This is a genomic window from Neisseria sp. P0008.S002, from assembly GCF_051962805.1.
GTDB classification, from domain to species: domain Bacteria; phylum Pseudomonadota; class Gammaproteobacteria; order Burkholderiales; family Neisseriaceae; genus Neisseria; species Neisseria perflava.
Genome location: NZ_JBQCUY010000006.1, coordinates 55735 through 113405, shown reverse-complemented (window position 1 = coordinate 113405; position 57671 = coordinate 55735). Strand labels below are relative to the sequence as shown.

General features: G+C 51.9%; 53 protein-coding genes (2 of these 53 only partly in view). 19 read left to right on the top strand and 34 right to left on the bottom strand.

What is annotated here, in order from left to right:
* The 17 genes from ACTHSA_RS08230 to truC form a co-directional block, all read right to left on the bottom strand.
* Window positions 1-88: the start of a chorismate mutase gene (locus ACTHSA_RS08230; protein ID WP_070624919.1), read on the bottom strand. It extends 218 nt beyond the left edge of the window; 88 of the gene's 306 nt are visible here — the first part of the coding sequence; it begins with the start codon at window positions 86-88; its stop codon lies off the left edge, out of view.
* Between the two features lie 70 nt (window positions 89-158).
* Complete coding sequence (gene nuoL / locus ACTHSA_RS08225) at window positions 159-2183, bottom strand: NADH-quinone oxidoreductase subunit L (protein WP_070624917.1); 2025 nt, start codon at window positions 2181-2183, stop codon at window positions 159-161.
* A 2-nt stretch (window positions 2184-2185) separates the two neighbouring features.
* Complete coding sequence (nuoK, locus tag ACTHSA_RS08220; protein ID WP_003747881.1) at window positions 2186-2491, bottom strand: NADH-quinone oxidoreductase subunit NuoK; 306 nt, start codon at window positions 2489-2491, stop codon at window positions 2186-2188.
* Window positions 2488-3159, bottom strand: coding sequence for an NADH-quinone oxidoreductase subunit J (locus ACTHSA_RS08215; protein ID WP_070624915.1), 672 nt, complete (start codon window positions 3157-3159; stop codon window positions 2488-2490). Before ACTHSA_RS08215 ends, nuoK begins: the two co-directional genes overlap by 4 nt.
* An 11-nt stretch (window positions 3160-3170) precedes the next feature.
* Entirely contained in the window at window positions 3171-3650 is a 480-nt protein-coding gene (nuoI, locus tag ACTHSA_RS08210) for an NADH-quinone oxidoreductase subunit NuoI (RefSeq protein WP_003747878.1), read from the bottom strand.
* Window positions 3651-3705: 55 nt separating this feature from the next.
* Complete coding sequence (locus tag ACTHSA_RS08205; RefSeq protein ID WP_003676990.1) at window positions 3706-4101, bottom strand: GFA family protein; 396 nt, start codon at window positions 4099-4101, stop codon at window positions 3706-3708.
* 75 nt (window positions 4102-4176) lie between these two features.
* Window positions 4177-5253, bottom strand: coding sequence for an NADH-quinone oxidoreductase subunit NuoH (gene nuoH, locus ACTHSA_RS08200; RefSeq protein WP_002228932.1), 1077 nt, complete (start codon window positions 5251-5253; stop codon window positions 4177-4179).
* Between the two features lie 2 nt (window positions 5254-5255).
* Window positions 5256-7517 (bottom strand): NADH-quinone oxidoreductase subunit NuoG, encoded by a 2262-nt coding sequence (gene nuoG / locus ACTHSA_RS08195; protein WP_150540565.1) that lies wholly within the window; start codon window positions 7515-7517, stop codon window positions 5256-5258.
* Between the two features lie 58 nt (window positions 7518-7575).
* Window positions 7576-8871: an NADH-quinone oxidoreductase subunit NuoF gene (nuoF, locus tag ACTHSA_RS08190; protein WP_003686543.1), complete on the bottom strand. Its 1296-nt coding sequence runs from the start codon at window positions 8869-8871 to the stop codon at window positions 7576-7578.
* A 57-nt stretch (window positions 8872-8928) separates the two neighbouring features.
* Window positions 8929-9402: an NADH-quinone oxidoreductase subunit NuoE gene (nuoE, locus tag ACTHSA_RS08185; RefSeq protein ID WP_004519138.1), complete on the bottom strand. Its 474-nt coding sequence runs from the start codon at window positions 9400-9402 to the stop codon at window positions 8929-8931.
* Window positions 9402-10658 (bottom strand): NADH dehydrogenase (quinone) subunit D, encoded by a 1257-nt coding sequence (nuoD, locus tag ACTHSA_RS08180; RefSeq protein ID WP_004519139.1) that lies wholly within the window; start codon window positions 10656-10658, stop codon window positions 9402-9404. Before nuoD ends, nuoE begins: the two co-directional genes overlap by 1 nt.
* Complete coding sequence (locus tag ACTHSA_RS08175; protein ID WP_002216335.1) at window positions 10648-11241, bottom strand: NADH-quinone oxidoreductase subunit C; 594 nt, start codon at window positions 11239-11241, stop codon at window positions 10648-10650. Before ACTHSA_RS08175 ends, nuoD begins: the two co-directional genes overlap by 11 nt.
* Window positions 11242-11253: 12 nt before the next feature.
* Window positions 11254-11736, bottom strand: coding sequence for a NuoB/complex I 20 kDa subunit family protein (locus tag ACTHSA_RS08170; RefSeq protein WP_002215610.1), 483 nt, complete (start codon window positions 11734-11736; stop codon window positions 11254-11256).
* Complete coding sequence (locus ACTHSA_RS08165; RefSeq protein WP_003686600.1) at window positions 11727-12083, bottom strand: NADH-quinone oxidoreductase subunit A; 357 nt, start codon at window positions 12081-12083, stop codon at window positions 11727-11729. Before ACTHSA_RS08165 ends, ACTHSA_RS08170 begins: the two co-directional genes overlap by 10 nt.
* Window positions 12084-12408: 325 nt before the next feature.
* Entirely contained in the window at window positions 12409-13866 is a 1458-nt protein-coding gene (locus ACTHSA_RS08160; protein ID WP_070624904.1) for an oligopeptide:H+ symporter, read from the bottom strand.
* A 200-nt stretch (window positions 13867-14066) separates the two neighbouring features.
* On the bottom strand, window positions 14067-15170 hold the full coding sequence (prfB, locus tag ACTHSA_RS08155) for a peptide chain release factor 2 (RefSeq protein ID WP_070624902.1): 1104 nt from the start codon (window positions 15168-15170) through the stop codon (window positions 14067-14069).
* Window positions 15171-15267: 97 nt separating this feature from the next.
* Window positions 15268-15984, bottom strand: a complete 717-nt coding sequence (gene truC / locus ACTHSA_RS08150) for a tRNA pseudouridine(65) synthase TruC (RefSeq protein WP_070624900.1) — start codon at window positions 15982-15984, stop codon at window positions 15268-15270.
* Window positions 15985-16125: 141 nt separating this feature from the next.
* Here truC and ACTHSA_RS08145 point away from each other — a divergent pair, with 141 nt between their 5' ends.
* The gene (locus ACTHSA_RS08145; RefSeq protein ID WP_003686578.1) at window positions 16126-16854 is read left to right on the top strand and encodes a TIGR00730 family Rossman fold protein; all 729 of its coding nucleotides are present in this window, start codon (window positions 16126-16128) and stop codon (window positions 16852-16854) included.
* 113 nt (window positions 16855-16967) lie between these two features.
* Here ACTHSA_RS08145 and ACTHSA_RS08140 read toward each other — a convergent pair whose 3' ends face one another.
* Entirely contained in the window at window positions 16968-18824 is a 1857-nt protein-coding gene (locus tag ACTHSA_RS08140) for an ABC transporter ATP-binding protein (protein ID WP_004519144.1), read from the bottom strand.
* Between the two features lie 227 nt (window positions 18825-19051).
* Window positions 19052-20275 (bottom strand): serine/threonine transporter SstT, encoded by a 1224-nt coding sequence (gene sstT, locus ACTHSA_RS08135; protein WP_004519145.1) that lies wholly within the window; start codon window positions 20273-20275, stop codon window positions 19052-19054.
* 447 nt (window positions 20276-20722) lie between these two features.
* On the opposite strand from sstT, the gene ACTHSA_RS08130 reads away from it, so the two are divergent.
* Together ACTHSA_RS08130 and ACTHSA_RS08125 are read left to right on the top strand one after the other, a co-directional pair.
* Window positions 20723-22564: an autotransporter assembly complex protein TamA gene (locus tag ACTHSA_RS08130; RefSeq protein ID WP_070624898.1), complete on the top strand. Its 1842-nt coding sequence runs from the start codon at window positions 20723-20725 to the stop codon at window positions 22562-22564.
* 80 nt (window positions 22565-22644) lie between these two features.
* A complete protein-coding gene (locus ACTHSA_RS08125; RefSeq protein WP_070624896.1) occupies window positions 22645-26793 on the top strand; it encodes a translocation/assembly module TamB domain-containing protein in 4149 nt (1382 codons plus the stop codon).
* A 239-nt stretch (window positions 26794-27032) separates the two neighbouring features.
* On the opposite strand, the gene ACTHSA_RS08120 is transcribed toward ACTHSA_RS08125, so the two are convergent.
* The 9 genes from ACTHSA_RS08120 to ACTHSA_RS08080 all read right to left on the bottom strand — a co-directional run bounded on the left by ACTHSA_RS08120 (window position 27033) and on the right by ACTHSA_RS08080 (window position 33848).
* The gene (locus ACTHSA_RS08120) at window positions 27033-27206 is read right to left on the bottom strand and encodes a hypothetical protein (protein ID WP_003747841.1); all 174 of its coding nucleotides are present in this window, start codon (window positions 27204-27206) and stop codon (window positions 27033-27035) included.
* Window positions 27207-27218: 12 nt separating this feature from the next.
* A complete protein-coding gene (locus tag ACTHSA_RS08115) occupies window positions 27219-27797 on the bottom strand; it encodes a sigma-70 family RNA polymerase sigma factor (RefSeq protein WP_070837220.1) in 579 nt (192 codons plus the stop codon).
* Between the two features lie 142 nt (window positions 27798-27939).
* On the bottom strand, window positions 27940-28626 hold the full coding sequence (locus ACTHSA_RS08110) for an HvfC family RiPP maturation protein (protein WP_440366968.1): 687 nt from the start codon (window positions 28624-28626) through the stop codon (window positions 27940-27942).
* On the bottom strand, window positions 28616-29458 hold the full coding sequence (locus ACTHSA_RS08105) for an HvfB family MNIO-type RiPP peptide maturase (RefSeq protein ID WP_440366970.1): 843 nt from the start codon (window positions 29456-29458) through the stop codon (window positions 28616-28618). Before ACTHSA_RS08105 ends, ACTHSA_RS08110 begins: the two co-directional genes overlap by 11 nt.
* Before the next feature lie 86 nt (window positions 29459-29544).
* Complete coding sequence (locus tag ACTHSA_RS08100; RefSeq protein WP_049333024.1) at window positions 29545-29817, bottom strand: hypothetical protein; 273 nt, start codon at window positions 29815-29817, stop codon at window positions 29545-29547.
* Window positions 29818-29915: 98 nt separating this feature from the next.
* Window positions 29916-30365 carry an HvfX family Cu-binding RiPP maturation protein gene (locus tag ACTHSA_RS08095; protein ID WP_070624891.1) on the bottom strand — a complete coding sequence of 150 codons (450 nt, stop codon included), beginning with the start codon at window positions 30363-30365 and terminating at the stop codon, window positions 29916-29918.
* Window positions 30366-30588: 223 nt separating this feature from the next.
* A complete protein-coding gene (recQ, locus tag ACTHSA_RS08090; RefSeq protein WP_070624890.1) occupies window positions 30589-32898 on the bottom strand; it encodes a DNA helicase RecQ in 2310 nt (769 codons plus the stop codon).
* Between the two features lie 216 nt (window positions 32899-33114).
* Entirely contained in the window at window positions 33115-33450 is a 336-nt protein-coding gene (locus ACTHSA_RS08085; protein ID WP_004519157.1) for a zinc ribbon domain-containing protein YjdM, read from the bottom strand.
* 59 nt (window positions 33451-33509) lie between these two features.
* Window positions 33510-33848, bottom strand: coding sequence for a hypothetical protein (locus tag ACTHSA_RS08080; protein ID WP_004519158.1), 339 nt, complete (start codon window positions 33846-33848; stop codon window positions 33510-33512).
* Between the two features lie 444 nt (window positions 33849-34292).
* On the opposite strand from ACTHSA_RS08080, the gene ACTHSA_RS08075 reads away from it, so the two are divergent.
* Window positions 34293-35249, top strand: coding sequence for a DUF2167 domain-containing protein (locus ACTHSA_RS08075; protein ID WP_070624888.1), 957 nt, complete (start codon window positions 34293-34295; stop codon window positions 35247-35249).
* A 65-nt stretch (window positions 35250-35314) separates the two neighbouring features.
* Here ACTHSA_RS08075 and gltX read toward each other — a convergent pair whose 3' ends face one another.
* The gene (gene gltX / locus ACTHSA_RS08070; RefSeq protein ID WP_440378865.1) at window positions 35315-36709 is read right to left on the bottom strand and encodes a glutamate--tRNA ligase; all 1395 of its coding nucleotides are present in this window, start codon (window positions 36707-36709) and stop codon (window positions 35315-35317) included.
* A gap of 159 nt (window positions 36710-36868) precedes the next feature.
* Here gltX and ACTHSA_RS08065 point away from each other — a divergent pair, with 159 nt between their 5' ends.
* On the top strand, window positions 36869-37963 hold the full coding sequence (locus ACTHSA_RS08065; protein WP_049344933.1) for an ABC transporter substrate-binding protein: 1095 nt from the start codon (window positions 36869-36871) through the stop codon (window positions 37961-37963).
* Between the two features lie 106 nt (window positions 37964-38069).
* Window positions 38070-38327 carry a hypothetical protein gene (locus ACTHSA_RS08060; protein WP_440378864.1) on the top strand — a complete coding sequence of 86 codons (258 nt, stop codon included), beginning with the start codon at window positions 38070-38072 and terminating at the stop codon, window positions 38325-38327.
* A 70-nt stretch (window positions 38328-38397) separates the two neighbouring features.
* On the opposite strand, the gene ACTHSA_RS08055 is transcribed toward ACTHSA_RS08060, so the two are convergent.
* Both ACTHSA_RS08055 and arsC read right to left on the bottom strand, forming a co-directional pair.
* Window positions 38398-39054: a YdcF family protein gene (locus ACTHSA_RS08055; RefSeq protein ID WP_440367982.1), complete on the bottom strand. Its 657-nt coding sequence runs from the start codon at window positions 39052-39054 to the stop codon at window positions 38398-38400.
* 25 nt (window positions 39055-39079) lie between these two features.
* Entirely contained in the window at window positions 39080-39439 is a 360-nt protein-coding gene (gene arsC, locus ACTHSA_RS08050; protein ID WP_004519164.1) for an arsenate reductase (glutaredoxin), read from the bottom strand.
* 169 nt (window positions 39440-39608) lie between these two features.
* Between arsC and ACTHSA_RS08045 the strand changes: the two genes are divergently transcribed.
* The 6 genes from ACTHSA_RS08045 (at window position 39609) to ACTHSA_RS08020 (ending at window position 45761) form a co-directional block, all read left to right on the top strand.
* The gene (locus tag ACTHSA_RS08045; RefSeq protein WP_003747814.1) at window positions 39609-40091 is read left to right on the top strand and encodes a TlpA disulfide reductase family protein; all 483 of its coding nucleotides are present in this window, start codon (window positions 39609-39611) and stop codon (window positions 40089-40091) included.
* A gap of 248 nt (window positions 40092-40339) precedes the next feature.
* Window positions 40340-40990, top strand: a complete 651-nt coding sequence (gene ftsE / locus ACTHSA_RS08040; protein WP_003681151.1) for a cell division ATP-binding protein FtsE — start codon at window positions 40340-40342, stop codon at window positions 40988-40990.
* A complete protein-coding gene (gene ftsX, locus ACTHSA_RS08035) occupies window positions 40987-41904 on the top strand; it encodes a permease-like cell division protein FtsX (RefSeq protein WP_003747810.1) in 918 nt (305 codons plus the stop codon). The genes ftsE and ftsX overlap by 4 nt, the downstream gene beginning before the upstream one ends.
* Before the next feature lie 196 nt (window positions 41905-42100).
* Complete coding sequence (gene murA / locus ACTHSA_RS08030; RefSeq protein WP_049335701.1) at window positions 42101-43354, top strand: UDP-N-acetylglucosamine 1-carboxyvinyltransferase; 1254 nt, start codon at window positions 42101-42103, stop codon at window positions 43352-43354.
* Window positions 43355-43481: 127 nt separating this feature from the next.
* On the top strand, window positions 43482-45539 hold the full coding sequence (gene metG, locus ACTHSA_RS08025) for a methionine--tRNA ligase (RefSeq protein ID WP_070460993.1): 2058 nt from the start codon (window positions 43482-43484) through the stop codon (window positions 45537-45539).
* A 27-nt stretch (window positions 45540-45566) separates the two neighbouring features.
* Entirely contained in the window at window positions 45567-45761 is a 195-nt protein-coding gene (locus tag ACTHSA_RS08020) for a virulence regulator (RefSeq protein WP_070460991.1), read from the top strand.
* Window positions 45762-45870: 109 nt separating this feature from the next.
* Here ACTHSA_RS08020 and rsgA read toward each other — a convergent pair whose 3' ends face one another.
* Complete coding sequence (gene rsgA, locus ACTHSA_RS08015; protein ID WP_070624878.1) at window positions 45871-46737, bottom strand: ribosome small subunit-dependent GTPase A; 867 nt, start codon at window positions 46735-46737, stop codon at window positions 45871-45873.
* 151 nt (window positions 46738-46888) lie between these two features.
* Here rsgA and ACTHSA_RS08010 point away from each other — a divergent pair, with 151 nt between their 5' ends.
* From ACTHSA_RS08010 to ACTHSA_RS07990, 5 genes are all read left to right on the top strand, one after another.
* Window positions 46889-47506 (top strand): tellurite resistance TerB family protein, encoded by a 618-nt coding sequence (locus tag ACTHSA_RS08010; RefSeq protein ID WP_036492402.1) that lies wholly within the window; start codon window positions 46889-46891, stop codon window positions 47504-47506.
* Between the two features lie 99 nt (window positions 47507-47605).
* Window positions 47606-48526 (top strand): patatin-like phospholipase family protein, encoded by a 921-nt coding sequence (locus ACTHSA_RS08005; RefSeq protein WP_070624876.1) that lies wholly within the window; start codon window positions 47606-47608, stop codon window positions 48524-48526.
* 108 nt (window positions 48527-48634) lie between these two features.
* Window positions 48635-50491, top strand: coding sequence for a ribonuclease catalytic domain-containing protein (locus ACTHSA_RS08000; RefSeq protein ID WP_070461521.1), 1857 nt, complete (start codon window positions 48635-48637; stop codon window positions 50489-50491).
* A gap of 135 nt (window positions 50492-50626) precedes the next feature.
* Entirely contained in the window at window positions 50627-50854 is a 228-nt protein-coding gene (locus tag ACTHSA_RS07995; RefSeq protein ID WP_003681131.1) for an exodeoxyribonuclease VII small subunit, read from the top strand.
* Window positions 50838-51734 carry a polyprenyl synthetase family protein gene (locus ACTHSA_RS07990; RefSeq protein WP_004519176.1) on the top strand — a complete coding sequence of 299 codons (897 nt, stop codon included), beginning with the start codon at window positions 50838-50840 and terminating at the stop codon, window positions 51732-51734. The genes ACTHSA_RS07995 and ACTHSA_RS07990 overlap by 17 nt, the downstream gene beginning before the upstream one ends.
* Before the next feature lie 158 nt (window positions 51735-51892).
* On the opposite strand, the gene ftsY is transcribed toward ACTHSA_RS07990, so the two are convergent.
* The gene (gene ftsY / locus ACTHSA_RS07985; protein ID WP_004519177.1) at window positions 51893-53425 is read right to left on the bottom strand and encodes a signal recognition particle-docking protein FtsY; all 1533 of its coding nucleotides are present in this window, start codon (window positions 53423-53425) and stop codon (window positions 51893-51895) included.
* A 145-nt stretch (window positions 53426-53570) separates the two neighbouring features.
* On the opposite strand from ftsY, the gene msrAB reads away from it, so the two are divergent.
* Window positions 53571-55139, top strand: a complete 1569-nt coding sequence (gene msrAB / locus ACTHSA_RS07980; RefSeq protein ID WP_039861899.1) for a bifunctional peptide-methionine (S)-S-oxide reductase MsrA/peptide-methionine (R)-S-oxide reductase MsrB — start codon at window positions 53571-53573, stop codon at window positions 55137-55139.
* A 622-nt stretch (window positions 55140-55761) separates the two neighbouring features.
* Here the strand turns inward: msrAB and purB are convergent.
* Window positions 55762-57132, bottom strand: a complete 1371-nt coding sequence (gene purB, locus ACTHSA_RS07975) for an adenylosuccinate lyase (protein ID WP_004519181.1) — start codon at window positions 57130-57132, stop codon at window positions 55762-55764.
* Window positions 57133-57342: 210 nt separating this feature from the next.
* Here purB and ACTHSA_RS07970 point away from each other — a divergent pair, with 210 nt between their 5' ends.
* Window positions 57343-57671 carry the 5' portion of a surface-adhesin E family protein gene (locus ACTHSA_RS07970; protein WP_004519182.1) on the top strand. It continues 112 nt past the right edge of the window, so the window shows 329 of its 441 coding nt (coding positions 1-329); its start codon is at window positions 57343-57345; the stop codon falls past the right edge of the window.

Here is a 57671-nt window from a genome sequence, read left to right as displayed (position 1 = left end):
GGGCGAGTAATTCGATTAATCCCTTATCCAAACCATCGATGGCTTCGCGGACTTCGTCCAGGGTTTGCGGTAATTTGTCTTCAATCATTGTTGCTCAAATTTTCTTTTTCAGACGGCCCTATACACAAACTATAGACAGGCCGTCTGAAATCCCGCTTTTATCGGAACAATCCCCAGAATGTCATGCCGAGCAGTACCAATACGCCGAATACCATAGCGGCGGCATAGGTATAGATGAAGCCGGTTTGGACTTTGCGTACCTGCGCGGCAATCGCGCCGACCAGTTTGGCAGAGCCGTTGACGATGCCGTTGTCGATAATGGCGGTATCGCCGACTTTCCAGAAGAAAGTACCCAATGCACGCGTGCCTTTGGCAAAGACGTTGAAATACAGGGCGTCGAGGTAGTATTTGTTTTCAAACAAAACGTAAACCGGACGGAACGCCTGTGCAATTTTCGCAGGCAGGTGCGGCAGTTTGACGTACAAGAGCCATGCGCTCAATACGCCTGCGATAGCGAGGTAAAGTACGGGCGAATGCAGGCTGTGCGACACCATTGCCAATGCGCCGTGGAACTCTTCCTTCATGATGTGCATGGTCGGATGCGCATCGATATTGACGAAAATCACGTCTTTGAAGAAATCGCCGTAAAGCATAGGCTCGATGGCAACATAGCCGATGATGACGGACGGAATGGCAAGCAAAATCAAAGGCAGGGTAACGACCAGCGGGCTTTCGTGCGGATTGTCGTTTTTGCCCAAGCCGTGATGCTCTTCACCATGATGATCGTCATGATGTTCAGGCAGACTGCGCCATTTTTCTTCGCCGTGGAACACCATAAAGTATTGGCGGAACGCGTAAAATGCGGTAACGAACACGCTGGCGAGGACGGCAAAATAGGCAAAGCCGCTGCCCGGCAGGGTGCTGTATTTCGCTGCTTCGATAATCGAATCTTTGGAATAGAAGCCGGAGAAGAACGGCGTACCGATCAGCGACAAGTTACCGATCAGCATGGTCAGCCAAGTAATCGGCATGTATTTTTTCAGGTTGCCCATATGGCGCATGTCTTGGTCATGGTGCATACCGATAATCGCGCTACCTGCGGCCAAGAACAACAAGGCTTTAAAGAAAGCGTGGGTCATCACATGGAACATTGCTACGGAATAGGCAGACGCACCCAAAGCCACAGTCATATAGCCCAGTTGCGACAGGGTGGAATACGCAACCACACGTTTGATGTCGTTTTGAATCACGCCCAAGAAACCCATAAACAGAGCAGTAATCGCACCGATTACCATGATGACAGATAGCGCAGTGCTGCTCATCTCATAAATCGGCGACATACGCGATACCATGAACAGACCGGCGGTAACCATGGTTGCGGCGTGAATCAATGCAGAAATCGGTGTCGGGCCTTCCATCGAATCAGGCAGCCAAACGTGCAACGGGAACTGCGCCGATTTACCCATCGCACCGACAAACAGGAGCAAACAGGTTACGGTAATCAAAGACCATTCGACACCAGGGAACAGTTGGATAGTGGCCGTCTGAACATTAGGCAGATAAGCGAATACATCTTGATAGCGCAGGCTGCCGCCGAAATAGGCAAGCACCAAGCCGATACCGAGCAAAAAGCCGAAGTCGCCGACACGGTTGATCAAAAAGGCTTTCAGGTTGGCAAATGTTGCGCTTGGACGTTTGAAATAGAAACCGATCAAGAGATACGACACCAAACCCACCGCTTCCCAGCCGAAGAAGAGCTGGATGAAGTTGTTGCTCATAATCAGCATCAACATGCTGAAAGTAAACAAAGAAATATAGCTGAAGAAGCGTTGGTAGCCGACTTTTTCATCGTGCATATAACCGATGGTGTAGATATGCACCATCAACGATACGCCGGTGACCACAACCATCATCATCGCCGTCATTGTATCGACCAAGAAGCCGACGGAAAAATCCAAGCCGCCCATTGTCAGCCAAGTATAGACGTTCTCGTCAAACTTGGCGCGGCTTCCGTCGATAAAGCCCCACAACACATAAGCCGACAGCACGGCAGACACCGCCACGCCGAGTATCGTAACCGTATGCGCGCCGGCACGTCCAATTTTGTTGCCGAACAAACCCGCAATCAGCGAACCTGCCAAAGGTACAAGGGCAATTACCAAATATAAAGTCATATCGTTCATGATTACCCTTTCAACTCATCCAAATCGGCAACGTTGATTGTTTTTCTGTTACGGTACACCAGCACCATAATTGCCAAACCGATGGCGGATTCAGCAGCGGCAACGGTCAATACGAAGAATACGAAAATCTGTCCGGCAGTATCGCCCAAATATTGGGAGAAGGCGATAAAGTTGAAGTTCACCGCCAAGAGCATCAGCTCGATGGACATCAGCAATACCAGCACGTTTTTGCGGTTCATAAAGATACCCATTGCGCTGATACCGAACAGGAGCGCACCCAATACCAAATAATGCGTCAAGGTAATCATGCTTTGCCCTCCCCTTCCGGCTTGAGGCCGTCTGAAACTTCGCTTTCTTCGGCAGATTCGACTTGCGGTTTGACCGCTTCCATTTTCACCAAGCGCATACGGCCTTGATCGGCGCGTACTTTAACTTGGTCTGCAGGGTCCATACGTTTCGGATTGAAAGTTTTGCGGTGAACCAGCGCAATCGCGGCTACCATACCCAACAGCAGCAATACCGCCGCCAACTCAAACGGCAACAGGTAGTCGGTATAAATACGGCTGCCCAAATCGCGGATATTGTTGTAATCGGCCGGAATGTCTTTCATCAAACCAAATGCGGCAAGGTCGGTTTTCGGGTTGACCAAAATCAGGATCAGGGCAACCGCCAACAATGTGCCGACCACACCGGCAACAGGCGCATGACGCCAGAAACCGGCACGCATTTCTTCAATGTCGATGTTCAACATCATCACGACGAACAGGAACAACACCATCACGGCGCCGACGTAAACCACCACCAGCGTCACACCCAAGAATTCGGCCTGCATCAGCATCCAAATCATCGCGCTCACGCAGAAGGTCAGCACCAGATGCAAAGCGGCGTGCACAGGGTTTTTAGCAGTAACGGTACGAACCGCACCGTACAAAACGATGGCGGCAAGGATATAGAACAGAATCGCGGAAAAAGTCATTCGTCTGCTCCTTAACGATACGGCGCGTCAGCGGCTTTGCGTTTGGCGATTTCGGGTTCGTATTTGTCGCCAATGGCCAAAAGAATCGGCTTGGTCATGTGCAAGTCGCCTTTTTTCTCGCCGTGGTATTCAAAAATATGGGTTTCCACAATCGCATCAGTCGGGCAGGCCTCTTCGCAGAAACCGCAGAAGATGCACTTGGTCAGGTCGATGTCGTAACGCTTGGTGCGGCGGGTGCCGTCTTCGCGTTCTTCCGATTCGATGTTAATCGCCATTGCCGGACAAACTGCCTCACACAATTTACACGCAATACAGCGCTCTTCGCCGTTCGGATAACGGCGTTGCGCGTGCAGGCCGCGGAAACGCACGGATTGCGGCGTTTTCTCTTCGGGGAAGTAAATCGTGTCTTTGCGGGCAAAAAAGTTTTTGAGCGTTACGCCCATGCCTTTCACCAATTCGCCCAGCAGGAAGGTTTTTACTAAATTAGCCATTTTCGGATGCTCTTTTCGGATTGTTCTGTTTACAGGCCGTCTGAAAGCGGTTTTTTTAACCTGCCGCGCCCACCATTTCTAAAAACTCGGCTTCGGTCAGCTTCGGGGTATCGTTGGCCAAGTCATAATACGGAGCTTTGCAATCAATAAAGATTTGTGAGGTAGTTTCAAAGCCCGCGTTGTCGGCAAACAGCCCGGCGTTGATGTAATAATCGTTGCCAACCTGCACAAACAGGTGTGTGCCGCAGTGTTTGCAAAAACAGCGTTGCGCCCATTCGGACGACTGATAATGCGCGATGTGCTCGCTGCCTGTGATTTCGGGCGACCGGGCGGCCAAAGTAAAAGACGCGCCGCTGCCCCATGTGCGGCATTTCCCGCAATGGCAGGCGTGGAGTTCGCGGTTTTCGGCGGTTTCCAGTGATACTGCGCCGCACAGGCATTGAGCTTTCATCGGTTTCTCTCGGTTTGAAACGGTTAAAAATTTGGGGTTCAGGCTACCTGAAAACTTTCAGACGGCCTCCCTGCCCTATTTCCACAAATTCAGCGGTGAAATCATCCACACGCCCAAAACCACGATGTAGGCGAAGCCGATGGGAATCAGCACTTTCCAGCCCAAGCGCATGATTTGGTCGTAGCGGTAGCGCGGGAAGGTGGCACGGATCCACAGGTACCAGTACAGCACCGCCGCCATTTTCACGAACATCCAGAATGCGGAAGGCGTACCGATAAAGCCCCAGCTTTGCGGGAACGGAGACAACCAGCCGCCGAGGAACATCAGCGATGTCAACGCGGCAATCAGAATCATGAAAATGTATTCGGCGAGGAAGAACAGTGCGAATGCGAAGCCGGAGTATTCGACGTGGTGACCGGCAACGATTTCAGATTCACCCTCTGCCACGTCAAACGGCGCGCGGTTGGTTTCGGCAACGGCGGAAATCAGATAAACGATGAAGATGGGGAAGAGCGGCAGCCAGTTCCAAGAGAATACTGAACCGCCGGCAATACCTTTGGCTTGCGCGGCAACGATGTCGGAGAAGTTCATGCTGCCCGATACCATCACGACGCACACCAACGCGGCACTCATGGCAATCTCGTAGGAAATGCTTTGCGCGGAAGCACGCATTGCGCCCAAGAACGAATATTTGGAGTTGGAAGCCCAGCCCGCGATGATCACGCCGTAAACCGACAGCGAGGTAATCATCAGGATATACAAAAGGCCGATATTGATGTTGGTCAGCACCCATTCTTCGTTGAACGGAATCACTGCCCATGCCGCAAAAGACGGGGCTAGCGACATAATCGGACCAATATAGAACAGGGCTTTATTTGACAGCTTCGGACGGGTTACCTCTTTAAACAAGAGTTTGAACACGTCGGCAAACGGCTGAATCAGACCCCACGGGCCGGTTACGTTTGGGCCAACGCGAAGCTGCATAAAGCCGATGACTTTACGTTCGAAATACGTCAGGTAGGCAACGGTCAGAATCAGCGGAATCAGGATAATCACGATTTTGACGATGACGGATACCACCAAGCCTACGGTAATACCCAAATCGCCCAGACCGAGCGTTGCGGCAAAGAGGTTTTGGAACCATTCTTGCATGATCAAGCTCCCGCCAGTTCAATAGTGTCCATCAACGCACCCAGCGCGGCATTTTCGGTATGCAGCGGCAGATGCACCACGTTTTCAGGCAAACCGGCATCAGCTTTGACGGCAACCGATACGCTTGCGCCGTTTTGTTTGGCAACAACAGTTTGTCCGTCTTGCAGGCCCAAGCGTGCCAATGTGTTTGGATTTACACGCGCGGCAGGCACGGCGGCATGGCTGGTTTCTTGCAACGGTGCGGAACGGCGCACGATAGGATCAGTGTGATAAATACCGACGCCGCCGACACGGACGAGACGGTCTGAGGCCGTCTGAACGCCCTCCCCTGTCCATGTGCTGCAGTTATCCAGTTTGGACGGCAGACTTTCTGCATCCAGCGCATCTTTCAGAATCGCAGCGGTATCGTGATATTCAAAACCTTTCAGGTCAAACAGGTTGCCCAATACGCGCAACACTTTCCACATCGGACGCGAATCGCCGAAGCCTTGTACCACGCCGTGGAAAGATTGCAGACGGCCTTCCATATTGATGAAGCTGCCTGATGTTTCGGTAAACGGCGCAATCGGCAACAATACGTCGCACACGTCCAACAGCATTTCGCTGACAAACGGTGTAAACGCCATCACACTTTTCGCCTGTTTCAACGCGGCTACGGCTTTTGCGCCGTCCGCCGTATCGATTTCAGGCTCGACGTTGAGCAACAAGACTGCCTGTTTCGGCGCATTTGCCATTTCGGCAACGCTCTCGCCGGAGTTCACGCCCAAAACATCCGCACCAACGCTGTTGGCAGCTTGCGGCAAAATACCCAGCACTGCGCCGGTCGCGTCTGCCAGCTCTTGCGCGGCAGCATAAATGGCGGCGTAATCGGGATGGTTTTGCACTTCCGCACCCAAAATCACCGCTGCTTTTTCAGCATTTTTCAGGCTGGCGGTAACGGCGTGTTCCGCATTGGCAGACAGGTTTTTCAGACGGCCTGCCCACTCATCGGGATGTGCAGCTTCTTGAGACAGAAGCGGCATAAACAATTCTTCTTTACTGCTGGCCAATACGCTCAAGGCCATACGGTCTTTGGCGGCGCGGCGCAGGCGGGCGGTCAGGAGCGGCTGTTCTTTGCGCAAGTTCGCGCCGACTACCAATACGGCATCGTTGTCAGCCAAAGATTCAATGCTTTGTCCCAACCATTGTGCACCTTTAAGGCCGTCTGAAAGACGTTTGTCTTGTTGGCGCAGGCGGGTTGCAAAGTTTTTAACGCCCAAGCCGTCGGCAAGTTTTTTGGCCAGATACAGCTCTTCAACCGTATTCATCGGATTGGCCCAAATGCCGACTTGGTTTTGGTTGCCGTCTTTGGCGATACATTCAATCGCGCTGCGGACATATTCCAACGCGGTTTTCCAATCCACGTCCATCCACTCGCCACCCTGTTTGATTTTCGGGTTTTTCAGACGGCTTTCGTGATACAGGCCTTCGTAGGCAAAACGGTCGCGGTCGGACAGCCAGCATTCGTTGATGGCTTCGTTTTCCAACGGCAACACGCGACGGACGGTATGGTCTTTGGTTTGTACAATCAGGTTGCTGCCCAAAGCGTCATGGGCGGAAACGGATTTGCGGCGGTTCAATTCCCAAGTACGCGCGTTGAAGCGGAACGGTTTGCTGGTCAATGCGCCGACAGGACACAAATCGATGACGTTGCCTGACAATTCGGTTTCCACTGCTTTGCCGATAAAAGGCATAATTTCGGAGTATTCGCCGCGGTTGGCCATAGCGATTTCTTGCACGCCGGCGATTTCTTCAGTGAAACGAACGCAACGGGTACAGTGGATACAACGGCTCATTTCCTCGGCGGAAACCAAAGGACCCATATCCTTGCCGACGACGGAACGTTTTTCTTCGGTATAACGGCTGGTGGTTTTGCCGTAGCCCATCGCCAAATCCTGCAACTGGCATTCGCCGCCTTGGTCGCAGGTCGGACAATCAAGCGGATGGTTGATGAGCAGGAACTCCATCACGCCTTCTTGCGCCTCTCGGGCTTTTGCCGAATGCGTACGCACAATCATGCCGTCTGTAACCGGCGTGGCACAGGCGGGCAGGGGTTTGGGGGCTTTTTCCACGTCCACCAAACACATACGGCAGTTGGCGGCGATGGAAAGTTTTTTGTGGTAACAGAAATGCGGGATATAAGTACCGAGCTTGTGCGCGGCTTCAATCACCGTCGCGCCCTGCTCCACAGATACCTGTTTGCCGTCGATTTCGATTTGTAACATGGTTCGTTCCTAGTTACGGGTATTTAATAAATAATTCTTTTAGAGGCCGTCTGAAAACTTAGCACCACTTATTCGGTTTCATCGGTCCGCCGTGTTCGATGTAATGCACAAACTCATCACGGAAATGCTTGGTAAAGCTGCGGACAGGGAAGACGGCGGCATCGGCAAGGGCGCAGATAGTGCGGCCTGCCATTTGGTTGCCGACGGAATCCAGCAAATCCAAGTCTTCCATGCGGCCTTTGCCTTCTACGATGCGGTGGACGATGCGGTAAAGCCAGCCAGTACCTTCACGACAAGGCGTACATTGGCCGCAAGACTCGTCGTAGTAGAAGTAGCTCAGGCGTTCAAGGGCTTTCACCATGCACACGTCTTCGTCCATGACGATAATCGCGCCGGAACCCAACATCGAGCCTGCTTTGGAAATCGAGTCATAGTCCATATTGGTCTGCATCATGATATCGGCAGGCAACACGGGCGCGGACGAACCGCCGGGAATGACGGCTTTAAGTTTTTTACCGCCGCGCATACCGCCCGCCATTTTCAGGACTTCGGCAAACGGCGTGCCCAACGGCACTTCATAGTTGCCTGGACGCTCGACATGACCGGAAATACAGAACAATTTGGTACCGCCTGCATTCGGAATACCTTTATCGGCAAATGCCTGTCCGCCGTCACGGATAATGAAGGGGACGGAGGAGAACGTTTCGGTATTGTTGATGGTAGTCGGTTTGCCGTACAGGCCGAACGAAGCAGGGAATGGTGGTTTAAAGCGAGGCTGGCCTTTTTTGCCTTCCAGCGATTCGAGCAATGCGGTTTCTTCGCCGCAAATATATGCGCCGTAGCCGTGGTGGGCGAAGAGTTCAAATTCAAAATCCGAACCCAAAATATTTTTACCCAAAAAGCCTGCGGCACGCGCCTGCTCCAAAGCGGCTTCAAAACGTTGGTAGCCTTCGAAAATTTCGCCGTGGATGTAGTTGTAGCCGGCTTTCGCACCCATCGCGTAACCGGCGATAATCATGCCTTCAATCAGGGCATGAGGATTGAACATGATGATGTCGCGGTCTTTAAATGTACCCGGCTCGCCTTCGTCGGTGTTACAAACCACATATTTTTCGCCCGGGAAGGAACGGGGCATAAAGCTCCATTTTAAACCGGTCGGGAAGCCCGCACCGCCACGACCGCGCAAGCCAGAGGTTTTGACTTCGTCAATCACATCGGTTTGCGAGATGTTTTCGGACAGGATTTTACGCAGGGCGGTATAACCGCCACGTTTGACGTATTCGTCCAATGTCCAGCAATCGGGATTGGCGGTATCCACTTGGTCAAAAATCACGCCTGATTGGTAAATAGCCATTTTTGGTGTGCCTGTTCGTTTTCGTATCGGTTGCAGCCGTTGTTTTCAGACGGCCTTTTATTTCAGTTCGGCAAGTTTCTTGTCAATCGCTTCTGCGGTCATAAAGCTGCACATGCTGTGGTTGTTGACCAGCATGACCGGAGCGTCGCCACATGCGCCCATGCATTCGCCTTCGACAAGGGTAAATTTGCCGTCGGGCGTGGTTTCGCCGTAGCCGATACCGAGTTTTTGTTTGAGGTATTCGCCGGTTGCCATACCGCCGCGCAGGGCGCAGGGCAGGTTGGTACAAACGGTCAGTTTGTATTTGCCGACAGGCTCAAGGTCGTACATATTGTAGAAAGTAGCGACTTCGTAGGCTTGTGCAGGCGAGATGCCGATATAGTCTGCGACAAAAGCGATGGTCTCAGGAGCAAGCCAGCCTTTTTCGGTTTGGGCAATACGCAATGCGCCCATGATGGCGGAGCGACGTTGGTCGGCAGGATATTTTGCCAACTCGATGTCAATTTGTTTTAAAGATTCTGCGGATAACATTATCGGTCAACCTCCCCGAATACGATGTCCTGCGTACCGATGATGGCAACAACGTCGGCCAGCATGTGGCCTTTTGCCATTTCGTCCATGCCTTGCAGGTGGGCGAAGCCGGGTGCGCGGATTTTCAGGCGGTAGGGTTTGTTTGCGCCGTCTGAAATGATGTAAACGCCGAACTCGCCTTTCGGATGTTCGACAGCGGTGTAGGTCTCGCCCTCGGGAACGTGCATACCCTCGGTAAAGAGTTTGAAATGGTGAATCAGGTCTTCTATACCTGTTTTCATTTCGGTACGTTTGGGCGGAGCGAATTTGTGGTTTGTGGTAATGACCGGACCCGGATTGACACGCAACCACTCGGAACATTGTTTGATGATGCGTACGGATTGACGCATTTCTTCCATACGGCAGAGGTAACGGTCGTAGCAGTCGCCGTTGACGCCGACGGGGATGTCGAAATCCATTTTGTCGTACACTTCGTAAGGTTGTGTCTTACGCACGTCCCATTCCACGCCGGAACCGCGCAACATAACGCCGGTAAAGCCTTTTTGCATGGCGCGCTCAGGAGTGACAACACCGATGCCGACGGTACGCTGTTTCCAAATACGGTTGTCGGTCAGGAGGGTTTCGAGTGTGTCGATGTTTTTCGGGAAACGCTCGCAGAAGGCGTCGATAAAGTCGAGCATGGTACCTTCGCGGGATTCGTTGAGCTGCTTCAATACTTTGGCGTTGCGGAATTTGCTGCTCTCGTATTTAGGCATGAAGTCGGGCAGGTCGCGGTAAACGCCGCCGGGACGGAAGTAGGCCGCGTGCATACGCGCGCCGGAAACGGCTTCGTACAAGTCCATCAGCTCTTCGCGGTCGCGGAAGGCGTAAAGAATGGCGGTCATCGCGCCGATGTCGAAAGCGTGCGAACCGATGCCCATTAAGTGATTGAGGATGCGCGTTACTTCGGCAAACATCACGCGAATATACTGGGCGCGGATAGGTACATCGATACCGGCAAGTTTTTCTACCGCCAAGCAATACGCCTGCTCGTTGACCATCATGGAAACGTAGTCCAAACGGTCCATATAGGGCAGGGCTTGCAGATAGGTTTTGGTTTCAGCCAGTTTTTCAGTACCGCGGTGCAGGAGGCCGATGTGCGGATCGGCACGGACGATGGTTTCGCCCTCCAACTCCAAAATCATACGCAATACGCCGTGCGCCGCAGGGTGTTGCGGGCCGAAGTTGATGGTGTAGTTTCTTAATTTATTGGCCACCGTAGTTCTCCTCACGGACGATACGCGGCGTGATCTCGCGCGGCTCAATGGTAACAGGTTGGTAAATCACGCGTTTTTGCTCTTCATCGTAACGCATTTCCACATAGCCGGAAATCGGGAAGTCTTTGCGGAACGGATGTCCGACAAAACCGTAATCGGTCAGGATGCGGCGCAAGTCCGGGTGGTTGTTGAACATGATGCCGTACATATCGAAGGCTTCGCGTTCGTACCAATCCGCGCTGTTGTAAATATCGACGACGGATTCGACTACTGGGAAGTCGTCGTCTGAAACCCAGACGCGTACGCGGATGCGTTGATTGTTTTTAACGGAAAGCAGCTGACTGACGACGGCAAAGCGTTTGCCCTGCCATACTTCGTTTTTGTAAGTGCTGTAATCGACACCGCACAAGTCAACCAGAAGCTCGAAATGCAGCTCTTCATGGTCGCGCAATGCGGTCATGACTGAAATATAGTGTTCGGGCAGACACTCGACGGTAATCTCGCCCAAAGCTGAAATGACTTTGCTTGCCTGATCGCCAAGCACGCCGACGACGGTCTCGTATAAGTTTTGAATGCTTGCCATATCGTCCTCTCCTTACTCGTCACGCGCAATGGTGGAAGTGCGCTTGATTTTTTGTTGGAGCTGAATCAGGCCGTAAATCAGGGCTTCCGCAGTCGGCGGACAACCCGGCACATAAACGTCTACCGGCACGACGCGGTCGGCACCGCGCACAACGGAATAAGAATAGTGGTAATAGCCGCCGCCGTTGGCACACGAGCCCATAGACAATACCCAGCGCGGCTCGGCGAGCTGGTCATACACGCGGCGCAGTGCAGGTGCCATTTTGTTGGTCAACGTACCTGCCACAATCATCAGGTCGGCCTGACGTGGGGACGGACGGAAAATGATGCCGAAACGGTCAAGGTCATAACGCGCCATACCCGCATGCATCATTTCCACGGCGCAGCAGGCCAAGCCGAAAGTAACCGGCCACAATGAACCGGTACGCATATAGTTCAACACCGTATCCGCGCTGGTGGTGATGAAACCTTTTTTCAAAACGCCTTCTATTCCCATTCCAGCGCACCTTTTTTCCATTCGTAAATAAAGCCTACCGTCAGAACGACGATAAACACTAGCATAGACCAAAAGCCGTACGCGCCCAAATCTTTGAACACAACTGCCCATGGCAACATGAACGCGACCTCCAAATCAAACAGGATGAAGAGGATGGCGACGAGGTAATAGCGCACGTCGAACTTCATCCTTGCGTTCTCAAAGGCTTCAAAACCGCATTCGTAAGCCGCGTCTTTTTCGGCATAGTGACGTTTCGGGCCTAAAATTGTGCCGAGCAAAATAAACAGCACGCCGGCCGCAAGGCCGACGAGGATGAATACGAGGACGGGAAAGTAACTGGCCAACATGGTCGTACCTAACTGGTTGACAGACAAATCTTAAAAATAGATTACCATTTTATCGAATTTCAAAAGCCATTTAAAGGTAAATATCAGCAAATCAGCAAAAAAACCTCAATAAATTCAATAAAGTTATGAGAACAATTCTTATTTGTATTTAATATTTCCAAATTTTAATTTCGGTTTAATTATGTATCATTTAATTTAAATTTTCCGCCTATTCAATTTATGCCCCGAATCCTCCCTCTTTCCGATTCCCAATAAAACATGAGGCCGTCTGAAATAGATTATTTTCAGACGGCCTGCGTACATCACATCCATTTAAATGGAAAAATCAATCGACACCTTTGAGCATGCGGTTCAATACCGGGGCGAGTACCAACAGGATACCACAGGTTACCGCACCGATGGTGGCCAGCATCCAGTAGAAATCCAATGGCGACTGAGCATTGTAGTAGTCTTTAAACAACACTCCGCCCAAGGTAAAGCCGATGGACAATGCCAAGAAATTCAAAGCAACCATTTGTGTTTTGAACATGCTCGGTGCGATTTTGGTAGAAAACGACAGCGAAATCGGCGACAGCATCAGCTCGCCTATCGTAATCGCCAGCAACACCAGCATAAACACGATAATCGGCATCGGGGTTCCGGATGAAATATACGGAATAAAACTCAAATAAGAGACGCCGGTTACCAACATGGCCAGTGCAAACTTCAACGGCGTTTTAGGTTGGCGTTTGCCCATTTTCGTCCACACCGCCGCCATCACGCCGGAAAAGAGGACCACCCACATGGCCTGTATCGAATCTTTCCATGAAACAGGCACGGTAAAGCCGAAGAAAGTACGGTCCACCGTTTCGTCAAAATAAACCGTTGCAACGGTGTACACCTGAAACCAAACCGCCCAGAACATACAAATGGTCAAAAACAGCGGAATATAGGCCACAATATAGCGTTTATTGGCCGCTTCAACGTGGCTGCTGCCCAACAGGCGCGCAAAATAAGCTACGACGGTAACGATAACCACGCCCAAGAGCCAGCGGGAGAAGTTTTCAAGGGTGAGCGCGCCGGAAGCAATCACGCTGCCCAACACCAAAACCAGCAACACGCCGACAGCTATTGCAGTCTGTACCTTTTCAGGACGCAACGGATTGGGAGCCGGCGTATGCGGCAGGTTTTTACGGCCGCGCGAATACCACAACAGGCCGAATGCCATGCCGACAGCCGCCGCAGCGAAACCGTAATGGAAACCCATCCTGTCTTGCAAAATACCGGTCAACAACGGGCCTAAGAAGCCGCCGATATTGATGGAAATATAGAAAATAGAGAAACCGGCATCACGCAATTCGCGCAAGTCTTCCCGTTCATACAAAGAACCGACCATCGAACCGGCAGACGATTTCACACCGCCGCTGCCCAGCGCGATAAACACCAAGCCCAGCAGCAATCCCATCAAACCCGGTACGATCGCCAATAAAATATGGCCGGTCATCACGACGATGCCGGCGATAAACAGGGTACGCTCCGCACCCCAAATGCGGTCGGCCAACCACGCACCGAGAATGGTGGACAGGTAAACGCTGCCGCCGTACGCGCCGACAATGCCGCCGGCCAAGGCTTTATCCATACCCAAACCGCCTTGACTCGCGGTGTAATACAGATAAATCAGCAGGATGCCCTGCATACCGTAAAAGGAAAAACGCTCCCACAGCTCAATATGGAATAGGGTGGATAATTGCAAAGGATGGCCGAAGAAAGTTTTCTCGGCAGAAGACAGCTTTTGACCGGACATTTAATAAGTTCTCCTAATTATATTGGACAGGATTAGGCTTCAGACGGCCTATTGCACCTACCAATCATTTTTATAGAAACTATATATTACCGCCAATCTTTGCATTTGCAAAACATGTTTTAATATTTGCAAAATATTGTTTCTTTCAAACTGAAAAATGCCGTCTGAAATCTTTCAGACGGCATTTTATGTTTTACGGTTTATACGCCTTGTTTCAGGCTGGCTTCGATGAAGCCGTCCAAGTCGCCGTCCAATACGGCTTTGGTATTGCCGACTTCGTAGCCTGTGCGCAAGTCTTTAATGCGCGAGGAGTCCAAAACGTACGAACGGATTTGGCTGCCCCAACCCACATCGGACTTGCCGTCTTCCAATGCCTGTTTCTCTTCGTTGCGTTTGCGCATTTCCAATTCGTACAGTTTGGATTTCAACATTTCCATCGCGGCGGCTTTGTTGGCGTGTTGCGAACGGTCGTTTTGACATTGAACCACGATACCGGTCGGCTCATGGGTAATACGCACGGCGGAGTCGGTTTTGTTAATGTGCTGACCGCCTGCACCGGATGCGCGGTAAGTGTCGATACGCAAATCGGCTGGGTTGATTTCGATTTCGATGGAGTCGTCGATTTCGGGGTAAACAAACACGGATGAAAATGACGTATGGCGTTTGTTGTTCGAGTCAAACGGCGAGTAGCGCACCAAGCGGTGGACACCGGTTTCGGTACGCAGCAGGCCGTAGGCGTATTCACCTTCCACGCGGATGGTAGCGCGGTTGATACCGGCGATTTCGCCGTCGTCTTCTTCAAGGATTTCGATTTTGAAGCCTTTGCGCTCGGCGTAGCGGCTGTACATACGGAACAACATGCCTGCCCAGTCTTCCGCTTCAGTACCACCCGCGCCTGCGGTAATGTCGATAAAGCAGTTGTTCGGGTCGGCAGGCTGGTTGAACATTCGTTTGAATTCGAGGTCGGCCATTTGTTTTTCCAAACCGGCCACATCTTCCTGTACGGCGGCGAAACCTTCTTCATCGTTTTCTTCGACGGCCATTTCGATCAGCATTCGGTTGTCTTCGATGCCTGTGGCGATGTTGTCGAGCGTCAACACGATGCCTTCGAGGATTTTGCGCTCTTTGCCGATTTCTTGGGCGCGTTTGGGGTCGTTCCAGAGTTCCGGGTCTTCGGAGAGGCCGACGACTTCTTCAAGGCGGTCTTTTTTACCTTGATAGTCCATATAGACGCGGATGTCTTCGCTGCGCTTCTCCAAGTCGTTTAGGGTGTTGTTAAGCTGGTTGATTACTTCGGCTTCCATGATTCTTGTGTTCTTTCAAAATTTTAGGGGCGTATTGTAAGGGATTTGCCCGTTTTTTTCCATGACCGGGCCGTCTGAAAATGTGCGGTTTGGATTTTCAGACTGCCTCGGTTTTAAATTTTTCCATCCAAAGCCGCCAGTCGTTGTCTATCGGCGCGTTTACAGTAATCCGGCTGCCGTCTTCTATGCTTTGAAAACTGAGGCTCTGCGCGTGCAACATCAGGCGTTGCGTGCCGATATGTTCGGCAACGGCATGGTTTTGGCGCAAATCGCCGTAGTTGGTGTCGCCGACAATGGGGTGGAAAATGTGTTTCATATGGCGGCGGAGTTGGTGCTTGCGTCCGGTATGCGGCTTGAGTTCGGCCCACGAATAACGCGAGGTCGGATAACGCAGGGCGGATTGGAACGGCAACTCGGTTTGTGCCAGACAGCGGTAGGCGGTTTGCGCTTCCTGCAATGTGGCTTCGGTCTGCGCTTCAGCAATTTTGTCGGGCATATATTTGAGGGCGTAATCAATCAGGCCGTCTGAATGCAGATGACCGCGAACAATCGCCCAATAAGTTTTTTCGATGGTTTTATTTTCAAACTGCTGCGTCAATAACCGTGCGGCTTCCGTATCGAGGGCAAACAGCAAGACGCCGGAAGTCGGGCGGTCCAGGCGGTGGACGGGATAGACGTGCTGCCCGATTTGGTCGCGCAGGGTCTGCACGGCAAAACGGGTTTCATGTTTGTCTAACCAGCTTCGGTGCACCAGCATTCCGGCAGGTTTGTTGACGGCGATGGTGCGGCTGTCGCGGTGGATAATATCGAGCATGGCGGAGCAGTAAAAATAAAAGCAGATATTGTAACGGGCTTTTGAAAATGTGGCAGGTACACTTGCCGCCGAAACCTAACTTTCAGACGGCCCGCTCCTTTCGGGTTACAATACTGCACATAAAAACACGAAGGAAAAGCCGTGAGCCTGCTCAAAAAACTGCCCAAACCCATGCTGCCCGACGAAACCCGCCGCGATATTCAGGCGCGCGAGTCGTATCATGTTTTGAAGATTATTTCTGAATTTGTCGAAGCCGGCGAAGAGTTACGCGCCATTCAGCCAGCCGTCAGCATTTACGGCAGCGCGCGTACGCCTGAAAACCATCCCGACTACGAATTCACATTACGCTTGGCACGTAAACTGTCGGATGCCGGATTTTCCGTGATTTCCGGCGGCGGACCGGGCATTATGGAAGCGGCCAACAAAGGCGCGTTTGCAGGCGCAAGTCCGGCGGTGGGGCTGAATATCGTGTTGCCGCACGAGCAAAAAGCCAATCCGTATCAGGATTTGTCGATTAAATTCCAACACTTCTTCCCACGCAAAGTCATGTTCGTCAAACACGCCGTGGCGTATGTCGTCATGCCCGGCGGTTTCGGCACGTTGGACGAATTGTTTGAAAGCCTGACTTTGGTGCAAACCGGCAAAACGCCCGACCGCCCGATTATCTTAGTGGGCAAAGCATTTTGGGCGGGTTTGTTGGACTGGATACGCGAGCAGTTGCTGGGCAGAAACCTGATTTTGGAAGAGGATTTGAACCTGATCCGAGTCATCGACGACGAAGACGAGATTATCGAAGAAATCTTCGCCCATTACGAAAACCGCTTGGAAGACTTGTCCGAACACCAAAATGCTTGGTCGCTGGGACTGTAAACAACTAAAAGGTTTCAACTAAAAAAGGGCGGTTATCCCACCTACCCTTTGCTTCATTAATAAAGGCCGTCTGAAAATGTTTTCAGACGGCCTTTTATCTTCTTTCAAAGCGTTTAATTGTTTTCCCACTCGACATGCTCACTCAAGAAGCCGCCGCTTTGGTGCGCCCAAAGTTTGGCATACAGGCCTTGTTTCTCGAGCAACTCGGTGTGGCTGCCTTCTTCGATGATGCGGCCTTTGTCCAAGACGATGAGGCGGTCCATCGCAGCGATGGTGGAGAGGCGGTGGGCGATGGCAATCACGGTTTTGCCTTCCATCATTTTGTCGAGGCTTTCTTGGATGGCGGCTTCGACTTCGGAGTCAAGCGCGCTGGTGGCTTCGTCAAGCAATAGAATCGGCGCGTCTTTAAGCATAACGCGGGCGATGGCGATGCGTTGGCGTTGGCCGCCGGAAAGTTTCACGCCGCGTTCGCCAACGTGCGCATCATAGCCGCGTCGGCCTTTGGCATCGCTTAAGTTAGGAATAAAACCGGTGGCCTCGGCGCGTTCGGCGGCAGAAATCATTTCGGCTTCGGTCGCATCGGGACGACCGTAGATAATGTTGTCGCGCACGGAGCGGTGCAGCAGGGAGGTATCTTGCGTCACCAAACCGATTTGGGCGCGCAGACTTTCTTGGGTAACGCTGTCCACGTTTTGGCCGTCGATCGAAATCGTGCCGCTTTGCGGTTCGTAAAAGCGCAGGAGCAGGTTGACGATGGTGGATTTGCCCGCGCCGCTGCGGCCGATCAAGCCGACTTTTTCGCCGGGTTTGATGTTCAGATTAAAGCCGTTGAGGAGCGGTTTGCCTGCTTCGTAGGAGAAATCGACGTGATCAAACTTGATTTCGCCTCGGGTGACTTTAAGCGGCAGGGCTTGCGGTTTGTCGAGGATGGTGTGGGGTTTGGACAGGGTAGCCATGCCGTCGTTGACGGTACCGATGTTTTCAAACAATCGGGCGGATTCCCACATGATGTATTGCGACAAACCGTTCACACGCAATGCCATGGCCGTGGCGGTGGCTACCGCGCCTACGCCGACTTGGCCGTGATACCAAAGCCAAATACCCAAGGCGGTCGTACCGACGGTCAGCGAGCTGTTGACGATAAAACTGCAGGTATGCAGCAGCGTTGCCAAACGCATTTGGGCATGGACGGTTACCATAAACTCTTCCATCGACTGCTTGGCATAAGCGGCCTCGCGTGCGCCGTGGGAGAAGAGTTTGACAGTAGCGATATTGGAATAGGCGTCGGTAATGCGGCCGGTCATCAACGAGCGCGCATCAGCTTGGCGTGCAGCGGTTTTGCCGAGTTTGGGAATCAGGAAGCGCATAATCATCGCGAATCCAATCATCCAGCAGATAAACGGCACGATAAGCCAGGCATCGAATGAGGACAGAATCACGCCGGAAGTGATGAAGTACACCAGCACATACACAACCATATCGGCGACGGTCATCACGACATCGCGCAGCGCCAGCGCGGTTTGCATCACTTTGGCGGACACGCGTCCTGCAAATTCGTCCTGATAAAAGCCCAGGCTTTGACCCAGCATCAGGCGGTGGAAATTCCAGCGCAGGCGCATGGGGAACACGCCTTGCAGGGTTTGCAGGCGCACACTGGACGCGAAAAAGGTCCAAACGGCAAAAAATGCCACCATGGCCATCATGCCGATTAAAGCATGGCCTTTTTCAACAAAAAGCGTTTGCGGCGTATAAGTGCCGAGCCAGTCGACCACCTTGCCCATAAATTGGAACATCAAGGCTTCCATGATGCCGACACCGACCGTAAATACGGCCAACACGGCAATCCATTTGCGCACGCCTTCAATGTTGCTCCAAATAAACCGCCACAACCCTTTTTCTGGCGTTTTCGGCGCGGCTTCTGGATAAGGGTCGATGCGGGACTCGAACCATGAGAATATTTTTTTAATCATTGTTTTTACAAATGTGATAAGACGGTCAGGCCGTCTGAAAAGAGGTGTTCAAATACATTCAAGACTGTATTTTACGGGAAAAATCCGACTGATGACAGCGGATACCGTCAGTCCGATCAAACCAATCTATCGGCTTGACCATCTAAAAATCCATTTTCTTTGCATAAAACAAAGGCCGTCTGAAAGTTTTCAGACGGCCTTTGCTGAATTTAGGTTGCCCTTAAAAATCACTCTTTACGTTGACGGCCCAAATCGGCAGCGGCAGTAAACAAAACGTCGGTGGAAGAGTTCAACGCAGTTTCTGCAGAGTCTTGAATCACGCCGATGATGAAGCCGACGGCAACCACCTGCATGGCCACATCGTTATCGATACCGAACAGGCTGCACGCCAAAGGAATCAGCAGCAACGAGCCACCGGCCACACCGGATGCACCGCACGCGCTGACAGTTGCCACCAGGCTCAGCAGCAGGGCAGTGGCGAAGTCAACCGTAATGCCTTGCGTGTACGCCGCAGCCATCGCCAAAACGGTAATGGTGATTGCCGCACCGGCCATATTGATGGTCGCACCCAATGGAATGGAGATGGAGTAAGTGTCTTCGTGCAAACCCAGTTTTTTCGCCAATGCCATATTCACAGGGATATTGGCGGCGGAAGAACGGGTAAAGAAGGCATACACGCCACTTTCACGCAGGCAGGTAAACACCAGCGGGAAAGGGTTGCGGCGGATTTGCGTCCACACAATAATCGGGTTGACCACCAAAGCGATAAACAGCATACAGCCGAGCAATACGGCCAACAGCTGCATATAACCGGCAAGCGCTTCAAAACCGGTTTCCGCAATGGTAGAAGACACCAAGCCGAAAATACCCAGCGGCGCAAAACGGATAATCCATTTCACAACGGTCGAAACGGTATCGGCCAAATCGGCCGCCACTTGGCGGGTCGTATCCGAACCGTGATGGCGCAAAGCCGCGCCCAATACCAAAGCCCAAGCCAAAATGCCGATATAGTTGGCATTGGCCAGCGCGTTAATCGGGTTGGCCACCAAATTCATCAGCAGCGTTTTCAACACTTCGATAATGCCGGAAGGCGGCGCAACGGACACATCGCCGGCCGTACGCAGAATCAGCGTGGTCGGGAATGCCATGCTGGCGACAACCGCCACCACAGCGGCTGCAAACGTACCAAAAATATACAAAATCAAAATCGGTTTGATGTGGGCCTGATTGCCTTTTTGGTGTTGCGCAATGGCAGCAGTCACCAAAACAAATACCAAAATCGGCGCGATAGCCTTAAGCGCACCGACAAACAGGCTGCCCAGCAGTCCTGCGCTGATACCGACTTGCGGCGCAACTGCGCCCACAAGAATACCTAAAACCAAGCCGATGGCGATTTGTACCACCAGGCTGACGCTGTTGATCGCGTTTAAAAGCGGATTGCCACTTGCCATATCCGTTCCTTCAATTTAAAGATATGTTAAAAAAGTCTTACATTCTAAAATAAAAAATCATTTGTCGGCGAGGTTTTCATGCACACCTCACAAAAACAGCATTAAAGTTTAGCATTTATGACACAGTTGGCACTTTATACCAAAAATACAGTCAAACCCGCTCAAACCCTACTTTAAAGTATGCCCATACCGTTGCTTTACTTCTCTATATCTTGCTTTCAGACGGCCTGAAATCTGCGCCATAAGGCCGAATACAAAGGCAACTTCATCAATCAAAATACAAAAACATAAATATTACAATCAGATAGAAACAAACCAAAATCCGCCCTTACGTTACATTTTGCAACATTATCGCGCTAAATTTCCGTTTATAACCATAGCCTGAAACCTTGCAGAAATAATGTTAAAATCCCCAAACTGAAGAATTGTCGCTGTCGAACACACATCATGACCAAACTGACCTACCCTGTTTTATTTGCATCATTGGCGCTCGCCTACGGACACGCGTTGGCAGTAGATACTTCCGTTCCCAAAGCGGAAGACTACGAGGCTATTCCCGAATCCGAAATGCCCAAGCAGCCCAAAGACGACCAAACAGGCAAACTCAAGCCCAAATTTCCCGTCAAAATCGACACCCAAGACAGCGAAGTCAAAGAAATGCTTGAAGAATACCTGCCGCTGATTACCCAGCAGCAGGACGAAGAGCTGGACAAAGAGCAGGTCGGCTTCCTTGCCGAAGAGGCGCCCGACAACGTCAAAACCATGCTCCGAACCAAAGGCTACTTCAACAGCAACGTCAATATTCAAGACCACGGTGAAAGCTACACCGTCAACGTCACCCCCGGCCCGCGCACCAAAATCGACAACGTCAGCGTGGCCATCCTCGGCGACGTATTGAATGACGACAACTTGGCCGAATACTACCAAAATGCGATGGAAAACTGGCAACAGCCCGTTGGCGAAAACTTCGACCAAGACGGCTGGAGTGCAAGTAAAACCTCCGTCCTCAGCGCGGTAACACGCAAAAAATACCCTTTGGCGAAACTCACTACCACCCAAGCCACCATCAATCCCAATACCCAAAAAGCCGATTTGAACGTCATCGTAGAGAGCAACCGCCCCATTTACTTTGGCGAGTTCCAAATTACCGGCACACGCCGCTACCCTGAGAGCGTGGTTTCCGGCATGGCGCGCTTCCAACCCGGTTCGCCTTACGACTTAGACAAAATCCTCGACCTGCAACAGGCGCTCGAGCAAAACGGCCACTATTCCGGCGCGTCCGTACAAGCCGACTTCGATCAACTGCAAGGCGACCGCGTTCCCGTCAAAATCAACGTGACCGAAGTCAAACGCCACAAACTGGAAACCGGTATCCGCTACGACTCCGAATACGGAATCGGCGGCCGCATCGCCTACGACTATTACAACCTCTTTAACAAAGGCTACATCGGTTCCATCGTTTGGGACATGGACAAATACGAAACCACGCTGGCCGCCGGTATCAGCCAACCGCGCAACAACCGCGGCAACTACTGGACCAGCAACGTTTCCTACAACCGCTCGACCACGCAAAACCTTGAAAAACGCGCCCTGTCCAGCGGCATTTGGTATGTCCGCGACCGCAACAATATCGATGCCCGCTTCGGCCTCGAATTCATTACCGAAGACCGCAAGGTCCCCGACACCAGCTACGATTTAGGCCGAAGCCATGCCACCATGCTGACCGCTTCATGGAAACGGCAAAGCATCGAAACCGAGCTGCATCCTCAAAACGGCTACTACCTCGACGGCAAAATCGGCTCGACCTTGGGCAAATTCCTCTCCTCCACCCAAATGGCACGCGCTACGGCACGCGCAGGCTATTTCTTCACACCTGAAAACAAAAAAATCGGTACATTCATCGTACGCGGACAGGCAGGCTACGTTTATGCCCGCGAAGGCGAAGAAGTGCCGTCCAGCCTGATGTTCCGCACCGGTGGCGCAACTTCTGTACGCGGTTACGAACTCGACAGCATCGGCTTGACCGGCCCCAACGGCTCCGTCCTGCCGCAACGCGCCTTGGTGGTCGGCAGCCTCGAATATCAATTCCCGGTCACCAAAAGCTTCTCCGGCGCCATCTTCCACGATGTCGGCGATGCGACAAGCAACTTCAAACACATGACCTTAAAACACGGTACCGGTTTGGGCGTGCGCTGGTTTAGCCCGGTTGCGCCGTTCTCCTTCGACATTGCCTACGGCCACCACGACAAAAAAATCCGCTGGCACATCAGCTTGGGCACAAGGTTTTAACAAACATACTCACCATCCATTCTTTCAGACGGCCTAAGTCATTCCAGGCCGTCTGAACAACAGACAAACAGAAAAATATCATGACCGATACTGCAAACACTTCCACGCCGTCTGAACAACAGCCCGCCCCGCCAAAGCGCAAAAAACGCCTGTTGCGCGGCTTTGTCCTGTCCGCCTTGGGCGTATTGACCGTTTCCGCCGGCGCGATCGGCTGGCTGGTCGGTACGGAATCGGGTTTGCGTTTCGGTTTGTACAAAATCCCGTCATGGTTCGGCGTCAAAATCTCTTCGGACACACTGAAAGGCACGCTGATTGAAGGTTTTGAAGGCGACAAATGGTTGATTGAAACAGACGGTGCGGACATCAAAATCAGCAGCTTCCGTTTTGATTGGAAACCGTCCGAGCTGTTCCGTCCGTCTTTGCATATTACCGAAGTCGTGGCCGGCGACATCGCCATCGTGACCAAGCGCACGCCGCCCAAAGAAGAAGAGCCGTCAAAAGGCCTGCCCGACAGCATAGACTTGCCCGTTACCGCCTATCTCGACCGTTTGGAAACCGGCAAAATCAGCGTGGGCAAGCGTTTTGACAAGCAGACCGTCTATCTCGACCATCTGCACGCGGCCTATCATTACGACAAAAAAGAACACCGCCTCCACATCAAAACCGCCGATACGCCCTGGAGCAGCTCGACAGGCGCGGTGGTGCTCGGTTTGAACAAACCTTACGTCCTCAATACCGCCATCTACACCAAAGGCCAGCTTGAGGGCGAAACCATACACGGCACGGTGCGCCTGTGGGGCAGCCTGCAAGACGTGTACACCGACCTGCTGCTCGACGGCGACAACGTTCATTTGTCTGCCCAATCCACCATCCACCCATTCGCCGACAGCCTCAACGAAACCGTCGGCGAAATCCTGGTTAAAGGTTCCAACATCAATCCGCAGGCCTTCCTGCCCACCCTGCCCAAAGCACGTCTGAATTTCGATGCCACCACCATTCCGTCCTTTACAGACGGCGTTGCACTGGAAGGCTCGATTGACTTGGAAAACGACCAAGCCGGTTTTGCCGATGAAAACCATATCCCCGTCAAACGCATCCTCGGCGAATTCATCGTCGACGACAAAGGCACGGTCAAAATCGAAGACATCGGCGTCGGCCTGCTCAAAGACGGCAGCATTGATGTATCCGGCTCTATCGACACCGCCCAAGACCAGCTCAAACTCGCACTGGGCATCAACAATACCGGCGCGGACGACTTTGTCCGTCAAAACATCGCAGGCCGTCTGAATGGCAGCATCGACGTCAAAGGCGAAACCTCCTCCCCCGTCGTCAACTGGAATCTCGACAGCGGATTTGCGCGCACAGACGGCATGCTGTTTTTCCAAACCGACAAACAGCTCGGCCAGCGCACACTCAAGCTCGACAAAGTCCGTCTGGTTCCGCAAAACGGCGGCGAACTCAACGCCAAAGGCTCGCTCGAACTCTTCAAAGACCGCAAACTGCAACTGGACATCGTCAGCAAAGCCTTCAACCCTGCGCGCATCGATCCGCAGCTTCCGCAAGGCAGCGTCAACGGCAACATCAACTTGACCGGCATACTGGCGCAAGAAAAATTCGCTGGCAAAATGCAGTTTGCACCGAGTACGCTCAACGGCGTTCCGCTCAGCGGCAAAGCCGACGTCGCCTATGAAAACAAACACCTCTCGCGCGCCCTGACCGACCTGACCCTCGGCAGCAACGTCATCAAAACCAACGGCAGCTTCGGCAAAAAAGGCGACCGCCTCAACCTCAACATTACCGCCCCCGATTTGTCGCGTTTCGGCTTCGGCTTGGGCGGCCTGCTCAACGCGCACGGCTACATCTCCGGCAGTTTTTCAGACGGCCTCAAAACCCTTGAAGCCGATTTGAACGGCGAAGCGCGCAACTTCAAAGTCGCTGATGCCGTCAACATTCGCACCCTCGACTTCAAGCTCAAAGGTTCGCCCGACACCAACCGTCCGTTGAGTGCCGACATCAAAGGCGAACACATCGCCGTCTCCGGCGGCGCGGCCATGATCGACAACGTCAACCTGCTCATCAGCGGCACAGGCTCGCACCACCACATCCGCGGCAACAGCAACATGGCGGTGGACAACAAACGCTATAAGCTCGACCTCGACGCCGCCGGCGGCCTCAACAAAGACCAAACCCAATGGAAAGGCACGGTCGACACGCTCGACATCAGCGGCGCATTCAACCTCAAACTGCAAAACCGCCTCAACCTCGAAGCCGGCAGCGAACGCGTCTCCCTCAGCAGTGCACGCTGGGCGGCCATGGGCGGCAGCCTCAACCTGCAAAATTTCGTTTGGGACAAAAAAGCCGGCATTACCAGCAAAGGCAGCGCGCAAAATCTGCACATTACCGAATTGCACAACTTCTATACCCCGCCCATCGAACACAACCTCGTCTTGGGCGGTGACTGGGATTTGGCGTACAGTCAAAACGCGCGCGGCTTCCTCAACATCAGCCGTCAAAGCGGCGACATCATCCTGCCGAGCAAAGACCCGAAAAACAAACAGCCTTTGGGACTTTCCGCGCTCGCCCTGCGCACCCGTTTCCAAAACGGCCGCATCGACAGCACGCTGGAAGGCAACACCCGCTTCGGCAAAGTTGACGGCACGCTCGGCATCGCCCAACAGTTCGGCAACAACATCAACAACGCCCCCGTCAGCGGCAAGGTCAATATCAGCGTTCCCGATTTGGGCTCGCTCAAATTCTTTATGCCGGCCACAGCCCAAGGCATTGCAGGCCGTCTGAACGCGACCGCCACCATCGGCGGCCGACTCGGTTCGCCTACCGTCAACAGCAACCTCGACCTCCAAACCAATTACGGCCGGGCCGACGGTACCGTCAACATCGGTCAGGGCAGCAGCTTCGACACCGCCCCCCTGAGCGGCAAACTCAACCTGAACGTCGCCAACCTCGAAGTCTTCCGCAACTTCCTGCCCGTCGGCCAAACCCTCAAAGGCCGTCTGAACGCCGCCGTCAGCTTGGCAGGCCGTCTGAATGATCCGCAACTGAGCGGCCTGATTAACGGCGACAACCTCTATTACCGCCATCAAACCCAAGGCCTGATTCTCGACAACGGCGTATTGCGTTCGCGCCTGCAGGGTCAAAAATGGGTAATCGACAGCCTCAAATTCCACCGTGGCGGCACGATTGAGCTCAAAGGCGCGGTCAACCTTGCCAACGCCAACCCCGATGTCGACGTGGACATCGTCTTCGACAAATACCGCACCCTCTCGCGTCCAAACCGCCAACTGCAGCTCTCCGGCGCGGCCAAAGTCCTCTACAATCCGGAAAAAGGCGTCTCGCTCAACGGCACGCTCAACACCGACTACGGCAGGTTTGGTTCGCAAAAATCCTCCATGCCGACCCTCGATGACGACGTGGTTGTACTGGGCGAAACCAAAAAAGAAGCAACGGCCACCACGCCGATTAATCTGAACCTTGTCTTGAACATCAACGACAATGTCCGCTTTGTCGGCTACGGCGCAGACGTTACCATCGGCGGCAAACTAACCATCACGTCCCGCCCGGGCGAAGCCGTCCAAGGCGTCGGCACTGTGCGCGTTGTCAAAGGCCGTTACAAAGCCTACGGCCAAGACCTCGACATCACCAAAGGCGCGGTTTCCTTCGTCGGCCCACTGACCGATCCGAACCTCAACATCCGTGCCGAACGCCGCCTCTCCCCAGTCGGCGCAGGTGTCGAAGTTCTCGGCAGCCTCACCAATCCGCGCGTAACCCTAGTTGCCAAAGAAGCCATGAGCGAAAAAGACAAACTCTCCTGGCTCATCCTCAACCGTGCCAGCAGCGGCAGCGACGGCGACAACGCCACACTCTCCGCCGCCGCCAGCGCATTGCTTGCCGGTCAAGTCAACGACCGCATCGGCCTTGTCGATGATTTGGGCTTTACCAGCAAACGCAGCCGCAACGCCCAAACCGGCGAGCTCAACCCTGCCGAACAAGTCCTGACCGTCGGCAAACAGCTCACCAACAACCTCTACGTAGGTTACGAATATGGCATCTCCAGCGCCGAACAATCCGTCAAACTCGTGTACCAACTGACCCGCGCCATCCAAGCCATTGCCCGCATCGGCACACGCTCATCCGGCGGCGAATTGAAATACACCATCCGCTTTGACAACTGGTTCGGCAAAGACGAACCCGAGCCGGAAGAACAACACTAAAAGCCGTGAAAAAGGCCGTCTGAAATTCATCTTTCAGACGGCCTTTATCTTGTTCTACCGTATTAGAATCTTTCTCCCATGCCTCAAAAGACAAAGGCCAACGGCGCAAGTTTGAAAATAAAGGCAACTAAAAAAGTGAGCGGCCAGCCACGGCTTATTCAAGATTAGCGATAAATCAAGCGGACACAAAAAGGCCGTCTGAAACGGACAGGGGTAGGTTTCAGACGGCCTTTTTTGAATCATCGAAACATCTTATGCATGGCGTTGCTGATTAATGCGAGCTGTTTCTTATATTCGCGGCAACGGGGACAGAGCGACAGGTGCACGGCAAGGGCAATGCGGTTAAAAAGACTGAGACGCACTTGGTCTTGCTGTTTGGAAATCAGATCGGTTATTTTGCGGCATTTTTTCATGGCATTTTCCTGTCAGACATGGGAGAACCATTTGATTTGCAAACACTGGCGCAAAGTTTCACGAGCGCGGTGCATGATGGTGTGGTAGTTGGCATGGCTGATGCCGCATTGCTCGCGGATTTCATCGCTTGAAAAACCGAGAATCTCTTTCATGGTAAACACGCGGGCGGTGTTTTCCGGCAGATGGTAGAGGCAGGTCTGCAAAACTTGATAGAACTCTTTATTGTTCAAACTGGCTTCGGGCGAGTCCCAACCCTGAGGCTGTCCTTCGTCCGTCCAATGCCCGTCAGCGGCAAAATGTCCTTCAAAGGCTTCATCCAAAGCTTCTTCGTCGCGCGTGACGAAAACTTGGCGTTGCCGCCCGATTTGGCGCAGGCAGTCGGTAATTTTGTTTTTTAAGATTGCAAACAGCCAGCTGCTCACTTGGGCGCCGCCTTTAAAACCCTCGGCCGCGCGGTAGGCGGAAAGCATGGTTTCCTGTACGAGGTCTTCCGCCAAATCGGGGCGGTCGGGCAGCTGGATATGGGCAAAGCGCAGCAACAGTTTGCGAGATTCGGCAAGCTCGGCATCGGTCAGTTCGGGTAGGGCCATAATGTATCAGTATGAAAGGAATGATCAATATGCTTCTGATTTTACGCTGATACGGCAAGAGCATGCGATTGAATCTATAAACGATTTCAGTAGTATTTTTGTTTCGCCGAAACCGACTGCGCCCGTTTCAGACGGCCTTGATTTATGCCGCAACCAAAATGCCCTGTTCCAGCCAATCCGTCCATTTTTGCCTTAATGCGTCCTGCCAAGCGTTTTCAGACGGCATGAACTCTGCCAGCATGGTTTGCAGGCCGTTTAGGGAAGTGGGCGTCTCTGCCAGCGTTTCCAGCAATAAGGCGTCGAAATCGTCGAGCGTTTGATACATCACGTCGTCTTCCTTATCACGCCACACCAAAACAGCAGTTTCCGCCTCCTGCAATTCGTCCGTCACGTCATACTGATAACGGCGCACAAAGGCGGCGGGAGAAAGGGTGTGCGCCAAATCGTCTGAATCGGCATAGGTTGTTCGGCTGTCGGTCTGAGCGGTTTCGGCAAGCAGCTGGGTATGTTCAAAGTCCATCAATGCCAAGAGGTCGTCTGAAAGCGGCAGGCTTTGGCAATATTGGAGGAACTCGCCGGGAATTTCTTGAAAATAGGGCGTTTGGGGGCGCGCATCGCGGACGAAACCTTCTTTCAGACGGCCCCATTCTTCGCTGTCAAAATATTGCAGCGTTTCGGTATAGCAGCGGTCGATAAAGCTGTGAATATTGTTGCGTATCAGGCGGATATAGACGTTTAAGCGGTCTTGCGGCAATCCGTCTGCGGCTTCGCCTTCGCGTATGGCTTGGGCAAATCGGTGTTGGTATTGAGCGGAGGTTTCAGGCTGCACGGCGGTATTCCTTTCCGGCACGCGTTTGATAGTCGGCGATTTTGGCGACCTCGGCTTCGAGTTCGCCAAAAGGCGGAAAATTGAAATCGCGTTCCAACAGAGTAGGCGGAATCGTCGGCAGCTTGGCATAGGCCAGTTCGAGCAAATCCCAAACGGTCGGCAATACCGCCGCGCCGTGGGTATCAATCAACAATTCCGGCGTTTCCACATCATGTCCGGCAATATGGATATAGCACACGCGCCCTGCATCCACATTTTCCAAAAAGGCTTCAGGCGACAACAGGCCGTGATTGACGGCGTTGACGTAAATATTGTTTACATCCAAATGAATGCCGCAGTCGGCTTCACGGGCAACCGCGTTGAGGAACTCAACTTCGTTCATCTCGGCAAGCGGAGAATGCAGGTAGTAGGACGTGTTTTCTACGGCAATACGGCAGCCCAACCGGTCTTGCACTTCGCGGATACGGCGCGCGGTATGTTGCACCATTTCTTCAGTGAAAGGCAGTGGCAACAAATCGTAAAGATGACCACCATCATGGCAGTAGCTCAAATGATCGGAGAAAAACGTGCAATCATAACGGCGCATCATTTCTTTGATTCCGTCTATCAAGGCGGTATCCAACGGGGCTTGTCCGCCCAGCGACATGGATAATCCGTGCAACGCCAGCGGCAGCCGTTCCGCCACGCGGTCAAACTGTTTGCGCGCCCTGCCGCCCATTTTCAGCCAATTTTCGGGGGCGGCTTCGATAAAGCGTATCGGGCTGTCGTCTGAAAGCGAGAGGAAGTCTTCCGCCAAGTCGCGGCGGTAGCCCAAGCCTGCGTGTTGAATCATAGTGATGTCCTGTTATGGTGCCGTATGAACGACAAAGTCGCATTTTCGTTTATAAAATGCGACTTTGTTAAAGGTATGTTGCAGGATTATTTAGAACCGCATTTACCTTCGCCGCATTTGCCTTCTACTACTTTGGCAGCTTTGGCTTTAGATGCTTTGCCTTTTTTGGCGTGTGCTTTTTTCATGGCTGCGCCGCAAGAACCTTCACCGGCTTTGGCAGCGGCGCCGCAAGTACCTTCGGCAGCTTTAACAGTTTTCTCAACGGCCACGTCGCTGGCGGCTTTATCAGCGGCAACAACACCGGCAGCCAAAGACAGGGACAGTGCACCGGCCAAAGCAGCAGCTACATTTTTTTTCATTTCAACTTCCTTTTTAAAATATGGGTTTTAAAACAAATCAAGGGATAATATCGGGCATTTAAAGTCGGCCCGCGACCATTAATCCTTAAAGATAATCCTTAAAGAAAATGCTTGATGCGGCAACAGCGTTTCTTCAGCAGTGCATCCAAAGACAGACGGCCTGCGCCCTGCAATAGGACAGGAAATAAAACCACCAAATAAATCAGTGCCATTTTATAACCGTTGTCGCACACATTGTAACCCAAGCCGGCATGTACCGCAGACCATGCGACAACCGTTACAACCATCAATCCCAGCGCAGACAGCCGCGTTGCCAAGCCGACGATGAGCAGCGCAGGCAAAACCAGTTCCGCCCACATGGCCAAATTCCAGTTGACCGTATCCGGAAACAAATTGAACGGAAAGGGAAATTGACTGTTTATTTCTGCAAACCAGTTTTCCCCGTTCCATTTTTCCAAGCCGGATTCAAGAAATTCATACGCGGCAAAAAGCCTGAGTGCCAACAAACCGAAAGCAGCCTGCCAAGAGGGGTTGGATGAGGTGTTCATTTATTTTCCTAATCGATGTGTGTCGAATGGGATGGGACGAAAAATCCATCGGCACCATCCCATTTTTCATGCCTGTTTAGACGCGGCAGCTTTAAAAAACTGACAAAACAAATGAAGATATTTTCTTATTCATTGTTTTATAAAGATTAAAAATTCAAAAAGGCCGTCTGAAACACCATGTTTGATTGGGTTTCAGACGGCCTTTGATGATAATTGCAATCCATTAATCCGCTTGTTTGCACAATTCGACAATTTCCGCGCCGTATTTGTCGGTTTTTTCCTCATTCATGCCGTGGATTTCCGCCAGCTCCGCCAAATCTTGCGGCCGTCGGGCGGCAATGGCGCGCAGGGTAACTTTGCTGCATATCTGATAAGCTTCGAGGCCTTCATGGCGGGCAGTATCGATGTTCCACTGAAGCAGACGGCGCATCAAGCGGCGTTTGCGTTTGTCCTCTTCGCTCAGGCCGTCTGAAAACGGGCGGCAGATGTTTAAAATGCCCTCGCCGTATTGTTCGATACGTTTTTCGCCGAGTTTATACACGCCTAAAAGGTCGATGGGTTCGGCAGGCGTATTGGTCAGTAAGTCGTCCATGCTTTCGTTGGAGAATACCGTACCCAGCGTTACTTGATCAGCACTTGCCTGCTGCTCGCGCCAAGTTTCCAAAGCCTGTTTTAAGGCCTGTTCGCGCTCGCCCAAGCTGTGGATAACTTGTGTACTGTCTGTGGAAACCGTACCGGCTTCAGCCGTTTCGCAAACGTCGAGTATCTCCAAACCGAATTTATTGATTTTCGCCTCACCCAGGCCGTAGATTTGATGTAAATCTTCCAAACTTCGGGGCATTTTTTCGACAATATCGCGCAGGGTTTTGTCGCCGCAAACCACATAGGCCGGTACTTCCTCCGCCTGGGCGCGTTGTTGACGCCATTGGCGCAATGCCTGCCACAAACGCTCTTCGCGCTCGGTGCGCAACCAATCGTCTTTCGGCTTTTGGGTGGCCGTTTTTTCGCGGCGCAGGGGACGCAACATGACTTCGGTTTCGCCCTTGAGGACTTTTTTGGCCGCTTCGGTCAGCTGCAAGGCTTGATGCTGCTCGACGTTGACGGTGAGATAGCCCAAGCTGATGCACTGGCGGATGACACTGCGCCATTCCTTGTCAGTCTGTTCGCTGCCGATGCCGAATGTGGATAACTTGTCATGGCCGTTGCGCAGTATCCAATCGTCGCTTTTACCGCGTAAAAGGTTGGTGATGTAACCGGCGGCAAAGCGTTGTCCGGCGCGGTACACGCAGCTGAGTAATTTTTGCACCAACACCGTGCCGTCAAACCGCACGGGCGGATGCAGGCAGTTGTCGCAATGGCCGCAGGGTTCGGATTCTTCGCCGAAATGTTTGAGCAGCAGTACGCGGCGGCAGGCGGCGGTTTCGCAGACGGAAAGCATGGCATCGAGTTTTTGCATTTCGATTTGCTTTTGCACCTCGTCGCTGTTGCCTTCGGCAATCCGTTCGCGCAGCAACACCCAATCGTTCAAGCCGTAACACAGCCAGCTCACGGCAGGCAGACCGTCCCGGCCGGCGCGCCCCGATTCCTGATAGAAATGTTCGACACTTTGGGGCATATCGAGATGGGCGACAAAGCGCACGTCGGGTTTGTCTATGCCCATGCCGAACGCCACGGTCGCCACCACGATAATATTGTCTTCATGCGTAAAGCGGCGTTGGTTTTCCTCGCGCACGTCCATGCTCAAACCGGCATGATACGGAATCGCCTCCAAGCCATTTTCACACAAAAACTGCGCCACATCCTCGACTTTTTTGCGACTTAAACAATACACAATGCCGCTTTGCCCATGCATCTGCTTGCGGATGAAATCCAGTAATTGTTTTTTACCATTATTTTTTTCGATAACCTGATAATAAATATTCGGGCGGTCAAAGCTGGAAATAAATTCGGGCGCATTGTCCAAGTGTAGATAATGCTTGATGTCGGCGCGCGTGGCCGCATCGGCGGTAGCGGTCAGGGCGATGCGCGGGACGTTCGGATAGCGTTCGGCAAGCATGCCGAGCTGTTGATATTCGGGGCGGAAATCGTGTCCCCATTGGCTGACGCAATGCGCCTCATCAATGGCAAACAGGCTGACGGTTTGTTGGTCGAGAAAACGCAAAAAGCGGTCGGTAACCAAGCGTTCTGGTGCGACATAAAGCAGTTTCAGACGGCCTTGGGCAAGCTTGTCGGCAATCTCGCGCGCCTCATCTGCCGATGTGCTGCTGTTGACTGCCGCCGCTTCAATCCCGGCCACATGCAGGCTGGCTACTTGGTCGTTCATCAGCGCAATCAGCGGCGATACGACAACCGCCACGCCTTCGCGCATCAGCGCCGGAATCTGGTAACACAAAGACTTGCCCCCGCCCGTCGGCATCAGCACCATCAAACTCTCGCCGCCGGCCAAAGCATTGACGATAGCCTCCTGCTTGCCACGAAATTCGGGATAACCGAATACTTCGTGCAAAATCTGTTTGGAGGTCGGCTGAAGCATAATGGTTCCGTAGAATAGGGGAAAGCGTTATTTTAACGGTTTTACACCCGCGTATGTGCGGAACATTTTGCCGCCGCTTTTTCAGACGGCCTGAAATTCAACTCTATTAAAGTTATTTAATTTTAAATAAAGATTTATTTTGTTTTAAATGAAATGCACAAAGGCCGTCTGAATCCTAATCTTCGGATTTCAGACGGCCTTTCAAAAATAAAATCTTTAGGCTTTTTTGACGAACTCAGATTTCAAGTTCATCGCGCTGCCATCGATTTTGCAACCGATATTGTGGTCGCCCTCTTGCAGGCGGATGCCTTTGACTTTGGTGCCTTGCTTGATGACCATAGAGCTGCCTTTGACTTTCAGATCTTTAATCAAGACAACCGTATCACCATCTTGCAATACCGCGCCGTTGGCATCTTTGACTTCCAAGGCATCATCGCTTGCAGCCGCAGCATCGGCCTCGTTCCACTCATGGGCGCACTCAGGGCAAACGTATTGGGCACCGTCTTCGTAAGTGTATTCGGAGTGGCATTTCGGGCAGGAAGGTAGGGACATGAGGTTTCCTTATAAATATGATAAAAGAAGCGTAAAACGCAAATAATACAATGTCTAAATTATTGATTCGCCTTGCTGCCGCCTACGCCGTAAACGGCATTCCAAGCCGCGTCCAACATTTGGCCGGCTTGTTGCAGCTTGGCATTTTGCTGCTCTTTCTGAGCCAAAGCCGTCTGAATTTCGCCTTTCAAACGGTCAATATCGGATTGTGCGGCCTGCAAACGGCGCTGCGCGCTTTCCAAATCACTTTGCAGGGAAATGATTTTGCTGTCGTTGCTGTTTTGCTCATGCAAAGCGGCACGGTAAACCGATTGGACGGACAGCAAACGGTCTTCCGCCTCACCGGCATACGCGGCAGCGGCGGATAACATCATCAGGGCAAGTAAGGTTTTTTTCATGGGTTTTCCTTTAAAGTTGTTTGATTTGTAAAGTAAAGCGCAGAGCCGATTTTTCCGCCGCCAAGTTTACATAATATGCTTGTTGGTCTTTGTTCTTGATGGCTTATTTTATCCAATCCGGACATTCAGGCTGCCGATAAAAGTTAATTCAATCGGCAGTTGTAACAGGCAGGCGGCTATTATTTTCTCATATTCTCCGCCTTATTCCATTATTTTCTGGTTTTATTATAAAAGGCCGTCTGAAAAATTTTCAGACGGCCTTTTTGAGTTTCACAATGATGGCTCTGCCTCTCGTCAAAAAGCTTTCCTGTATTTTTAAATTACAGTCATATTTAAATATGTAAATATGATTTATTTATTGTAAAATTTATCCTTTAGTCATGCCGGAGCATATGGTGTTGCGGCTGTCTGCATCTTTTTTAATTCTTCTTCCATGAGAACCCTATGATGAAAAGCAACCATCTCGCCTATGCCGTTTTGGCAGCCCTACTATCTATCCAAACCCTGCCGGCTTCTGCAGCCAAATCTGATACTGCTTCTGCCGTCGAGGCATCCGGGCAAGAAGCGCAACAAGCCTCAGACTCTATCGCAAACTACGTTGACGACCAGATCGTCCAAGGCCCAGCAACCGTTGATTTGGGCAATCAGGCCAAACTGAAACTACCTGCAAAAATGGTCTTTGTGAAAAAAAATCGCGCCAATGCCATGATGAGAGAAGCAGGCAACGCTACAGATCCCAACCGCTACGGCCTGATTCTCCCCGAGTCGGAAAACGAGGACGGTGATACTAATTGGATGGTAGACCTAACCTTTACCGATTCCGGCTATATCAAAGACGATGATGCCAAAGAATGGGATGTTGAGGCCATGCTCGAGCAGCTGAAAGAAGGCACCGAGGAACAAAATAAAGAGCGAGCCTCCCGCAACCTGCCGGAATTGGAAACACGCGGCTGGGTAGAAAAACCGCAATATGATGCAAAGACCCATCGTCTGATTTGGTCGATTGACGTTCTGAATAAAAACGAACCCGATCCCAATCCTGCCATCAACTACAATACTTTCCAGCTGGGACGCGAAGGCTATATTGAATTGACTATGATCACCGATTTGAAAAGCATAGATCAATACAAACCTATTGTGCAAGAATTGTTGGGTAATATCGAATTCAATGAAGGCAAGCGCTACAGCGATTTCAATGCCGCAACCGACAAAGTGGCTGAATACGGACTGGCTGCATTGGTTGGCGGTATCGCTGCAAAAAAACTGGGATTATTAGCTTTGGCCGGCGCATTACTGGCTAAATTCGGCAAACTGATTATTTTCGGTGCTGTTGCAGCAGGCGCATTGTTTAAAGGCCTGTGGCGCAAAAAAGATAAAAATAAACCGAACGAAGAAGAATAAATAAATCCTGTTCAAAATAAAAAGGCCGTCTGAAACATTTCAGACGGCCTTTTATCATTCATGCCTTACGAACGTATCCGTTTCAATACTTCTTCTTTGCCGATTAATGCCAATACGGCATCGACGCTTGGGGTTTTCGCCGTACCGCAGACAGCGAGGCGCAAAGGCATACCGAGTTTGCCCATTTTAATGCCTTCTTCGTCGCAGAAAGGTTTGAAGAGGTCGTGGATGGCTTCGGCGTTCCAGTCTTCCAGCCCTTCGAGGCGTTCGGCAAAGCGCAGCATACGGGCGGCGGCTTCATCGTCCCAGTGTTTCTGCACGTCCGCTTCAGCAGGGGTTTGTTTGACGTAGAAGTAGAGGCACTCGTCGGCAAGCGTGTTCAGGTCTTGGGCACGGTCTTTGACCAATGCCAACACATCTTCCAAAGCAGGCTTGCTTGTTTCATGGATATCGCGCAGGGCGAGGCGCGGTTTCACCATTTCGGCCAGTTTTTCGTTGGCGGTGATTTTGATGTGTTCGCCGTTAATCCAGTAGAGTTTTTTCAAATCCATACGGCTTGGAGACGGGGAAACGTCTTTCAAATCAAACCATTCGATGAATTGTTCCATCGTGAAGAATTCGTCGTCGCCGTGCGCCCAACCCAAGCGTGCCAGATAGTTGAGCATGGCTTCGGGCAGGATGCCCATTGCGCCGAAATCGGTAATGGCAACGGTATCGCCACTGCGTTTGGAGATTTTTTTGCCTTGTTCGTTAAGAATCATCGGCAGGTGGCCGTATTCGGGCAGGTTTGCGCCGATGGCTTTTAAGATGTTGATTTGTTTCGGGGTGTTGTTCACATGGTCGTCGCCGCGGATAACGTGGGTAACGCCCATGTCGTAATCGTCCACGACAACGCAGAAGTTGTAAGTCGGTGTGCCGTCGGCGCGGGCGATAATCAGGTCGTCAAGCGCTTCGTTGGGAATAGAGATTTCGCCTTTAACCAAGTCCGTCCATTTGGTGACGCCGTCCAAAGGTGTTTTGAAGCGGACAACGGGTTGCACGTCGGCAGGGATTTCGGGCAGGGTTTTGCCTGCTTCGGGACGCCAGCGGCGGTCGTAAGTCGCCGTGCCTTCTTTTTCGGCTTTCTCGCGCATGGCTTCCAGCTCTTCTTTGCTGCAATAGCAGTAGTAGGCATGGCCTTTTTCTAAAAGTTCGGCAATGACTTCTTTGTAGCGGTCGAAACGGCGGGTTTGGTAAACGACGTTGTCTGCGTTGTCGTAGTTCAGGCCGACCCATTTCATGCCGTCGAGGATAATGTTGACGGATTCGGCAGTAGAGCGCGCCAAGTCGGTGTCTTCGATACGCAATAGGAACTCGCCTTTATGATGGCGGGCAAACGCCCATGAAAACAAGGCGGTGCGTACGCCGCCGATGTGCAGGTAGCCGGTGGGGCTGGGGGCGAAACGGGTTTTGACGGTCATGATGGCTCCAAAATCTTTGAAAACAGGTATTTTACTTTTTCGGCAAGGTTTAAACAATGTACGGCCGTCTGAAAATAATGTCGGCGCAGAAGGACCGTCTGGGAACTTTTCTCCTGAAAACAAAACTAATGATAATCATTTCTTTGAAAGTATCCGCTCATGAACAAACGCGCTTTATTTACCGCCCTCGCCCTCCTGCCCCTTTTTGCCCAAGCCGAAATCAAAACTATCAAAGACGTATTGGGACGCGAAGTCAAAGTCGATGTCCCTGTCAAACGCGCGGTTTTGGCGTTTTACTATCCCGACTATATCGCGGTAACGGGCGCGGACAAATTTAAAAACGTCATCGGCATTTCGCGTGAGTTTTGGGAGAAATTCAATCCTGGCAGCTGGGCGATGTTCAAACAGAAGCTGCCTACGCTGCAAAACATTGCGGACATCGGCAACATCAGTACCGGCACGTTTTCACTGGAGAAAACGCTCGCGCTCAAGCCGGACGTATTGATTCTGGCCGACTGGCAGTATAAGGCCATCGCCACCCATCTGCCGCGCATTAAAGCGGCAGGCATACCCGTCGTCGTGGTCGATTTCAACGCCGAAACCGTCGCGCGGCACACGCGCAGTGCGGAAATTTTCGGCGAACTCAACGGTACACAGGCGCGCGCCCAAAAAATTGCCGCCGAATACGCCCGAGGCATTGCCGATATCCAAAAACGCGTCGCGCGCGCCAAGCAGTCCAAACCGAAAATCTATATCGAGTTCGGCGACAAAGGCCCGTCCGAATACAGCTACACTTTCGGCAAAGATATGTGGGGCGCGATTGCCGACACAGCAGGTGGCAACAATATCGCTGCGCCTTACGTTAAAAACTGGGGACCGATAAACCCTGAAAAATTCCTGACGGCCAAACCCGACGTCATCGTCATTTCGGGGACGGAAAACGGCCATAAAGACAAGCCTGGCATTATGGCGATGGGCATAGGCATCAGCCAGGCCGATGCGCAACGCCGCCTGGCCGGATTTGTCAAACGCAAAGGCTGGGCAGACATTCCTGCCGTCAAAAACAAACGCGTTTACGGCATCTACCACACCGCCTCCCGCTCGCTCACCGATTTGGCCAGCGCGCAATTTATCGCCAAAACCCTGTATCCGCAGCAGTTTGCCGACATAGACCCAAACAAGACCTATCTGGACTTCTACCGCAAATACCTGCCCGTCGTGCCGGACGGTACGTTTTACATCCGATTGAAATAGCGGCTGCAAAAATCATAGGCTCAGGCCGTCTGAATATGTATGCTATACTAATAAGGCTTTATTATGTATAATTATTATTCTTTTTATTTAATGTATTGGACAAGATATGACTGAACAAAACCAAATCGGCCATCAACAGGCTCCGATTGTAAGCGTCAAAGAATGGTTGATAACAAACTTGATTTTGATGATTCCGCTGGTCAATATAGTTATGATGCTTGTATGGGCATTCAGCTCAAACACCAATCCGAATAAAGCCAATTATTTCAAGGCTGCCTTGATTCTGTTTGCCATCGTAATGGTAATTTATCTGGTACTGGCTGTAGTCTTTTTTGGCAGTGTAGCTGCAAATCAATATCAATAAGTAAGCATACATTTAGGCCGTCTGAAACCTAAAAGGCTTCAGACGGCTTTTTACATGGATTATCGAAGGCTCAACCCCCTATCCAATTCCAAATGGCATCGCTCCATTTGCCGATACGGTAGAGAAACAATGAATAGCTCTCCTGCATCAGAAACTTGGCTTTCTTGCTGCGCTCGTCAAAGCGCGTGGTCGGGGTGGCGGAGAACTGCGCGTCTGACAAGCCCAAATCGGCGGCCATTTCTTCGGCACGCGCCAAATGATACGGGTCGCTGACAACGATAATGCTGCCGACTCCGTTGGCGTGCATGATGGGGACGATATTGCGTAGGTTTTCGTAAGTGTTGCGCGACGTGTTTTCAAATAGGATATTGTGCGCCGGTATGCCCTGCTTGAGCGCGTATCGGCGCCCCACTTCGGCTTCGGTCATAAATCCTTTTTTGGGCGTACCGCCGGTGAAAATGATTTTACCGACCCGATGGCTTTGGTAGAGCGTGATGGCGTGGTTGATGCGCTCACGGAATACCGGCGATGGGCGTTTGTCCCACGCCGCCGCACCTAACACCACCGCCGCATCGGCATGAACGTCCTTCGGCAAGATTTGCAAACCTGTCCGGTAAATCTGCCATGTGCCGCTCAAAAAAATACCGCACACCAGCAAAACGCTCAAAGCAAGACCGCGAAACAGGTAATATCGCAAGCCATTGCGGCTTTTAAGCAGGGAAATCATCTTCAGACGGCCTTCTCCAACCCCGTCAGCCGAGTAGGGCGGCAATGTTTTCCAACGGACGGCCGATGGCTGCGCGCGTAGGCGTTACCAAAACGGGACGCTCAAGCAGGGCAGGGTGTTCGGCGATTGCCTGAAGCAGGGCGGCATTGTCCAAATCGGGATTGTCCAAACCCAATTCTTTGTACAAATCGTCTTTCGTGCGCATCATGCCGCGCACCGATTCGATGCCGAGTTTGGCAAACATATCCTGCAAAGTCGCCAAATCGGGCGCGGTATCCAGATATTTGACTACGTCGGCGGCAACGCCTTTTTCTTCGAGCAAAGCCAGCGCAGCACGCGATTTGCTGCAACGCGGGTTGTGATAAAGTGTGAATTCAGACGGCATGAAAGTCTCCGTATTATTGCAAAATCATTCAATGATGGCAGTTATTATCGTCTGCAACTGATTTTTACTCAAACTTTTTACCTGATATCTTGATATGAATCGGTAGGCATACCCACCAAACCGTTTTACAATAAACACTATTTCGATTGGCAACCTCAAGGATACAACCATGAAAGCCTTAACCGCCCTTCTCTTGTCCGCTGCCGTTTTTACCGCTGCGCCGGCCTTTGCCGCCGACGAAACAGCAGGTTGGCAGGACAACAAACCGCAAAGCCTGGAGTCACTCAAAGCCCCCGTGCGCGTGGTTAACCTTTGGGCAACCTGGTGCGGCCCCTGCCGTAAAGAAATGCCCGCCATGTCGGCATGGTACAAAGCGCAGAAAAAAGGCAGCGTCGATATGGTCGGCATCGCGCTGGATACGACCGACAACATCGGCAAGTTCCTGAAACAAACGCCGGTCAGCTACCCGATTTGGCGTTACACCGGCGCCAACAGCCGCAACTTCATGAAAGCCCACGGCAACAATGTCGGCGTATTGCCCTTCACAGTCGTCGAAGCGCCGAAATGCGGCTACAAACAAACCATCACCGGCGAAGTCAACGAAAAAAGCCTGACCGCCGCCGTGAATTTGGCCAAAACCAAATGTAAATAAAACAGCGGATAGGGTGCTTAACCTACGCTGATACTGAGGCCGTCTGAAACCCAATCGTTCAGACGGCCTTTTTTCAAACCATATTACTTTGTGTTGCAAACCGGCAGTGTATCCACAGGCAGAACCGGGGTTTCACTATCAAAAAGCAGCCGAAATATTTATAATCTGTGAATAACCCCATTTTTTCAGACGGCATGTTGCCCTATCGATGACGCCGGCCGTCTGAATCCCTATTTTCAGGAAAACCCATGATCCGTTTCGAACAAGTTTCCAAAACCTATCCCGGCGGTTTCGAAGCCCTGAAAAATGTCAGTTTCCAGATTAACAAAGGTGAGATGATTTTTATCGCCGGCCATTCGGGTTCGGGCAAATCCACCATTTTGAAGCTGATTTCAGGCATTACCAAGCCCACCAAAGGCAAGGTTTGGTTTAACAATCAAGACCTCGGCACCTTGAGCGACAATCAGATCGGCTTTATGCGCCAACATATCGGCATTGTCTTCCAAGACCACAAAATCCTCTACGACCGCAATGTCTTGCAAAACGTTATCCTGCCTTTGCGGATTAGTGGCTATCAGCCGCGCAAAGCTGAAGAGCGCGCGCGTATTGCGATTGAGAAAGTCGGCTTGAAAGGCCGCGAAAACGATATGCCCATCACTTTGTCCGGCGGCGAACAACAACGTTTGTGCATCGCGCGTGCAGTGGTTCACCAACCCAGCCTGCTGATTGCCGACGAGCCGTCCGCCAGCCTCGACCGCGCCTATGCGCTGGATATTATGGAATTGTTCAAAACCTTCCATGAAGCAGGCACGACCGTGATTGTTGCGGCGCACGATGAAACGCTGATGGCGGATTACGGCCACCGCGTCTTGCGCCTGCAGAAAGGACGCCTCGCATGAGCATGATTCACTACATCTCGTTACACGTCGAATCGGCGCGCGCCGCGCTCAAAGAGCTTCTGCGCCAACCCATCGGCACACTGCTGACCCTGCTCATGCTTGCCGTTGCCATGACCTTGCCGCTGTTCATGTATTTGGGCATCCAAAGCGGACAAAGCGTGTTGGGCAAACTCAACGAGTCGCCGCAGATTACGGTTTATATGGACACCGATGCGGCAAGTTCTGATGCCGATACGGTGAAAAATCTGCTCCAACGCGACAGCCGTATCGATAAAGTCCGCTTTATCAGCAAGCAGGAAGGTTTGGAAGAATTGCAAACCAATCTCGACCAAAACCTCGTTTCCATGCTCGATGGCAACCCGTTGCCCGACGTCTTTATCGTTACGCCCGACCCTGCCACTTCTCCGGATCAGATGCAGGCCATCTATAAAGACATTACCAAACTGCCGCGTGTCGAATCGGCAACCATGGATACCGAATGGGTACAAACCCTTTATCGTATCAACGAATTTATCCGCAAGATTTTATGGTTCCTCTCGCTGACTTTGGGCATGGCCTTTGTCTTGGTGGCACACAACACAATCCGCCTGCAAATCCTCAGCCGCAAGGAAGAGTTGGAGATCACCAAGCTGTTGGGTGCGCCCGCTTCCTTCATCCGCCGCCCTTTCCTTTATCAGGCAATGTGGCAGAGTATTTTCTCCGCCGCCGTCAGCCTGGGCTTGTCGGCTTGGCTGCTGGCCGAAGTACGGCCGCTGGTGGACGCGATTTTCAAACCCTACGGTCTGAACATCGGCTGGCGTTTCTTCACATTTAGCGAAGTGTCGCTGGTATTCGGCTTCGTCATCGCGCTGGGCGTATTCGGCGCATGGCTGGCCACCACGCAACACCTCTTAGGCTTCAAAGCTAAAAAATAAGCCTTGGCAAACAGGCCGTCTGAACCATTCAGACGGCCTGAAATCTTATCCTTTCGCAACTTAAACAAACCTTGTGAAAATTTAATACTGCCAAATCTAACAGCAAGGGCATAATCCCTTATAATTGATGGTTTATTATCCATCTCATTTCATTTGTGCGGCATAAGCCGTGCAGACAAATAACGAAAGACATCCTGTGGACAAACTCAAAATCTCTGCCAACGGCCCCCTCAACGGCGAAATCATCGTATCCGGCGCGAAAAACGCCGCCCTGCCGCTGATGTGTGCCGGTCTGCTGACTTCCGGCACTTTACGCTTGAAAAACGTACCCATGCTCGCCGACGTCAAAACTACCCAAAAACTGCTGCAAGGCATGGGCGCACGCGTTTTGACCGACAACATCTCCGAATTTGAAATCAACGGCGGCACCGTCAACAACACCTGCGCACCTTACGAGCTGGTAAAAACCATGCGCGCATCCATCCTCGTGCTCGGCCCGACGCTGGCGCGTTTCGGCGAAGCCCAAGTCAGCCTGCCCGGCGGCTGCGCCATCGGTTCGCGCCCCGTTGACCAGCACCTCAAAGGCCTCGAAACCATGGGTGCGGAAATCACCATCGAACACGGTTACGTCAAAGCCAAAGGCCGTCTGAAAGGCACGCGCGTCACCATGGATGTCGTAACCGTAGGCGGTACTGAAAACCTGCTGATGGCGGCCACGCTCGCAGAAGGCACCACCATCCTCGAAAACTGCGCCATCGAGCCCGAAGTCGTCGATTTGGCCGAATGCCTCGTTAAAATGGGCGCGAAAATCAGCGGTATCGGTACAGCAACCATGACCATCGAAGGCGTAAAAGAGCTGCACGGCTGCGAACACAGCGTCGTTCCCGACCGTATCGAAGCCGGTACCTTCCTCTGCGCCGTCGCCATGACCGGCGGCAAAGTTGTCCTGCGCAATGCCGCACCGAAAACCATGGAAGTTGTGTTAAACAAACTGACAGAAGCCGGCGCCATCATCGAAGCAGGCGACAACTGGATTTCCATCGACATGCAACAACGCCCCAAAGCCGTGGACATCCGTACCGTCGTCCACCCAGGCTTCCCAACCGACATGCAGGCGCAGTTTATGGCCATGAACGCCATTGCCGAAGGCAGCAGCCGCGTGGTGGAAACCATTTTTGAAAACCGCTTCATGCACGTTCCTGAACTCAACCGCATGGGCGCAGACATCACCACCGAAGGCAACACCGCCTACATCAAAGGAGTAGAAAAACTCTCCGGCGCCGTCGTGATGGCAACCGACCTGCGCGCCTCTGCCAGCCTCGTCATGGCAGGCTTGGTCGCAGAAGGCGAAACCATCGTCGAACGCATCTACCACCTCGACCGCGGCTATGAATACATCGAGAAAAAACTTGGCGGCGTAGGCGCAAAAATCGAACGCGTACACGGTTGATCCCATACGCAGCCGATAAATAAAAGGCCGTCTGAAACACCGGCAATCGGGTTTCAGACGGCCTTTGCGTATTGTTTTGCGGTATAATTCCCGACATCTTTATCCATTGTTTTTAAAAGCACAAACCATGACACGCAAAATCCTTGTCACTTCCGCGCTGCCGTATGCCAACGGCAGCATCCACCTCGGCCACATGGTCGAACACATCCAAACCGACGTTTGGGTACGTTTCCAAAAACTGCGCGGCCACGAATGCTACTACTGCTGCGCCGACGACACCCACGGCACGCCCGTGATGCTTGCCGCGCAAAAACAAGGCATTGCGCCTGAAGATATGATCGCCAAAGTGCGCGAAGAGCACCTCGCCGACTTTACCGGCTTCAACATCGGCTACGACAATTATTACAGCACCCATTCCCCTGAAAACAAACAGTTTTCCCAAGACATTTACCGCGCGCTGAAAGCCAACGGCAAGATTGAGAGCCGCGTCATCGAGCAGCTTTTCGACCCCGAAAAACAAATGTTCCTGCCCGACCGCTTTGTCAAAGGCGAATGCCCGAAATGCCACGCCCAAGACCAATACGGCGACAACTGCGAAGTCTGCGGCACGACCTATTCCCCGACCGAACTGATTAACCCGTATTCCGCCGTTTCTGGTGCAAAACCCGAATTGCGCGAATCCGAACACTTCTTCTTCAAACTGGGCGAATGCGCCGACTTCCTCAAAGCATGGACTTCCGGCAACAATCCGCACGACGGCAAGCCCCATCTGCAACCCGAAGCCCTCAACAAAATGAAAGAATGGCTGGGCGAAGGCGAAGAAACCACGCTGTCCGACTGGGACATCTCCCGCGACGCGCCGTATTTCGGTTTCGAAATCCCCGACGCGCCGGGCAAATATTTCTACGTTTGGCTGGATGCGCCCGTCGGCTACATGGCCTCGTTTAAAAACCTGTGCGACCGCATCGGCGTCGATTTCGACGAATACTTCAAAGCCGACAGCCAAACCGAGATGTACCACTTCATCGGCAAAGACATCCTCTATTTCCACGCCCTGTTCTGGCCCGCCATGCTGCATTTCTCCGGCCACCGCGCCCCGACCGGCGTGTACGCACACGGCTTTTTGACCGTCGACGGACAAAAAATGTCCAAATCGCGCGGCACCTTCATCACCGCCAAATCCTATCTGGAACAAGGCCTGAACCCCGAGTGGATGCGCTACTACATCGCCGCCAAACTCAACAGCAAAATCGAAGACATCGATTTGAACCTGCAAGACTTCATCAGCCGCGTCAACAGCGACCTCGTCGGCAAATACGTCAACATCGCCGCCCGCGCATCAGGTTTCATCGCCAAACGCTTTGAAGGCCGTCTGAAAGATGTTGCCGACAGCGAATTGCTGGCAAAACTGACTGCGCAAAGCGAAGCCATTGCCGAATGCTACGAAAGCCGCGAATACGCCAAAGCCCTGCGCGACATCATGGCCTTGGCAGACATTGTCAACGAATACGTTGATGCCAACAAACCGTGGGAACTGGCGAAACAAGAAGGCCAAGAGGAACGCCTGCACGAAGTATGCAGCGAGCTCATCAACGCCTTTACCATGTTGACCGCCTACCTCGCCCCCGTATTGCCGAAAGTGGCCGAAAATGCCGCCAAATTCCTGAATTTAGAAGCCATCACTTGGGCAAATACACGCGAAACCTTGGGCGAACACGCCATCAACAAATACGAACATTTAATGCAACGAGTGGAGCAAAAACAAGTGGACGATTTAATCGAAGCCAACAAACAAAGCATCGCCTCCGCAGCCGCGCCTGCCGCCGAAGAAAGCAAATACGAAAAAGTCGCCGAACAAGCGAGCTTTGACGACTTTATGAAAATCGACATGCGCGTCGCCAAAGTATTGAACTGCGAAGCCGTTGAAGGCAGCACCAAACTCCTAAAATTCGACCTCGATTTCGGTTTTGAAAAACGCATCATCTTCTCCGGCATCGCCGCATCTTATCCCAACCCCGCCGAATTGAACGGCCGCATGGTCATCGCCGTCGCCAACTTCGCCCCGCGCAAAATGGCAAAATTCGGCGTATCCGAAGGCATGATCCTTTCAGCCGCCACGGCAGAGGGCAAACTGAAGCTCCTCGACGTTGACGCAGGCGCGCAACCCGGGGATAAAGTGGGCTAAGCCTTAGCCAAACCATAAGGAGAAACCATGTTAAACCTTTCCGCTCCGGTACTTAAAGAAATTGAGTTGCTTAATGATGCAGGCTTATCGGTTGGCGCTATTATTACAGTGTTGCGTCTGAAGTTTCCGGTAGAACTCCATGATCGGGGGGACAAACAAATTGAAGAAGCCGTTCTTCTCATGATCAATCCGCCACGAAAAGCACCTTCTCTTTCCCGCTAAGGCAGCAATGCCGGTTGAAAGGTAAATTTGGTTATTCTTTAAAAAAAGGCCGTCTGAAAGTTTCAGACGGCCTTTTTATTTATCCAAACGCTTAGTTTCCGTTCAATCTTTATCTCAATAATTCGTCGGTAACGCGTTGCAGAAATTCGATGCGCTCGGGTTTGGCTTCGCCTGATTCGGCAGCGGCTTTGACGGCGCAGCCGGGTTCAGCGCGGTGGGTGCAGTTGTGGAAACGGCACTGGCCGATAAGGTGGCGCAGGTCGGGGAAGTATTGTAATAAATCGGCAGCTTGGAGATGGTGCAGGCCGAATTCTTGCAGGCCGGGGGAATCGATGAGTCGGGTTTCTGCGTCTAAATCGTACAGTTGGGCGTGGGTGGTGGTGTGTTTGCCGGAATCGAGCGCGGTGGAAATGTCGCCGGTTCGGGCGGCTTGGTTGCCGAGTAGGGAGTTGGTCAGGGTGGACTTGCCCATGCCGCTTTGTCCGAGCAGGATGTTGGTTTGCCCTTCTAAAATGGGACGCAGGATGTCGGCGTTTTCCAATGCGTTGGTTTCGACCACGGGGTAGCCGAGGGTTTCGTAGAATTTGAGTTTCTCGCGCCATTGGGCGGTTTTGGGGAGGTCGGCTTTATTGAGGACGATGACGGCGTTAATGCCGGCCGCTTCGGCTGCGAGGAGGGCGCGTTGTAACAGGGCTTCGCTGGGTGAGGGGCTGGCGGCGGTTACGATGAGCAGTTGGGTAACGTTGGCGGCAATCAGTTTGGTTTTCCATGCGTCTTGGCGGTAGAGCAGGCTTTCGCGCGGGAGGTAGTCTTCAATCACGACTTGTTCGCCGTTGATGGGGCTGATGCGGACTTGGTCGCCACAGGCGAAATCGACGCGTTTTTTGCGGGTGGTGGCGTTATATGTTTGGCCGTCGGGGGTGCGGACAATATAGCGGCGGCCATAGCTGGTAATAATTTGGGCGGTATCGGTCATGATGGAGTTTATTGTTTGGAATGGTGTGATTGTACCGAAAGTCGGCTATGGCCGTCTGAAAACTTGTTTGCACCTTTTAACTTTCTTTGGCTTGGTTTTTGGGTGTTTCTACTCTATATTTGCAATGTATTGGTTTTCAGGAGATTTTTTTATGGATTTCAGTCAGTTGCTCAATCAGGTTTTGGGTGCGGCTCAAAAAGGCGGCAAAGCGGTGGCGGACAGCCCGCTCAATTCTTTCGGCGGTGGCGCGCTGACGGGTGCTTTGGCATCGATGCTGTTGAAAAAGAAAAACGCAAAGAAGCTGGTCAAGGCCGGCTCGGTTGCCGCTTTGGGTTTTCTGGCTTATAAAGGCTATCAAAACTGGAAACAAAACCGCCAGCAGGACGAATTGCCGCAAAGTGCGTTCCAACCTGCCGGCCTGATTGGTGAAAACCACAGCCGTGTGATTTTGCAAACGATGATTGCGGCGGCGGCTTCAGACGGCCTGATTGACGATGCGGAACGCGCGGCCATTGAGCGTGAAAGCGGCAGCGATGCGGAAACGGCGGCATGGTTGCAGGCGGAATATGCGCAACCGGCCTCCATCGAGCAAATTGCCGCTTCGGTCGGCAATGACGAGGCTTTGGCAGCCGAAACTTATCTGGCGGCCCGATTGGTCTGCGCGGACTTGTCGCGCAAGGAAATTGTGTTCCTGAGCCGTTTGTCCCAAGCTTTGAATTTGGACGACCAACTGGTCGAGAGTTTGGAAAAACAGCTCGAATTGGCTTGAGCTGGATTTAAAAGGCCGTCTGAAACTTGATTTCAGACGGCCTTTCGACTTAATTTCAGAGTAAAATAACCCCTTCGACATATTAAAGGCTGTCTGAACATGAATAAACTTTTTTCCACATTCAAAACGTTTTTAGCCGCTTCGTCCGTCTTGGTATTGGCTGCCTGTCCGAGCGGCAACGCGCCGCAATCCAAACCTTCTACGCAGGGTCAAAATACGGTTTCGCATACTGCACCCAAACCGAAAGCCACGGTTGCGCTGGCTTTGGGCGGCGGCGCGTCCAAAGGCTTTGCCCATATCGGGATTATTAAGGTTTTGAAAGAAAACAATATTCCGGTCAAAATCGTTACTGGTACATCTGCCGGCTCGATTGTCGGCAGTATGTACGCTTCGGGAATGTCGCCCGACCGCCTCGAATTGGAAGCGGAAATTTTGGGTAAAACCGATTTGGTGGATTTGACCTTGTCCACCAGCGGCTTCATCAAAGGCGAAAAACTGCAAAACTACATCAACCGCAAAGTCGGCAACCGCCCGATGCAGCAGTTCCCCATCAAATTTGCCGCCGTTGCGACCGATTTTGAAAGCGGCAAACCGGTGGTATTCAACGTAGGCAATGCCGGACAGGCCGTCCGCGCTTCTGCTTCGATTCCGAACGTGTTCCAACCTGTCGTTATCGGCAGTCGCAAATATGTGGACGGCGGCCTGTCGCAGCCCGTACCAGTCAGCGCGGCGAAAAAACTGGGGGCAAACTTCATCATTGCCGTCGATATTTCCGCCCGTCCGGCCAAAAATGTCAGCCAAGGTATGTTCTCCTATCTTGACCAAACCTTCAACGTGATGAGCCAAACCGCCTTACACCAAGAATTGGGCCAAGCCAATGTGGTCATCAAACCGCAGGTTTTGGAGCTGGGCTCGATTGGCGGTTTCGACCAAAAACAACGCGCCATCCAATTGGGCGAACAAGCCGCACGCGCCGCCCTGCCTGAAATCAAACGCAAACTGGCGGCATATCAGTATTAATCATCCGCCGTTTGAACAGGCCGTCTGAAAGTATGTTTTTCAGACGGCCTTTCTTGTGCAAATCTGCTAAAATCACGCGTTTCCTACAAATCATAAAATCCTAAAAAAATGAATATCTTTTACGAAGAGTCCGGCCAATTCAAAGTTGCCTCCATCGTCCAAAAAAACGACGCCACCTACCAAGTCGATACCCAACACGGCAAACGCACCAAAGTGAAGGCAAATAATGTCTTTGCCGAGTTTGACGGCGATATGGCGGCGTTTTTAGAGAACGCGCAGGCGCAGGCGGCGGACATCGATACCGATTTATTGTGGGAAGTATGCGGCGAAGAGGAATTTACCGCTGAGGCGATTGCCGAAGAATATTTCGGCCATGCACCGACCAAAACCGAGCTGGCGGCAACTTTGATTGCGCTGTACGCCGCGCCGATGTATTTCTATAAAAAAGCCAAAGGCGTGTTCAAAGCCGCGCCTGAAGAAACTTTGAAACAAGCGCTTGCCGCCATCGAACGCAAAAAACAGCAAGACGCGCAAATCGACGCTTGGGCGGAAGCCTTGAAACGCGGCGAGATGCCGTCTGAAATCGCGGCAGATTTGAAAACCATCCTGCACGCGCCCGACAAGCAGTCGCTGACTTACAAAGCCTTTACCAAAGCCGCCGACGCGCTGAAAATCTCTGCCTACGAACTGGCGAAAAAGACAGGCGGCATTACGTCCATTCCCCAATACCTGCAAGACGGGTTTGAAATCAAATACTTCCCCAAAGGAACAGGCTTCCCCGACCTTCCGCTTCCTGAAATGCCCGACTTGCCCAAAGCCGACGTTACCGCCTTTTCCATTGACGACGAATCGACTACCGAAGTGGACGATGCTTTGAGCCTGACCGACTTGGGCAATGGCATGAAACGCGTCGGCATCCACATTGCCGCGCCGTCGCTTGCCATTAAACAAGGCGACAAAATGGAAAAAAACATCATGGAACGCTTAAGCACGGTTTATTTCCCCGGCGGCAAAATCACCATGCTGCCCGAAAACTGGATTGCCGCGTTCAGCCTTGATGCGGGCGCGTACCGCCCTGCCGTCAGCATTTATTTTGATGTGGACGGCGAGTTCAACGTCGGCGCGCCAACCTGCAAAATCGAAGCCGTCAACATCGCCGAAAACCTGCGCATTCAAGCCATCGAACCGCATTTCAACGCCGAAACCGGCTTGGACGAAGCCGGCGAAATGATGTTTGCCCACCATCAAGACCTGATTTGGTTCTATCAATTCGCCATCGCCCTGCAAAAAGCGCGCGGCAAATACGAGCCCGACCGCGCGCCGCAATACGATTACAGCATCGAATTGGATGAGGAAGGCAACGTATCCGTCGTCCGCCGCGAACGCGGTTCGCCCATCGATACGCTGGTCAGCGAGATGATGATTCTTGCCAACAGCACTTGGGCGCAAATGCTGGACGAAAACGAGCTGCCCGGCCTTTTCCGCGTCCAACCGGCAGGCAAAGTGCGCATGAGCACCAAATCCGAGCCGCACATCGGCATGGGCGTGCAGCATTATGGCTGGTTTACCTCGCCTCTGCGCCGCGCCGCCGACTACATCAACCAAAAGCAGCTGATCAGCCTGATCGACGACTCTGCCGAGCCACTGTATCAAAACAGCGATGCCGAGCTTTTCGCCGCGCTGCGCGACTTTGATGCCGCCTATACAGCCTACGCCGACTTCCAACGCCAAATGGAAGCCTACTGGAGCCTCGTCTATCTGCAGCAGCAAGGCACGAGCGAGCTGACGGCCACCATCCTCAAAGAAGACCTCGTCCGCATTGAAGGCCTGCCGCTGGTAACGCGCGCGACCGGTATTCCGTTTGACGCGCTGCCCAAATCGCAGGCATTGTTCAAAATCACTGAATTGGATGCCGAGAAGCAGTTTATCGCGCTCAACTATCAAAAAGCCGTTTTACCGGGTTGATAACGTTATTTCGTTTGAAAAAAGGCCGTCTGAACAAAGAAACAGAAATCTTTGATTTCGTTTTCATCCCTGTTCAGACGGCCTTCATCATCTAAAAATGCTACAATTCCCCCTTTCTGCCCATCATTTCAAACCATGAAAAAAAACGCCCCCCAATCCTTTGAAGAAGCCTTATCCCGCCTCGAAACCCTGACCCAGGCCATGCAAAGCAGCGAAATGCCGCTGGAAGACGCCCTGGCTGCCTATCAGGAAGGCAACGAATTGGTCAGATACTGCCAAACCAAATTGGCGGAAGTCGAGCAGAAACTGCAAGTCTTGGATGCCGGCGAACTGAAGGAGTTGAACCTTGAACCCGGCGAATGAACTCAAAACATGGCAACAAAAAGCCCAAGCGCAAACCGAATTGCTGCTGGCGCATTTCTTGCCGTCTGAAAGCCAAGTTCCGCACACGCTGCACGAAGCCATGCGTTACGTTACCCTCGGCGGCGGCAAACGGCTGCGTCCACTCTTGGTGCTTGCCGCGTCCGAATTGGGCGAAGCAAACCAAAATGCCGTCGAGCAGGCGATGGCGGCCATCGAAATGGTACACGTCTATTCGTTGGTTCACGACGATATGCCGGCGATGGACAACGACAGTCTGCGCCGCGGCAAACCGACCTGCCATGTGCAATACGATGAAGCAACCGCCCTTTTGGTCGGCGATGCGTTGCAAACCCAAGCCTTTGATGTACTGAGCCGTCCGACAGGCCTGCCTGCCGAACGTCAGCTTGCCATGTTGTCCACGCTGGCCCAGGCATCCGGCAGCCTCGGCATGGCGGGCGGACAAGCTATCGACCTTGCCAATGTCGGCAAAGCCATGAATCAGGCCGAATTGGAACAGATGCACAGCCTCAAAACCGGCGCACTCATCCGCGCGGCCGTGGCCTTAGGCGCACTTTCCTGCCCAGACTTAACACCGGCTCAAATCCAAACCTTAGACCGCTACGCCGCCAAATTAGGTTTGGCTTTCCAAGTGATCGACGATGTATTGGACTGCGAAGCCGATACCGCCACCTTGGGCAAAACCGCCGGCAAAGACTCGGACAACGACAAACCGACCTACGTCAAACTGATGGGCCTGCAGGCCGCGCGCACTTACGCAGAAACGCTGATTGCAGAAGCCGTTGCCCTGATCGAGCCATTCGGCGACAAAGCCCTGCGCCTGCGCCAACTGGCAAAGTTTGTTACCGCACGGAAAAACTAAACCCGTAAATAAATAAAGGCCGTCTGAAACCTGATTTTAGGTTTCAGACGGCCTTTTTAACAGCCTGTTTGGCTTTTGTACCAACCGAATGCGAAGCCTTTCAAAATACGGCTCAGAAATCCCCCGCAAACTGCGTTTACAAACCTCAACCTGTCTGTTTAATCCAATAGGGCATCCACGAACGCTTTGGCATTAAACGGACGCAAATCGTCGATGCCTTCGCCTACGCCGATGTAGCGGACAGGAACAGGGCGGTCGGAGGCAAGGGCGGCAAGGATACCGCCTTTGGCCGTACCGTCTAGCTTGGTGACGATAAGTCCGGTCAGACCCAGCGCTTCGTCGAAGGCTTTCACTTGGTTGACGGCGTTTTGACCGATGTTGGCATCCAAAACAACGATGATTTCATGTGGCGCATCCGGCATGGCTTTTTGCAACACGCGTTTCACTTTTTTGATTTCTTCCATCAAATGAAGCTGCGTAGGCAAACGGCCGGCAGTATCAGCCAGCACGATGTCGATCCCGCGCGCTTTCGCGGCTTGGACGGCATCGAAGCAAACGGCTGCGGAATCGCCTGTGGTTTGCGAAATCACGGTTACATTGTTGCGCTCGCCCCAAGCTTGAAGCTGCTCACGCGCAGCGGCACGGAAAGTATCGCCTGCCGCCAGCAACACAGATTTACCCTGCGCTTGGAAGTATTTGGCGAGTTTGCCGATAGACGTGGTTTTACCCGCGCCGTTGATACCGGCAAGCATAATCACGAAAGGCTCCCTGGTTTCCGGCAAGACCAAAGGTTTCTCCAGAGGCTTAATCAAGTCGTACAGCGCATCTTTCAGCGCACCGCGCAATTCGTTGCCGTCTTTGAGGCCTTTGAGGCTGACACGGTCGCGCACGTCTTTCATCAAGTATTCGGTGGCTTCCATGCCCATATCGCTGGTAATCAGCACGGTTTCCAGCTCTTCGTACAAGTCCTCGTCGATCTGTCCGCCGCCGAACACGCCGGCCAACGATTTTGCCATTTTGTCGCGTGATTTGGTCAAGCCTTGTTTCAAACGCGCAGCCCAACTGAGCTTGTGTTCTTCTGCCGGAGCAGGGGCTTCAACCGGTATTTCCACAACGGCTTCTTGAACTTGCTCGACAGTCTCGCTAACTGCCTCAACAGCTTCTTCTTTGACTGCTTCAGCTTGTTCCGCTACTTCTTCAGCAACCTCGGCCGCTTCAGACGGCATCTCGGCAACGGTTTCCTTTACCTGCTCAACAACCTCGCTGACGGTTTCAACAGCTTCTTCTCTGACTGCCTCAGCCTGTTCTGCCACTTCTTCAGCAGCCTCGACCGCTTCAGACGGCATCTCGGCAACGGTTTCTTTTACCTGTTCAACAGTCTCGCTGGCGGTTTCAACAGCCGCTTCTTTTGCCGCTTCAACGTGTTCTTCTACTTTTTCAACTGTTTCAGACGGCGTTTCGGTCAAAGTTTCCCGAACCTGCTCGACGGTTTCGCTGATAGTTTCAACAGCCGATTCGACAACTGATTCAACATGCCCTTTGACGCTTTCTGCTAAAGATTCGGCATCTTCTTTAATATTTTCAACTACTTGAGCAACTTCAGATTCTATTTTTGCTGCGGTTTCCTGAACTTGAGCCTCCTCGGGAGCCGGAGTTTCCTGTTTTTTCTTGCGACGGAAGAAGCTGAACATTAAATTTTCCTTTTAATTTTAGAAACTTGAAATAGGGAGTATTGTAGCGTATTTTACGTGGCAAGGTCGTCTGAAAATCAAGGTTGTCAGGTTTTGGCATTTCCAACGTCTAATAAGATAAACCATCCATACAGGAAACATAGAGATGAATCCCCGCACATTATTTTCACTTTGCACCAAGTTCGGCTGCCTGCTTGCGCTTGGCGCCTGCTCATCCAAAATGATGGATACCGAAGCCGCAACCGTACCGCAGGCATTGTCCTCATTAAAAACCCCTGACAACCGCCCTGCCAGTGTTTTCCTAAAAAAAGACAAACCCACCCTGATTAAATTTTGGGCAAGTTGGTGTCCTTTGTGTTTGTCCGAATTGGGACAAACCGAAAAATGGGCGCAAGATATAAAATTCGGTTCTGCCAACCTGATTACCGTTGCCTCGCCCGGTTTTCTACACGAGAAAAAAGACGGCGACTTTCAAAAATGGTATTCCGGTTTGAACTATCCTAAGCTGCCCGTCGTTACCGACAACGGCGGCACCATCGCCCAAAGCCTGAATATCAGTGTTTACCCTTCTTGGGCATTAATCGGCAAAGACGGCGACGTGCAGCGCATCGTCAAAGGCAGCATCAACGAAGCGCAGGCATTGGCTTTAATCCGCGACCCGAATGCCGATATAGGCCGTCTGAAAAACACATTTTACAAACCCGACACACAGAAAAAGGATTCAGCAATCATGAATACGCGCACCATCTACCTCGCCGGCGGCTGCTTCTGGGGCTTGGAAGCCTATTTCCAACGCATAGACGGCGTGGTTGACGCAGTATCCGGCTACGCTAACGGCAAAACGGAAAACCCAAGCTACGAAGACGTGTCCTACCGCGATACAGGCCATGCCGAAACCGTTAAAGTCACCTATGATGCCGACAAACTCAGCCTAGACGATATCCTGCAATATTTCTTCCGCGTCGTTGATCCAACCAGCCTCAACAAACAAGGCAACGACACCGGCACGCAATACCGCAGCGGCGTGTACTACACCGACCCCGCCGAAAAAGCCGTCATCGCCGCCGCACTCAAACGCGAGCAGCAAAAATACAAACTTCCCCTCGTCGTCGAAAACGAGCCGCTAAAAAACTTCTACGACGCCGAGGAATACCATCAGGACTACCTGATTAAAAACCCCAACGGCTACTGCCACATCGACATCCGCAAAGCCGACGAACCGCTGCCGAGCAAAACCAAAGCCGTCCCTCAAGGCAAAGGCTTTGACGCGGCAACGTATAAAAAACCCAGCGCTGCTGAACTCAAACGCATTCTGACCGAAGAGCAATACCAGGTTACCCAAAACAGCGAGACCGAATACGCCTTCAGCCACGAATACGACCACTTGTTCAAACCCGGCATTTATGTGGACATCGTCAGCGGCGAACCCCTGTTCAGCTCTGCCGACAAATTTGATTCCGGCTGCGGCTGGCCGAGTTTTACCCATCCAATTAATGCCTCCGCCGTTACCGAACACGACGATTTCAGCTATAACATGCGCCGCACCGAAGTGCGCAGCCACGCCGCCGACTCACACTTGGGACACGTCTTCCCCGACGGCCCGAAAGACAAAGGCGGCCTGCGCTATTGCATCAACGGCGCAAGTTTGAAATTCATTCCTTTGGAAGAAATGGACGCAGCCGGCTACGGTGCATTGAAAGACAAAGTGAAATAACGGATTGAATCGAAAAAGGCCGTCTGAAAAAGATTTCAGACGGCCTTAAATTTATAATTTATTTGGTCATGTCATAAAATGATGCAACAGAAAGTATTAAATACATTACTGATATCAAAATATATTTAATTTTTTTATCTCTAATTTCTTTCCATAAATGCAAGCATATAGGAAGCATCGTAAACACTAGAACCGCAATATTAAAACATAAAAGAAAGAGATATCCTTTAGAACTTTCTTTCCAAAAGGGTATAAAAAAACTTGTACATATCGAAAATCCAATTAGAAAAGAGACAATACTATTTAAAACATCAATAATTCTTGCCTCTATTTGAATAGAAACAAGATACGGAAAATTACATAATTGTAGAAACCTAAGAAAATGAAGATATGCCAATAATACATATATTGGAGTCAAACCCATAAAAGTATCAAATATATTTTTAAAAGGAATTTTTCCATGAAAATGTAATATACTGACTAACAAGCCGATTGGTAACCATATAATCAAATTTTCCTTACTTGGAAAATATTTAAACATCTAAAACTTTCTTCATTATTTTCATACTATATATTTAATTCAAAAAAAGCCATTTGAAGATTCAAATGGCTTTTTTATAAATCAAATTCGTTTTGCCAACTCTTCGGCCTTACCCACATACAACGCAGGGGTCAGCTCAAGCAATTTGGCTTTGGCTTCTGCCGGAATTTCCAACGATTCGATAAAGAGTTTCAACACTTCAGGCGTAATGCCGTCTTTACCGCGTGTCAGGTCTTTCAGCTTCTCGTAAGGATTGGCTACGCCGTAACGACGCATTACGGTTTGAATCGGCTCGGCCAGCAGCTCCCAAGTAGCGTCCAAATCGGCAGCAAGGGCGGCAGGATTCGGCTCAAGCTTGTTCAGACCGCGCAGATGGGCGGCAAAGCCCAATATGGTATAGCCCACGCCTACGCCCATATTGCGCAATACGGTGCTGTCGGTCAGGTCGCGCTGCCAACGGGAAATCGGCAGTTTTTCAGACAAAAAGCCCAATACGGCATTGGCCATACCGAGGTTGCCTTCGGAGTTTTCAAAGTCAATCGGATTGACTTTGTGCGGCATGGTGGAAGAACCGACTTCGCCTGCTTTAACTTTTTGTTTGAAGTAACCCAAAGAAATATAGCCCCAAACATCGCGGTTGAAGTCGATCAGAATCGTGTTGACACGGCTGATGGCTTGGAAGAATTCCGCCATATAGTCATGCGGCTCGATTTGAATGGTGTAGGGGTTGAAGGTCAGGCCGAGGCTGATTTCAACGAAGTTGCGGCAATGGGTTTCCCAATCCACATCGGGATAAGCGACCATATGGGCATTGTAGTTGCCGACTGCGCCGTTGATTTTGCCGAGGAACTCTTGCGCTTGCAGGTTTTTGAACTGGCGTTGCAGGCGGTACACGACATTGGCGATTTCTTTACCCAATGTGCTTGGTGTCGCAGGCTGGCCATGCGTGCGGCTCATCATAGGGACGGCAGCCAACTCATGCGCCATGCCGGTCAGTTTTTTGATGATTTCGGCCAGTTTCGGCAGCAAAACAGTCTCACGCGCTTCTTGCAGCATTAAAGCGTGGGACAGGTTATTGATGTCTTCGCTGGTGCAGGCAAAGTGGATGAACTCGCTGGCAGCAGCCACTTCAGGCACGCCGGAGAAGCGTTCTTTAAGCCAATATTCGATGGCTTTGACATCATGATTGGTGGTCGCCTCAATAGCTTTGACGGCGGCAGCATCTTCAAGCGAGAAGTTTTCGATCACTTTGTCGATTTCGGCAAGCGTAAAATCGCTGAAAGCAGGAACTTCTACAATCTTAGGTTCGGCGGCAAGGACTTTGAGCCAGTTTAATTCAACTTTGACACGCGCACGCATCAGGCCGTATTCGGAGAAAATCGGACGCAATGCTTCAACGGATTTGGCGTAGCGGCCATCTAATGGGGAAAGTGCAGCGATAGGGTTAATCATGTCGGATCTTCCTATGGGATGAAAACCAAATTGTTTGCAATTATACATGATTTTACACTCCAAGGCCGTCTGAAAGACAGGTTTCAGACGGCCTTTTCAGCGTATTTTTCATAAAATTCTTTTCAGAGGTTCAACTTTGCAAAATCGATTTACGATATATGCCATCTTCACGGATAATATCGGCTGACTTTCTGTAAATAATGAGGTTTTATGAATATCAAACGTTTTTCCCTAGCTGCAACCGTATTTGCGGCTTTGATGTTGAGTGCCTGTGAAACAACCACCACATCGAGCGGCGGCGGCAGCTGGACCAACATCGGCACCATCTCTGAAGGCAATATCAAAGTGGCTATTGATAGAAGCAGCATTAAAAGAAATGGCGCACTGGTTACTTTCCGCGATAAAAAAACCGTTTCCAAACTGAAAGAGGAACGTTTCGTCAACACGCCGGCCTATAAAACAGCCATCGGCAGCTGGGAAATTCATTGCTCAAACAAAACCTATCGCCTGGCAGCGCTGCAACTGATGGACGAACACGG

Excerpts from the sequence above, each read along its gene's own strand:
- nuoL (WP_070624917.1), bottom strand. The coding sequence starts at position 2,183 with ATGAACGATATGACTTTATATTTGGTAATTGCCCTTGTACCTTTGGCA.
- nuoK (WP_003747881.1), bottom strand. The coding sequence starts at position 2,491 with ATGATTACCTTGACGCATTATTTGGTATTGGGTGCGCTCCTGTTCGGT.
- ACTHSA_RS08215 (WP_070624915.1), bottom strand. The coding sequence starts at position 3,159 with ATGACTTTTTCCGCGATTCTGTTCTATATCCTTGCCGCCATCGTTTTG.
- nuoI (WP_003747878.1), bottom strand. The coding sequence starts at position 3,650 with ATGGCTAATTTAGTAAAAACCTTCCTGCTGGGCGAATTGGTGAAAGGC.
- ACTHSA_RS08205 (WP_003676990.1), bottom strand. The coding sequence starts at position 4,101 with ATGAAAGCTCAATGCCTGTGCGGCGCAGTATCACTGGAAACCGCCGAA.
- nuoH (WP_002228932.1), bottom strand. The coding sequence starts at position 5,253 with ATGCAAGAATGGTTCCAAAACCTCTTTGCCGCAACGCTCGGTCTGGGC.
- nuoG (WP_150540565.1), bottom strand. The coding sequence starts at position 7,517 with ATGTTACAAATCGAAATCGACGGCAAACAGGTATCTGTGGAGCAGGGC.
- nuoF (WP_003686543.1), bottom strand. The coding sequence starts at position 8,871 with ATGGCTATTTACCAATCAGGCGTGATTTTTGACCAAGTGGATACCGCC.
- nuoE (WP_004519138.1), bottom strand. The coding sequence starts at position 9,402 with ATGTTATCCGCAGAATCTTTAAAACAAATTGACATCGAGTTGGCAAAA.
- ACTHSA_RS08175 (WP_002216335.1), bottom strand. The coding sequence starts at position 11,241 with ATGGCAAGCATTCAAAACTTATACGAGACCGTCGTCGGCGTGCTTGGC.
- ACTHSA_RS08170 (WP_002215610.1), bottom strand. The coding sequence starts at position 11,736 with ATGGGAATAGAAGGCGTTTTGAAAAAAGGTTTCATCACCACCAGCGCG.
- ACTHSA_RS08165 (WP_003686600.1), bottom strand. The coding sequence starts at position 12,083 with ATGTTGGCCAGTTACTTTCCCGTCCTCGTATTCATCCTCGTCGGCCTT.
- ACTHSA_RS08160 (WP_070624904.1), bottom strand. The coding sequence starts at position 13,866 with ATGTCCGGTCAAAAGCTGTCTTCTGCCGAGAAAACTTTCTTCGGCCAT.
- prfB (WP_070624902.1), bottom strand. The coding sequence starts at position 15,170 with ATGGAAGCCGAAGTAATCAACCAGCTTAACAACACCCTAAACGACTTG.
- truC (WP_070624900.1), bottom strand. The coding sequence starts at position 15,984 with ATGCTCGATATTATCCACCGCGACAGCCGCACCATCGCCGTCAACAAA.
- ACTHSA_RS08140 (WP_004519144.1), bottom strand. The coding sequence starts at position 18,824 with ATGATTAAAAAAATATTCTCATGGTTCGAGTCCCGCATCGACCCTTAT.
- sstT (WP_004519145.1), bottom strand. The coding sequence starts at position 20,275 with ATGGCAAGTGGCAATCCGCTTTTAAACGCGATCAACAGCGTCAGCCTG.
- ACTHSA_RS08130 (WP_070624898.1), top strand. The coding sequence starts at position 20,723 with ATGACCAAACTGACCTACCCTGTTTTATTTGCATCATTGGCGCTCGCC.
- ACTHSA_RS08125 (WP_070624896.1), top strand. The coding sequence starts at position 22,645 with ATGACCGATACTGCAAACACTTCCACGCCGTCTGAACAACAGCCCGCC.
- ACTHSA_RS08120 (WP_003747841.1), bottom strand. The coding sequence starts at position 27,206 with ATGAAAAAATGCCGCAAAATAACCGATCTGATTTCCAAACAGCAAGAC.
- ACTHSA_RS08115 (WP_070837220.1), bottom strand. The coding sequence starts at position 27,797 with ATGGCCCTACCCGAACTGACCGATGCCGAGCTTGCCGAATCTCGCAAA.
- ACTHSA_RS08105 (WP_440366970.1), bottom strand. The coding sequence starts at position 29,458 with ATGATTCAACACGCAGGCTTGGGCTACCGCCGCGACTTGGCGGAAGAC.
- ACTHSA_RS08100 (WP_049333024.1), bottom strand. The coding sequence starts at position 29,817 with ATGAAAAAAAATGTAGCTGCTGCTTTGGCCGGTGCACTGTCCCTGTCT.
- ACTHSA_RS08095 (WP_070624891.1), bottom strand. The coding sequence starts at position 30,365 with ATGAACACCTCATCCAACCCCTCTTGGCAGGCTGCTTTCGGTTTGTTG.
- recQ (WP_070624890.1), bottom strand. The coding sequence starts at position 32,898 with ATGCTTCAGCCGACCTCCAAACAGATTTTGCACGAAGTATTCGGTTAT.
- ACTHSA_RS08085 (WP_004519157.1), bottom strand. The coding sequence starts at position 33,450 with ATGTCCCTACCTTCCTGCCCGAAATGCCACTCCGAATACACTTACGAA.
- ACTHSA_RS08080 (WP_004519158.1), bottom strand. The coding sequence starts at position 33,848 with ATGAAAAAAACCTTACTTGCCCTGATGATGTTATCCGCCGCTGCCGCG.
- ACTHSA_RS08075 (WP_070624888.1), top strand. The coding sequence starts at position 34,293 with ATGATGAAAAGCAACCATCTCGCCTATGCCGTTTTGGCAGCCCTACTA.
- gltX (WP_440378865.1), bottom strand. The coding sequence starts at position 36,709 with ATGACCGTCAAAACCCGTTTCGCCCCCAGCCCCACCGGCTACCTGCAC.
- ACTHSA_RS08065 (WP_049344933.1), top strand. The coding sequence starts at position 36,869 with ATGAACAAACGCGCTTTATTTACCGCCCTCGCCCTCCTGCCCCTTTTT.
- ACTHSA_RS08060 (WP_440378864.1), top strand. The coding sequence starts at position 38,070 with ATGACTGAACAAAACCAAATCGGCCATCAACAGGCTCCGATTGTAAGC.
- ACTHSA_RS08055 (WP_440367982.1), bottom strand. The coding sequence starts at position 39,054 with ATGATTTCCCTGCTTAAAAGCCGCAATGGCTTGCGATATTACCTGTTT.
- arsC (WP_004519164.1), bottom strand. The coding sequence starts at position 39,439 with ATGCCGTCTGAATTCACACTTTATCACAACCCGCGTTGCAGCAAATCG.
- ACTHSA_RS08045 (WP_003747814.1), top strand. The coding sequence starts at position 39,609 with ATGAAAGCCTTAACCGCCCTTCTCTTGTCCGCTGCCGTTTTTACCGCT.
- ftsE (WP_003681151.1), top strand. The coding sequence starts at position 40,340 with ATGATCCGTTTCGAACAAGTTTCCAAAACCTATCCCGGCGGTTTCGAA.
- ftsX (WP_003747810.1), top strand. The coding sequence starts at position 40,987 with ATGAGCATGATTCACTACATCTCGTTACACGTCGAATCGGCGCGCGCC.
- metG (WP_070460993.1), top strand. The coding sequence starts at position 43,482 with ATGACACGCAAAATCCTTGTCACTTCCGCGCTGCCGTATGCCAACGGC.
- ACTHSA_RS08020 (WP_070460991.1), top strand. The coding sequence starts at position 45,567 with ATGTTAAACCTTTCCGCTCCGGTACTTAAAGAAATTGAGTTGCTTAAT.
- rsgA (WP_070624878.1), bottom strand. The coding sequence starts at position 46,737 with ATGACCGATACCGCCCAAATTATTACCAGCTATGGCCGCCGCTATATT.
- ACTHSA_RS08010 (WP_036492402.1), top strand. The coding sequence starts at position 46,889 with ATGGATTTCAGTCAGTTGCTCAATCAGGTTTTGGGTGCGGCTCAAAAA.
- ACTHSA_RS08005 (WP_070624876.1), top strand. The coding sequence starts at position 47,606 with ATGAATAAACTTTTTTCCACATTCAAAACGTTTTTAGCCGCTTCGTCC.
- ACTHSA_RS08000 (WP_070461521.1), top strand. The coding sequence starts at position 48,635 with ATGAATATCTTTTACGAAGAGTCCGGCCAATTCAAAGTTGCCTCCATC.
- ACTHSA_RS07995 (WP_003681131.1), top strand. The coding sequence starts at position 50,627 with ATGAAAAAAAACGCCCCCCAATCCTTTGAAGAAGCCTTATCCCGCCTC.
- ftsY (WP_004519177.1), bottom strand. The coding sequence starts at position 53,425 with ATGTTCAGCTTCTTCCGTCGCAAGAAAAAACAGGAAACTCCGGCTCCC.
- msrAB (WP_039861899.1), top strand. The coding sequence starts at position 53,571 with ATGAATCCCCGCACATTATTTTCACTTTGCACCAAGTTCGGCTGCCTG.
- purB (WP_004519181.1), bottom strand. The coding sequence starts at position 57,132 with ATGATTAACCCTATCGCTGCACTTTCCCCATTAGATGGCCGCTACGCC.